The 57,671-nt window shown below is 43.8% G+C and carries 49 protein-coding genes; 21 read left to right on the top strand and 28 right to left on the bottom strand.

Annotation, left to right across the window (positions count from 1 at the left end):
* Position 1 precedes the first annotated feature (1 nt).
* Both ACEN9X_RS11215 and ACEN9X_RS11220 read left to right on the top strand, forming a co-directional pair.
* Positions 2 to 1,936 (top strand): fumarate reductase/succinate dehydrogenase flavoprotein subunit, encoded by a 1,935-nt coding sequence (locus tag ACEN9X_RS11215; protein WP_413670452.1) that lies wholly within the window; start codon positions 2 to 4, stop codon positions 1,934 to 1,936.
* A 105-nt stretch (positions 1,937 to 2,041) separates the two neighbouring features.
* Positions 2,042 to 2,827: a succinate dehydrogenase/fumarate reductase iron-sulfur subunit gene (locus tag ACEN9X_RS11220; protein ID WP_413670453.1), complete on the top strand. Its 786-nt coding sequence runs from the start codon at positions 2,042 to 2,044 to the stop codon at positions 2,825 to 2,827.
* A gap of 9 nt (positions 2,828 to 2,836) precedes the next feature.
* Here ACEN9X_RS11220 and ACEN9X_RS11225 read toward each other — a convergent pair whose 3' ends face one another.
* Complete coding sequence (locus ACEN9X_RS11225; protein WP_413670454.1) at positions 2,837 to 3,040, bottom strand: hypothetical protein; 204 nt, start codon at positions 3,038 to 3,040, stop codon at positions 2,837 to 2,839.
* Positions 3,041 to 3,501: 461 nt separating this feature from the next.
* Positions 3,502 to 4,509, bottom strand: a complete 1,008-nt coding sequence (locus tag ACEN9X_RS11230) for a zinc-dependent alcohol dehydrogenase family protein (RefSeq protein ID WP_413670455.1) — start codon at positions 4,507 to 4,509, stop codon at positions 3,502 to 3,504.
* A gap of 98 nt (positions 4,510 to 4,607) precedes the next feature.
* On the opposite strand from ACEN9X_RS11230, the gene ACEN9X_RS11235 reads away from it, so the two are divergent.
* The 4 genes from ACEN9X_RS11235 to ACEN9X_RS11250 all read left to right on the top strand — a co-directional run bounded on the left by ACEN9X_RS11235 (position 4,608) and on the right by ACEN9X_RS11250 (position 9,340).
* A complete protein-coding gene (locus ACEN9X_RS11235; RefSeq protein ID WP_413670456.1) occupies positions 4,608 to 5,453 on the top strand; it encodes an AraC family transcriptional regulator in 846 nt (281 codons plus the stop codon).
* A 208-nt stretch (positions 5,454 to 5,661) separates the two neighbouring features.
* Positions 5,662 to 7,122: a circularly permuted type 2 ATP-grasp protein gene (locus ACEN9X_RS11240; protein WP_413670457.1), complete on the top strand. Its 1,461-nt coding sequence runs from the start codon at positions 5,662 to 5,664 to the stop codon at positions 7,120 to 7,122.
* 112 nt (positions 7,123 to 7,234) lie between these two features.
* Positions 7,235 to 8,170 (top strand): alpha-E domain-containing protein, encoded by a 936-nt coding sequence (locus ACEN9X_RS11245; RefSeq protein ID WP_413670458.1) that lies wholly within the window; start codon positions 7,235 to 7,237, stop codon positions 8,168 to 8,170.
* 201 nt (positions 8,171 to 8,371) lie between these two features.
* Positions 8,372 to 9,340: a transglutaminase family protein gene (locus ACEN9X_RS11250; RefSeq protein WP_413670459.1), complete on the top strand. Its 969-nt coding sequence runs from the start codon at positions 8,372 to 8,374 to the stop codon at positions 9,338 to 9,340.
* Between the two features lie 257 nt (positions 9,341 to 9,597).
* Here the strand turns inward: ACEN9X_RS11250 and ACEN9X_RS11255 are convergent, their stop codons facing one another.
* The 7 genes from ACEN9X_RS11255 to ACEN9X_RS11285 form a co-directional block, all read right to left on the bottom strand.
* Positions 9,598 to 10,800, bottom strand: coding sequence for a glycosyltransferase family 4 protein (locus ACEN9X_RS11255; protein WP_413670460.1), 1,203 nt, complete (start codon positions 10,798 to 10,800; stop codon positions 9,598 to 9,600).
* A 57-nt stretch (positions 10,801 to 10,857) separates the two neighbouring features.
* Positions 10,858 to 11,454, bottom strand: coding sequence for a ribonuclease HII (locus ACEN9X_RS11260; RefSeq protein WP_413670461.1), 597 nt, complete (start codon positions 11,452 to 11,454; stop codon positions 10,858 to 10,860).
* An 88-nt stretch (positions 11,455 to 11,542) separates the two neighbouring features.
* Positions 11,543 to 12,781, bottom strand: a complete 1,239-nt coding sequence (locus ACEN9X_RS11265; protein ID WP_413670462.1) for a PP2C family protein-serine/threonine phosphatase — start codon at positions 12,779 to 12,781, stop codon at positions 11,543 to 11,545.
* 40 nt (positions 12,782 to 12,821) lie between these two features.
* Positions 12,822 to 14,030, bottom strand: a complete 1,209-nt coding sequence (locus ACEN9X_RS11270; RefSeq protein ID WP_413670463.1) for an ABC transporter permease — start codon at positions 14,028 to 14,030, stop codon at positions 12,822 to 12,824.
* A 270-nt stretch (positions 14,031 to 14,300) separates the two neighbouring features.
* Entirely contained in the window at positions 14,301 to 15,431 is a 1,131-nt protein-coding gene (locus tag ACEN9X_RS11275; RefSeq protein WP_413670464.1) for a glycosyltransferase, read from the bottom strand.
* On the bottom strand, positions 15,415 to 16,389 hold the full coding sequence (locus ACEN9X_RS11280) for a hypothetical protein (RefSeq protein ID WP_413670465.1): 975 nt from the start codon (positions 16,387 to 16,389) through the stop codon (positions 15,415 to 15,417). The genes ACEN9X_RS11275 and ACEN9X_RS11280 overlap by 17 nt, the downstream gene beginning before the upstream one ends.
* 81 nt (positions 16,390 to 16,470) lie before the next feature.
* A complete protein-coding gene (locus ACEN9X_RS11285) occupies positions 16,471 to 17,316 on the bottom strand; it encodes a dienelactone hydrolase family protein (RefSeq protein WP_413670466.1) in 846 nt (281 codons plus the stop codon).
* Positions 17,317 to 17,528: 212 nt separating this feature from the next.
* Between ACEN9X_RS11285 and ACEN9X_RS11290 the strand changes: the two genes are divergently transcribed.
* Positions 17,529 to 18,737 (top strand): GAF domain-containing sensor histidine kinase, encoded by a 1,209-nt coding sequence (locus tag ACEN9X_RS11290; protein WP_413670467.1) that lies wholly within the window; start codon positions 17,529 to 17,531, stop codon positions 18,735 to 18,737.
* A 157-nt stretch (positions 18,738 to 18,894) separates the two neighbouring features.
* Here the strand turns inward: ACEN9X_RS11290 and ACEN9X_RS11295 are convergent, their stop codons facing one another.
* The 4 genes from ACEN9X_RS11295 to ACEN9X_RS11310 all read right to left on the bottom strand — a co-directional run bounded on the left by ACEN9X_RS11295 (position 18,895) and on the right by ACEN9X_RS11310 (position 22,225).
* Positions 18,895 to 19,275: an RNA recognition motif domain-containing protein gene (locus ACEN9X_RS11295; protein WP_090532614.1), complete on the bottom strand. Its 381-nt coding sequence runs from the start codon at positions 19,273 to 19,275 to the stop codon at positions 18,895 to 18,897.
* A 311-nt stretch (positions 19,276 to 19,586) separates the two neighbouring features.
* Complete coding sequence (locus ACEN9X_RS11300) at positions 19,587 to 20,039, bottom strand: 3-oxoacyl-ACP synthase (protein WP_413670468.1); 453 nt, start codon at positions 20,037 to 20,039, stop codon at positions 19,587 to 19,589.
* A 261-nt stretch (positions 20,040 to 20,300) separates the two neighbouring features.
* Positions 20,301 to 21,098 carry an alpha/beta hydrolase gene (locus ACEN9X_RS11305; protein ID WP_413670469.1) on the bottom strand — a complete coding sequence of 266 codons (798 nt, stop codon included), beginning with the start codon at positions 21,096 to 21,098 and terminating at the stop codon, positions 20,301 to 20,303.
* A gap of 8 nt (positions 21,099 to 21,106) precedes the next feature.
* Complete coding sequence (locus ACEN9X_RS11310) at positions 21,107 to 22,225, bottom strand: Zn-dependent alcohol dehydrogenase (RefSeq protein WP_413670470.1); 1,119 nt, start codon at positions 22,223 to 22,225, stop codon at positions 21,107 to 21,109.
* Between the two features lie 284 nt (positions 22,226 to 22,509).
* On the opposite strand from ACEN9X_RS11310, the gene ACEN9X_RS11315 reads away from it, so the two are divergent.
* Entirely contained in the window at positions 22,510 to 24,081 is a 1,572-nt protein-coding gene (locus ACEN9X_RS11315) for an alpha-amylase family glycosyl hydrolase (RefSeq protein ID WP_413670471.1), read from the top strand.
* A gap of 117 nt (positions 24,082 to 24,198) precedes the next feature.
* On the opposite strand, the gene ACEN9X_RS11320 is transcribed toward ACEN9X_RS11315, so the two are convergent.
* The 4 genes from ACEN9X_RS11320 to ACEN9X_RS11335 all read right to left on the bottom strand — a co-directional run bounded on the left by ACEN9X_RS11320 (position 24,199) and on the right by ACEN9X_RS11335 (position 28,425).
* A complete protein-coding gene (locus ACEN9X_RS11320; protein WP_413670472.1) occupies positions 24,199 to 24,846 on the bottom strand; it encodes a gluconate 2-dehydrogenase subunit 3 family protein in 648 nt (215 codons plus the stop codon).
* Positions 24,847 to 24,866: 20 nt separating this feature from the next.
* Complete coding sequence (locus ACEN9X_RS11325; protein WP_413670473.1) at positions 24,867 to 26,603, bottom strand: GMC family oxidoreductase; 1,737 nt, start codon at positions 26,601 to 26,603, stop codon at positions 24,867 to 24,869.
* A 131-nt stretch (positions 26,604 to 26,734) separates the two neighbouring features.
* Complete coding sequence (locus tag ACEN9X_RS11330) at positions 26,735 to 27,397, bottom strand: DUF1080 domain-containing protein (RefSeq protein ID WP_413670474.1); 663 nt, start codon at positions 27,395 to 27,397, stop codon at positions 26,735 to 26,737.
* 761 nt (positions 27,398 to 28,158) lie between these two features.
* Positions 28,159 to 28,425, bottom strand: coding sequence for a hypothetical protein (locus ACEN9X_RS11335; RefSeq protein ID WP_413670475.1), 267 nt, complete (start codon positions 28,423 to 28,425; stop codon positions 28,159 to 28,161).
* A gap of 127 nt (positions 28,426 to 28,552) precedes the next feature.
* Between ACEN9X_RS11335 and ACEN9X_RS11340 the strand changes: the two genes are divergently transcribed.
* From ACEN9X_RS11340 to ACEN9X_RS11350, 3 genes are all read left to right on the top strand, one after another.
* Complete coding sequence (locus ACEN9X_RS11340; protein ID WP_413670476.1) at positions 28,553 to 29,605, top strand: hypothetical protein; 1,053 nt, start codon at positions 28,553 to 28,555, stop codon at positions 29,603 to 29,605.
* A 241-nt stretch (positions 29,606 to 29,846) separates the two neighbouring features.
* The gene (gene hisS, locus ACEN9X_RS11345) at positions 29,847 to 31,370 is read left to right on the top strand and encodes a histidine--tRNA ligase (protein ID WP_413670477.1); all 1,524 of its coding nucleotides are present in this window, start codon (positions 29,847 to 29,849) and stop codon (positions 31,368 to 31,370) included.
* 742 nt (positions 31,371 to 32,112) lie between these two features.
* Positions 32,113 to 32,652: a dihydrofolate reductase family protein gene (locus ACEN9X_RS11350; RefSeq protein WP_413670478.1), complete on the top strand. Its 540-nt coding sequence runs from the start codon at positions 32,113 to 32,115 to the stop codon at positions 32,650 to 32,652.
* Positions 32,653 to 32,734: 82 nt separating this feature from the next.
* Here the strand turns inward: ACEN9X_RS11350 and efp are convergent, their stop codons facing one another.
* The 6 genes from efp to ACEN9X_RS11380 form a co-directional block, all read right to left on the bottom strand.
* Positions 32,735 to 33,298, bottom strand: a complete 564-nt coding sequence (efp, locus tag ACEN9X_RS11355) for an elongation factor P (protein ID WP_090532660.1) — start codon at positions 33,296 to 33,298, stop codon at positions 32,735 to 32,737.
* Between the two features lie 207 nt (positions 33,299 to 33,505).
* Positions 33,506 to 34,126: an ATP-binding cassette domain-containing protein gene (locus tag ACEN9X_RS11360; RefSeq protein ID WP_413670479.1), complete on the bottom strand. Its 621-nt coding sequence runs from the start codon at positions 34,124 to 34,126 to the stop codon at positions 33,506 to 33,508.
* 150 nt (positions 34,127 to 34,276) lie between these two features.
* Positions 34,277 to 35,062 carry an acyl-ACP--UDP-N-acetylglucosamine O-acyltransferase gene (lpxA, locus tag ACEN9X_RS11365; RefSeq protein ID WP_413670480.1) on the bottom strand — a complete coding sequence of 262 codons (786 nt, stop codon included), beginning with the start codon at positions 35,060 to 35,062 and terminating at the stop codon, positions 34,277 to 34,279.
* Entirely contained in the window at positions 35,059 to 36,465 is a 1,407-nt protein-coding gene (locus tag ACEN9X_RS11370; RefSeq protein WP_413670481.1) for a bifunctional UDP-3-O-[3-hydroxymyristoyl] N-acetylglucosamine deacetylase/3-hydroxyacyl-ACP dehydratase, read from the bottom strand. The genes lpxA and ACEN9X_RS11370 overlap by 4 nt, the downstream gene beginning before the upstream one ends.
* Before the next feature lie 21 nt (positions 36,466 to 36,486).
* On the bottom strand, positions 36,487 to 37,536 hold the full coding sequence (lpxD, locus tag ACEN9X_RS11375) for a UDP-3-O-(3-hydroxymyristoyl)glucosamine N-acyltransferase (protein ID WP_413670482.1): 1,050 nt from the start codon (positions 37,534 to 37,536) through the stop codon (positions 36,487 to 36,489).
* A gap of 292 nt (positions 37,537 to 37,828) precedes the next feature.
* Positions 37,829 to 39,061 carry an HD domain-containing protein gene (locus ACEN9X_RS11380; RefSeq protein WP_413670483.1) on the bottom strand — a complete coding sequence of 411 codons (1,233 nt, stop codon included), beginning with the start codon at positions 39,059 to 39,061 and terminating at the stop codon, positions 37,829 to 37,831.
* Between the two features lie 279 nt (positions 39,062 to 39,340).
* Here ACEN9X_RS11380 and ACEN9X_RS11385 point away from each other — a divergent pair, with 279 nt between their 5' ends.
* Entirely contained in the window at positions 39,341 to 40,894 is a 1,554-nt protein-coding gene (locus tag ACEN9X_RS11385; protein ID WP_413670484.1) for a PglZ domain-containing protein, read from the top strand.
* A gap of 52 nt (positions 40,895 to 40,946) precedes the next feature.
* Here ACEN9X_RS11385 and ACEN9X_RS11390 read toward each other — a convergent pair whose 3' ends face one another.
* From ACEN9X_RS11390 to ACEN9X_RS11400, 3 genes are all read right to left on the bottom strand, one after another.
* On the bottom strand, positions 40,947 to 41,714 hold the full coding sequence (locus ACEN9X_RS11390; protein WP_413670485.1) for an exodeoxyribonuclease III: 768 nt from the start codon (positions 41,712 to 41,714) through the stop codon (positions 40,947 to 40,949).
* Positions 41,715 to 41,821: 107 nt separating this feature from the next.
* Positions 41,822 to 42,532 (bottom strand): peptidylprolyl isomerase, encoded by a 711-nt coding sequence (locus tag ACEN9X_RS11395; RefSeq protein ID WP_413670486.1) that lies wholly within the window; start codon positions 42,530 to 42,532, stop codon positions 41,822 to 41,824.
* Positions 42,533 to 42,629: 97 nt separating this feature from the next.
* Complete coding sequence (locus tag ACEN9X_RS11400; RefSeq protein WP_413671131.1) at positions 42,630 to 42,980, bottom strand: hypothetical protein; 351 nt, start codon at positions 42,978 to 42,980, stop codon at positions 42,630 to 42,632.
* 211 nt (positions 42,981 to 43,191) lie between these two features.
* Between ACEN9X_RS11400 and ACEN9X_RS11405 the strand changes: the two genes are divergently transcribed.
* From ACEN9X_RS11405 to ACEN9X_RS11435, 7 genes are all read left to right on the top strand, one after another.
* A complete protein-coding gene (locus tag ACEN9X_RS11405) occupies positions 43,192 to 43,515 on the top strand; it encodes a hypothetical protein (RefSeq protein WP_413670487.1) in 324 nt (107 codons plus the stop codon).
* A 74-nt stretch (positions 43,516 to 43,589) separates the two neighbouring features.
* Complete coding sequence (locus tag ACEN9X_RS11410) at positions 43,590 to 46,103, top strand: TonB-dependent receptor (RefSeq protein ID WP_413670488.1); 2,514 nt, start codon at positions 43,590 to 43,592, stop codon at positions 46,101 to 46,103.
* A gap of 236 nt (positions 46,104 to 46,339) precedes the next feature.
* Positions 46,340 to 47,317: an alpha/beta fold hydrolase gene (locus tag ACEN9X_RS11415; RefSeq protein WP_413670489.1), complete on the top strand. Its 978-nt coding sequence runs from the start codon at positions 46,340 to 46,342 to the stop codon at positions 47,315 to 47,317.
* Positions 47,318 to 47,704: 387 nt separating this feature from the next.
* On the top strand, positions 47,705 to 48,121 hold the full coding sequence (gene tsaE / locus ACEN9X_RS11420) for a tRNA (adenosine(37)-N6)-threonylcarbamoyltransferase complex ATPase subunit type 1 TsaE (protein WP_413670490.1): 417 nt from the start codon (positions 47,705 to 47,707) through the stop codon (positions 48,119 to 48,121).
* Between the two features lie 53 nt (positions 48,122 to 48,174).
* Positions 48,175 to 49,401 (top strand): alanine dehydrogenase, encoded by a 1,227-nt coding sequence (locus tag ACEN9X_RS11425; RefSeq protein ID WP_413670491.1) that lies wholly within the window; start codon positions 48,175 to 48,177, stop codon positions 49,399 to 49,401.
* Position 49,402: 1 nt separating this feature from the next.
* Entirely contained in the window at positions 49,403 to 50,086 is a 684-nt protein-coding gene (locus tag ACEN9X_RS11430) for a M15 family metallopeptidase (protein WP_413670492.1), read from the top strand.
* Positions 50,087 to 50,195: 109 nt separating this feature from the next.
* Entirely contained in the window at positions 50,196 to 51,194 is a 999-nt protein-coding gene (locus ACEN9X_RS11435; protein WP_413670493.1) for a YihY/virulence factor BrkB family protein, read from the top strand.
* Between the two features lie 278 nt (positions 51,195 to 51,472).
* On the opposite strand, the gene ACEN9X_RS11440 is transcribed toward ACEN9X_RS11435, so the two are convergent.
* Entirely contained in the window at positions 51,473 to 52,798 is a 1,326-nt protein-coding gene (locus tag ACEN9X_RS11440) for a D-alanyl-D-alanine carboxypeptidase/D-alanyl-D-alanine-endopeptidase (protein ID WP_413670494.1), read from the bottom strand.
* Positions 52,799 to 52,857: 59 nt separating this feature from the next.
* Between ACEN9X_RS11440 and ACEN9X_RS11445 the strand changes: the two genes are divergently transcribed.
* Together ACEN9X_RS11445 and ACEN9X_RS11450 are read left to right on the top strand one after the other, a co-directional pair.
* Positions 52,858 to 54,108: an aspartyl protease family protein gene (locus tag ACEN9X_RS11445; protein ID WP_413670495.1), complete on the top strand. Its 1,251-nt coding sequence runs from the start codon at positions 52,858 to 52,860 to the stop codon at positions 54,106 to 54,108.
* Between the two features lie 95 nt (positions 54,109 to 54,203).
* Positions 54,204 to 56,846 carry a zinc-dependent metalloprotease gene (locus tag ACEN9X_RS11450; protein ID WP_413670496.1) on the top strand — a complete coding sequence of 881 codons (2,643 nt, stop codon included), beginning with the start codon at positions 54,204 to 54,206 and terminating at the stop codon, positions 56,844 to 56,846.
* 137 nt (positions 56,847 to 56,983) lie between these two features.
* On the opposite strand, the gene ACEN9X_RS11455 is transcribed toward ACEN9X_RS11450, so the two are convergent.
* On the bottom strand, positions 56,984 to 57,256 hold the full coding sequence (locus ACEN9X_RS11455) for a hypothetical protein (protein WP_413670497.1): 273 nt from the start codon (positions 57,254 to 57,256) through the stop codon (positions 56,984 to 56,986).
* Positions 57,257 to 57,671: the final 415 nt, after the last annotated feature.

Below are 57,671 nucleotides of genomic sequence, written 5' to 3' on the forward strand. Positions count from 1 at the left end.
GATGACATTAGATGCTAAAATTCCTCAAGGCCCATTAGCCGAAAAATGGAGCAAGCATAAATTTGATCTGAAGCTGGTTAACCCCGCCAACAAGCGTAAATACGATATCATTATTGTAGGTACCGGTTTGGCAGGCGCTTCGGCAGCTGCCACCTTAGGTGAGCTGGGTTACAACGTCAAGGCATTTTGTTTCCAGGACAGCCCACGCCGTGCGCACTCTATTGCTGCACAGGGTGGTATCAATGCTGCTAAAAACTACCAAAACGATGGCGACAGCGTTTTCCGTTTATTTTACGATACCATTAAAGGTGGTGACTACCGCGCACGCGAAGCCAACGTTCACCGTTTGGCCGAAGTTTCGGTAAACATCATTGACCAGTGCGTGGCACAGGGTGTACCTTTTGCCCGCGAATACGGCGGCTTGCTGGATAACCGTTCATTCGGTGGTTCGCAGGTATCGCGTACCTTCTACGCGAGGGGCCAAACAGGACAGCAGCTTTTATTAGGCGCTTACTCTGCCCTTAACCGCCAGATCCATGCCGGTAAAGTAAAAATGTATACCCGCCACGAAATGCTTGACGTGGTAACTATCGATGGCCATGCCAAAGGTATTGTTACCCGTAACATGCTTACCGGCGCGATTGATACCCATGCTGGTCACGCCGTATTATTGTGTACAGGCGGTTACAGCAACGTGTTCTACCTGTCAACAAACGCTATCGGATCTAACGTAACGGCAGCCTGGAGGGCACACAAACGCGGTGCTTTCTTCGGTAACCCTTGCTATACTCAAATTCACCCAACCTGTATCCCGGTAACCGGCGATCACCAGTCTAAGCTTACGCTGATGTCTGAGTCGCTGCGTAACGACGGTAGGGTATGGGCACCAAAAACGGTTGAAATTGCCGAGCAATTGCGCAAAGGCACTTTGAAAGCCGACCAGGTTAAAGAGGACGATCGCGATTATTTCCTTGAGCGTAAATACCCGGCTTTCGGTAACCTTGTTCCGCGCGACGTGGCTTCACGTAACGCTAAGGAAATGGTTGAAGAAGGCAGAGGTGTAGGCGGTTCGGGCTTCGCTGTATTCCTTGACTTTGCCGATGCTATCAAACGCCTGGGCGAAGAAACAGTTAAAGCCAAATACGGTAACCTGTTTGATATGTATATCCAGATTACCGACGAGAACCCGTATAAACAGCCAATGCGTATTTACCCTGCGGTACACTATACCATGGGAGGCCTTTGGGTTGATTATAACCTGAGCACTACCATCCCCGGTTTATATGCCTTGGGCGAGTGTAACTTCTCAGACCACGGCGCTAACCGCCTTGGTGCTTCAGCGTTGATGCAGGGTTTATCTGACGGTTACTTTGTAATCCCTTATACCCTTGGTGACTATCTTGCTAAAACCGGCCCTAAAAAGGTTGATACAAGCCACCCTGCTTTTGAGCAAACCAAACAGGATGTAATTGCACACGTAAATAAATTACTGGCCCTTAAAGGCAACAAAACCACTAACGAGTATCACCGCGAACTTGGCCACATTATGTGGGAGTACTGCGGTATGGCCCGTACAGAAGAAGGCCTGAAAAAAGCCAAAGGTTTGATCCAGGCTTTGAAAGCCGATTTCTGGAAAAATGCTATCGTAACCGGCGAAAACGAAGAAGTAAACGCTTCGTTAGAAAGAGCTGGTCGCGTGGCCGATTTCATTGAACTTGGCGAGCTGATGATCGACGATGCTTTAATGCGCAAAGAATCATGTGGTGGCCACTTCAGGGTTGAGTCACAAACTGCCGATGGTGAAGCACTGCGCGATGACGAAAACTTTGCATTTGTTGCTGCCTGGGAGTTTAAAGGTGAAAATCAGCCGGAGGAATTGCATAAGGAACAGCTGACATTTGAAGCAGTTCATTTATCACAACGTAATTACGCATAGTGAATGGTTAATTAGATGAGTGGTTGATTAAGTTAACAACCATTCACCTAATCAATCGCTCTCTCAATCAACAAAAAATAACGATAACTCAAATCTAAAACAAAGATGAGTAACGGAAATATGAACCTGACGCTTAAAGTATGGCGTCAAAAAAATGCTCAAACCCCGGGTAAATTTGTAAGCTACAAAGCTGAGAACATTTCGCCTGATATGTCGTTCCTTGAAATGCTCGACGTGGTAAATGAAAGCCTGACCCACAAAGGCGATGAGCCAATAAACTTTGACCACGACTGCCGCGAAGGTATTTGCGGTATGTGTTCATTATATATCAATGGTCACCCACACGGACCAAAACGCGGTATCACTACCTGCCAGCTGCACATGCGTACCTTCCACGATGGTGAAACCATCACTATCGAACCATGGCGCGCGCAAGCATTCCCAATTGTTAAAGACTTAGCGGTTGACCGCTCCGCTTTCGACAGGATCCAGCAGGCTGGTGGCTATGTTTCGGTGAATACCGGTGGTGTACCTGATGGCAACGCTATCCCAATTCCTAAGGTTATTGCCGATGAAGCTTTCAACTCGGCTACCTGTATTGGTTGCGGAGCCTGTGTTGCAGCTTGTAAAAATGCTTCGGCTATGCTGTTCGTATCTGCTAAGATCACTCAGCTTGGCTTATTGCCACAAGGTCAGCCAGAGCGTTACCGTCGTGTGCAATCAATGGTTGCCCAGATGGACGAAGAAGGTTTCGGTAACTGTACCAACACCGGTGCCTGCGAAGCTGAATGCCCTAAAGAAATTAAGCTTACCAACATTGCCCGCATGAACAATGATTATTTCAGCGCGAAACTGTTCAGGGAAGAAGAAGTACACGAACAAAATCACTAATTGAATTGTTTAGGATATAGCAAACGGCCCGGTTTTCACCGGGCCGTTTTTGTTTATAAACCATCTCAAACGGATAAGCTGGTTGATGTTTTTGTTTCTACCCATGACATAATTCACAAAAAAACTGTCATCCTGAGGTACGAAGGGATCTTCTTCAACAAGCATGGCCGCTATACACGGGCGAAGAAGATGCTTCGTACCTACCCATGACATAATAAATGAAGGATGTTCCCGTCAGCAGGTAAGCTTCGGATGAAATCGGGCAGAACGATGGTGGCCTTGAGCGCAGGAAAGGGCATAGCAAGTTTTTGCAGAAGCGTTGGGAATGCAGATGCGGAGCGGGGCAAAATAATTGCAGCCGTGGTTCTGTCCGATTTGCAGGGCAAAGGCCTGTGCGCAAAGAAGCCTATCTGCTGACTTGATTTTTTGGGTACTTTTGTATCAAGACAAAAGTACCTGGCCCGCGCGGCCAGGAGCGCAACGATGTAAGTCCATAGAACAAAGATCGTTACCTGCCTGTTGGGGATTGCTTCGTGCCTCCCAATGACGTGATGAAGATGTCATTTTACCTTCAGAATCCACCGGATTTAACACTCAGCATGACAAATGGCGAATGGCATTTTTCCCTTCAAACTCCCCGGACTTAAACACTGCATAACATGATTCGGGCAGCTTCAGGCTACATCAACCACCAGTTTACCAACCGATTTACCGTTCTCAATAATGTCATGTGCTTCGTTAGCTGTGGCCAATGTAAAACGTCTTTCATCAACCAACGGAACAAGCATACCTGCTTCTGCAAGTTTAGTTGCTTCCTCCATAATTTCGCCATGATGTTTGCGCCCTCTGCCACTGATCATCGGCATCAAAGTAAACACCCCTGAATACGTTGCACCACGAAATGACAAGGGAGCCAGCTTATGTTCGCCCCAACCCAAACAGCTTACCACATGCCCGGTGTAATAGCGGGCGGCAACAAATGAGGCATCTAACGTAGCACCACCCAAAGTATCATAAACAATATCAAATCCCTCACCATTGGTATATTTGTTCACATATTCTTCAACAGTTGTGGCGCGGTAATCAATAAAAGTGGCTCCTATACTTTCAATATATTGCTGTTGTGCAGCACTGCCGGTAGCATAAACATCGGCTCCAAATGCCCTGGCTATTTGAACTGCTAAATGACCAACGCCGCCTGCACCGCCATGAACCAGTACTTTTTGACCTTCATGCACATTTGCCCTATCCACAAGGCCTTCCCAGGCAGTAATGAAATTAAGGGGCATAGAGGCCGATTGGCGCATACTTAAATTTGAAGGCTTAACAGCAAGCAAATCCGCGTCAAAAGCGGCATATTGCGCGTAAGTACCTTGCAAGCCACCAATGCCGCCTGCAAGTCCATATACTTCGTCGCCTACCTTAAAACGGGTAACACCAGGACCAACAGCTTCAATGATACCGGCGAAATCCATCCCTAAAATAGCTGGTAACGGCTGTTGGGCATGCCCGCCTTTTCCGGTGCGGATCTTGTTATCCAATACGCTCACACCACTTGCTATAATGCGTACCAGTACCTGACCTTCTGCAGCGAGCGGACGTTCTATTTCGGTTATGGTAAAAGGGGCATTTGCTTCGGTGGCAATTAACGCCTGCATAGTCGGTTTATTTTGATTTTCCATTTTAGTAATTCTGAGTTGTTTTATTTATAGTGCAAAATTATACAACACATAAACCACCTGCCTTGTACAAACCCTCGTAATAATTGTACATTTACACTATGGTTAAAGATAATTTATACCAGCCGTTCGAGATCGTATTACGCGAGCCCCTTAATGCCTGCCCCCGCAGCGAACATTCGCACAGCTTCTTTGAGTTTATTTATATTGTAAGCGGCACCGGGAAGCAATGCATCAACAAAAGCAAATTCAACTATAAGCCCGGGCACTTATTTCTGCTTACGCCCGATGATTCCCATTATTTTGAGATAGCAACCTCAACGCAGTTCCTCTTCATCCGTTTTAATATGGCTTACATCAAGGATTACAAACTGCCCGGCGATGCAGCTAAACACCTCGAGTTTATCCTCAAAAATGCTGCCCAGGCCCCCGGCTGTGTATTAAAGCACCACGAAGACAGTGCCGTTGTAAAACCTATTATGCAAGCCATTATCAATGAGCAAAATAAAAACAGCCTTTACAGCAAAGAGCTTTTGCAACAATACATCAACACCATTATTGTAATGGTAGCCCGCAATATTGCCATGAGCATGCCCGATGAGGTTGATGAAAATACAGAGGAAAAAACACTTGATATTTTGCAATACGTCCAGGCCAATATCTACTTCCCCGAAAAGTTAAGAGCAGAGGTCATTGCAGATAAAATGGGGATTTCAGAAACCTACATAGGCCGCTATTTTAAAAAACACACCGGCGAAACCCTGCAGCAGTATATTATCAACTATAAACTTAAGCTCATCGAAAACCGATTGCTGCACAGCAATATGCGCATGGTTGAAATTGCCAATGAACTTGGCTTTAATGATGAAAGCCACCTCAACCGTATTTTTAAAAAGTACAGACGTATGAACCCTTCAGATTTCAGGAAAGCGGCGAATACAATTTAGAGTTAATACTTGCAGAACAGCGCCTTATCATTTGTACTTTCAAATCAATAAAACACAGTTTTTAATTATACAAATCAGTACAAATTGAAAATTTGATTAAAATATCTTCAAAAATTTCAAAATAATTTGCTTTTTTATCAAAAACACTTCATAAATTACAATTTCTAAAGATAACTGATTATCAATTTTTAAACTATTGTAATTTTTCATGGAAGAATCAGCTTATTTTGACAAATACAACCCAATAAATAACGTTTGGGATGAAATGTATGGCTTAGATGCTAATGTTCGGGAACATTACCGCAAAGTAATTGACTACATTTCGAAAGAATCGGCCGACGACCTGAATAAAAAGGAGGAGCTTGCCAAACGCCTGTTCATGAGCCAGGGCATTACCTTTACTGTTTATAACAGCGGCGAAGGCATTGAAAAGATCTTTCCTTTTGATATTATTCCACGCATTATCACTGCCGATGAGTGGGCTTTTGTTGAGCGGGGCATCAAACAGCGCCTTAATGCACTTAATCTTTTCCTGAAGGATATTTACCACAACCAGTTTATTGTAAAGGATGGCATAGTACCTATTGATATCATTTATTCGTGCCCACATTTTTTGCGCGAAATGTACCAGCTCCAGGTACCATATGATATTTATGTGCACATTTCGGGCATCGACCTCATCCGCGATGAAGATGGCACTTTTTACGTACTGGAAGATAACCTGCGCACCCCGTCTGGCGTAAGTTACATGCTCGAGAACAGGGAGATCACCAAACGGCTATTTCCTGATCTGCTGCCGCAATGCAGCGTGCGTAGTGTTACCGAGTATCCATCTATATTATATAAAAACCTTTTGGCGCTTTCGCCAAGGCAAATTCATAACCCAACTATTGTTTTACTTACGCCGGGCATTTATAATTCGGCTTATTTTGAACATACCACGCTGGCCCGCTTAATGGGGGTAGAGCTGGTTGAAGGGCGCGACCTGGTGGTGAACAATCATAAAGTTTACATGAAAACCACTACCGGCCTGCAGCAGGTGGATGTGATCTATCGCCGGGTGGACGATGAGTTTTTAGATCCGCTGGTATTTAATCCGGCAAGCATGCTGGGCGTGGCAGGTTTGATGGGCGCATACCGCAAAGGCAATGTAGCCATTGTAAACGCTACAGGCACCGGTGTTGCCGATGATAAGGCAGTATACGCCTATGTGCCTGACATGATTCGCTACTACCTGAACGAAGAGCCAATACTCAAAAACGTACCAACTCATCAGCTGGGCAATCCGGACGAGCGTGAAATGGTGTTTAAAAACCTCAATAAAATGGTGGTTAAAAAAACCAACGGCAGCGGTGGCTACGGTATGTTGATGGGGCACGCGGCAAGCGAACAGGAAATAGATGAATATAAAAAGGAAATACTGAAAGATCCGCGTAACTTCATTGCACAGCCAACTATCAGTCTTTCGGCGGCACCGTGCTATATGCAGGGTGAGTTAAAGCCGCGCAGGGTTGACTTAAGGCCTTACGCACTTTATGGCCCCGATGGCATTGAAATTGTACCGGGCGGTCTAACGCGAGTGGCCTTAAAAGAAGGATCATTGGTGGTGAACAGTTCGCAGGGTGGCGGTAGTAAGGATACGTGGGTGTTAAGCCCCCCGGCCCCCTAAAGGGGGAGGAAAAGAAGCAGAATAAAGAAGTTAGGACAAAATATAAATAACAAAACACCAGAGGATTTCGTCTCTGGATAATCATTCCCCCTTTTGGGGGTTAGGGGGCATTATGTTAAGCAGGGTTGCAGCAAGTTTTTATTGGTTAAGCCGTTACATTGAACGCAGCGACGGCATGCTGCGGATGTTAAAAATTAATTATGCCTCATCGCAGGATACAGTGCAGGAATTTACCTGGGAGCCGGTAATGCGGATTTTTGCCGGGCTCAACGCAGGTGAGGCCGAAAAGCTGGACAATGACAGCCGGTCGGTTTTAAAGTATATGGTTACCGGGAAAAGCAATCCAAACTCTATACTCAACATCATTACCCTGGCGCGTGAAAACGCGCGTGGCGTACAGGAACACATCACCAAGGATCTTTGGCAATGCCTGAATGAATATTACCATACTGTAAAAGACCCACGACTGGAACGTGCGCTGCACCGTGAAGACCCGATAGGGGTACTGGACGTGCTGATAAAACAGGTAATGCTTTATTACGGTACTGTGGAGATCACCATGGAGCGCGGCGAAGGCCGTGCATTTATGAATATTGGCAAGTATCTTGAAAGGGCTATCCAGTCGGTTGATATTTTGGATACTAAGTTTAGTTCGATAAGTGACAACCCCGACCTGCTTACTGATACTACGTACTGGAAACACCTTTTGCTTTCATTGGGCGGATATGAGCTGTATTTAAAAACCTATCGCGAAGGCTTTGAGGCCGAAAACGTACTGGAACAGGTTGTGCTTAATAACGATTTTCCACGGTCGGTTATCTATTCGGTAAATAATATCCAACGCTATTTCGACAGGTTGAAGAACGACAGCAATGCCGACGACTACCGGGAAATGTCGTTCCAGATAGGCAGGTTGCAAAGCCGTATCAAATACAGTTCGGTAAAAAGCATTAAGCAGGAGGGGTTACACCTGTTCCTCACCCAAATCAGGAGTGAGCTGTACGGGATTGGTAATTCACTTAATCAGCACTATTTTGCTAATTCATAAACTTAATTTGAAAACCGCTTAATTTGAAAATTTGCCGATTTGAAAATTTGAAGATGTTCGGCCTAATTCATTTTCAAATCTTCAAATCGCCACATTATCAAATTATTCAATTAACCAATTAAATAGATTTTGTTTTGAAGTTTTGAAAACCTCTTTTCTCATTTTCAAATTTTCAAATCCTCAAATTAAAAAATTAAAACAATGCCTGAATTTAAGATCCAACATATTACAAAATATACCTATGAGGGCCCTGTGCGCGACAGCGCCAACCAAATCATCTTGTTCCCGATAAAAGACGACTACCAGGAAGTAATTAAGCAGGAACTCAACATAACCGGAAACCCGGTAGTTGATACGCACACCGACTATTACGGCAATGAAGTTGGCAGTTTCACGTACAGTAATCAGCACAATATGCTGGTCATCAACTCAAAACTGGTTGTTACTACCCGCCAGCGCCCCTTGCCGGTAAATGATATTTTTCCGGAGCAGCAATGGGAAGATCTTAAGCGCCTTCAGTACATGGTGCCATATATTGATTTTTTAAAACAGGAATATTTTGAGGGGCTGCCCGAACTGCAGGAAGTAGTTGAACAGGAGCGACGTAAAGACGAAACGCCTTTCCAGGTGGCGCTTCGTTTTTGCGGCTGGGTATACAAAAACTTTGAGTACATCAAAGGGGTTACTACGGTTGAAACAACACTTGATGAAGTATGGAAGCTCAGGGCCGGTGTTTGCCAGGATTTTGCCCATATTTTGATGGTCATGCTTCGTCAGCTTAAAATACCATCGCGCTATGTAAGCGGTTACATTTGCACCCACAGCAGTGCTATGCGCGGCGAAGGTGCTACCCATGCCTGGGCCGAAGTATATGTACCCGATTACGGATGGCTCGGTATCGACCCTACCAACAACTGCGTTGCCAACGAAACCCATGTACGCCTGGCAGTAGGCCGCAATTTTTCCGACTGCTCGCCGGTTAAGGGCGTTTATAAAGGCGCTTATGGCCACAAACTGGAAGTATCCGTAGTAGTTGATGACGCCGATGCCATCGTTTTTGAGGACAAAGCCCACGAAACACCTGCTATACATGCGGTAACCGAATTTTCAAAAAACAGTTATCAGCGTTATATGGAGATTATTCAGCAGCAGCAACAACAGCAGCAGTAGGGAAGTTGGCAGTGGCAGTTTTCAGTTGGCAGAAAAAAAGAATAGAGAAGATATGTCATTGCGAGCGTAGCGCGGCAATCTCGTAGCCAATGCATAGACCAATAACCTTTTTGTGATTACAAGAGCAAACGGGCAGGAAAAGTTGTTGGTGACAACACCAACAACGGCATTAGTTTAAAACAGGGCGTATAAGATTTCTCCTCACTCTCCCTCACTTCCCCACCCGGTTCGTCGAAATGACAACGCTGGGCTGCAAATCAAGGTTCCACGCTTTGATAAAAAGCAACCAGGTTTGGCGCTATTACATGCACATCGTGCTGCTCTTCAATCAGGCGACGGGCGTTGAGGCCAATGTTCCGGCAAAATTCCTCGTCGGTAATGCAACGCTCAATAGCATCATAAAACTCTTGCCGGTTATTGGCAATAAGAATATTGGCTCCATTGGTAAAGTTGATCCCCTCGGCACCCAGTGAGGTGGAGATGATACACTTTTCCATAGCCATGCCCTCAACTATCTTAACCCGCATACCTCCACTCGAAAGCAAAGGCACTACCATGATAGCCTTACTGTTTACAAACTCCGAAGCATCATCAACCTCGCCCTGGATAAAGATCTTTCCCATGGCTTCATAATCATCAAAACTATCGGGGATATTATGCCCGGCGACATAAAATTTTACGCGGAGATCGCCCTCTGTAAGGTCTTTATAAAAGTTTTCAATAAACCACTCAATACCCTCCCGGTTGGGCATCCAATCTAACGAACCTAAAAAAAACAGGCTCGGAAACTCCGTTTTATTGTAGTCGGGTTTATAATCGGGCAGGGAGATCCCCACCGGAAAAATATCAACCGGAATGGTAACGCCGTATGATAACAGTGTTTTTTTATCCTCGTTGGTAAACACGGCAATACCATCAAATTTATTGAGCTGCTGCAGTTCATAATCCTTAACCCTGCGGGCCAGCAAATGCAGGTACCATTTCTTAAACAGATCGCTTTTTTGTTGCGCTAACCTCATCCATACCTGGTGTTCAATATTGTGCGACCGGTAAATTAACCGGGCCTGGGTATGCTTGCGCATGGCGGCCAGGTATGGTGTTACAAACAAGCCTTCAAACTGAATAACATCATATGTAGTTTGGCGCAGTTCGCGTAGCAGAAGTTTTTCAAATTCGGCATCATAATAACGGTCAACATCGTTCGCCTTTTTGTTGAACAAGTTAGTGATAGCGTCCAGCACGGATACGTTGATGTTGATATCGTAGGATGTGTACTGAATTTTCTGCAACAATTCATCTTCTGTTGTTTGTACACTGCCATTATATCTTTTACCATTCAAAGCCACCAGTGCAACCTCGTGCCCAAGCGCAATTAAACCTTTAATGGTATTGCAAACCACAATGGCGTAACCGCCATTTTGCGGAAATGGTACACGATGTGTTAAAATTAGGATCTTCAAACGGTGGAATGGGTTTTTAACAAAAATACCATCCTGAACGTGGTATTCAAAACTTCATTAAAAAATACTTAACTGCGGATCGGTAACCCTGAAGGTACGGCGATGATAGGGCGTAAAACCTATCTTCATTACTGTTTCGCGATGCTTGGTAGTAGGATAACCCTTGTTGGTATGCCAGTCATATTCCGGGTGTTCGGCAGCTATTTGCATCATATAATCGTCGCGGTAAGTTTTAGCCAATATGGATGCCGCCGCAATGCTGAAATATTTTCCATCACCCTTAATAATACACTCGTGTGGGATGTTCCTGTATTTTTTGAAGCGATTACCGTCGATGATTAAAAACTGGGGCTCAAGATGTAGTTTTTCAATAGCCCTGTGCATTGCCAGGAATGATGCATTGAGGATATTGATCTCATCTATTTCCAGGTTATCAACAGATGCAACGGCATAGGCAATGGCTTTCTCTTCAATTTCGGCACGAAGCTGATACCTTATTTCCTCGGTAACCTGCTTTGAATCATTCAGCAGGTGATGGTCAAAATCGGGAGATAAAATAACTGCGGCTGCAAAAACCGGCCCGGCAAGGCAACCTCGCCCGGCTTCATCGCATCCTGCCTCTAAAAATTCGTACTGGTACCTGGCTGATAGCATCCGGCAAATATAATAAGTGTTGTAAACGTGTTAGTGAAGTAATTAGTATGATTAGTTTTTCAACAACGAAGATTACGCAGCTTTTACGCTAAAAAATCTTTAGCGTAAGCAAGGTGATATCATCGATCGGCTTGCTTTTATGCACATTACTCAGGTAATCCATCAAAGCCTGATTAAAATTATCGGGCGATAGCTCGCCATGCGCCAGCACAAAATCAAGCAATTTATCCTCATTCCATACCTTTGAACTTGGCGACTCAAAATCCATAAGCCCATCGGTATAGTTAAAGATCAGGCTGCCGGGTTCAACGTCAACTTCGCCCTCGTTTAAAAAAGGCAGGTCTTCAAAAACACCGATCATCGTAGTGCCCAATTTAAGCGGAATAGCCCCGCCTTCCGAATAAAGGATGGTTGGATTGTGGCCCGCATTGATATAATTAAGCCGTCGCTTTTTTTGATTGTAGCGCGCAAGAAAAAGGGTAATAAACCGCTCGCCCTTGGTATTGCTGAGCACAATTTTATTTAATCTGTCAACAATGTTGGTCAAATCACCATCAACCGCTGCCCAGGCATGCAAACTGGCCTGAAAGTTGGCCATCAGCAATGCTGCCGAAATTCCCTTGCCCGATACATCGGCAATGCACCATAAAAACTCATGATCATTTAGGCGGATGAAATCAAAATAATCGCCGCCGATGTTTTGGTGCGGAAGATATTTAGCACCGATCTCCACACTATCATCTTTATGCTCCCGCATGGGGATCAGCATATTTTGCACTTCTACAGCAAGCTCCATCTCGCGCTGAAAACGTTCGGACTGCAGCCGCTCGCGGAAAAGTTTCTTGTTTTCAAGCGCCACAATAATCACATTCATCAGCGTTTGGATGAAGTTGAGATCATTGTTAAGCATCTCGCCCGAGGTATTAAAATCGCCGATGAGGGCGTAAGCGAGGGCTTTACTTTTATGATATACCGGGATAAAGTAATTGTATTTTTTGAGGACTGGGTCGCGGTGCCCGGCGATGGCTGTAGGGGCTTTAACCTTACTCAGTTTTTTACAGGCACGGGCTAACACCACGGACGATTCGATATCGCCGCCATATTTGGCTATACAGGCAAATTTATTATCCTTCTCAATCAAAAAACGCAGTTTGCCTACCTGCAAATAGTTTTGCAGAATAACTTCCAGCATTTGAATGAGGATAGGAGTAGCGGTGTTTTTGTTTATCGCCCGCGTAATTTCCAATAAAGAATTTAATTCCGACTGCCGTTTGAGCAAAAGCCTGATCAATTCGTCTTCGCCGGAACCGTCGTCTATATTCAGCATATTGATATAAGTCCGCTGACTAAAATAGAAGAAATAATTTTTAAATACGAGTACTTTGTGATTTTATATCGAAGGCATCGCGCAAGCCAACAGTAACCAGGTTAAAAGCATAAACCAGCAGCATGATGGCCACACCCGGAATGATAGCCAAAAAAGCTGAATCCATAACAATATACCCATAATGCTCCTTGATCATGCCGCCCCATGTTGGCATAGGCGGCTGTGCGCCAAAGCCTAAAAAACTAAGCCCGGCCTCTAAAAGTATAGCCGATGCAAAATTTGATGATGCCAATACCAGCACAGGCCCGGTGATATTGGGCAAAATATGTTTGGCAATAATGCGCTTATTACTAAAGCCTAAAGCCCTTGCCGCTTCAATGTACTCTACCTGTTTAAGTCCCATTACCTGCCCGCGCACCAGGCGCGCAACCTCCACCCACATGGATAGGCCAACAGCTATAAATATTTGCCATAACCCCTTACCCAATGCAAACGATATGGCAATCACCAGCAGCAGCGCAGGCAGCGCCCATAAGATATTCATCAGCCAGCTTAAGGATGCATCTACCCAGCCTCCGAAGTATCCGGCTACAGCCCCAACGGTTACCCCAAGCAGCATACTGATAATAACCGACATCAGGCCCACGGCAAGTGAAATTCGGGTGCCCAGCAGCAGGCGGCTCAACATATCCCGCCCATAGCCATCGGTACCCAGCCAAAAAGTTTTAAAGCTGATATTTTCTTTCCTGATCCTGGCGTCGAAACTGTGATAAAGAGCTGCTGAAGCAGTCGCTACAGTTGTTTGGCCGTTATCGTTAAAAATAACCTTGCTATGTTTATAAACAGGCTTTTGCCCCGTTACCACTTCAAAAATATTGAATGCTTTTTTTTCGGGTTTATCTTCATCGCCAATGTAACCGTTAACATAAATGGAATCTTTAACAAAATGATAACCGGTTATAGGGATCTCTTTATAAAATGACTGCTGGCCGTACAACATCCTGGCAAATACATTTACAGTATCAACGGGCTCTGCTTTCCGGAGTTTTAATATCATGTAGGTTGATCCCGGCTTTTTTATACTGAGCTGGATGATCATATTATTGGCCAATGGTGTGTCATCGGGCATAATAAGATAGCCCATGATGGCAACAAATAACGTAAGCAGGATAAACGCCAGCCCGGATACGGCTATTTTATTACGCTTAAAAACACGCCAGGTGCGTTTTGCTGGTGTAATTTCGGCCAATGTGTTAACAGTTCATGTGTGTTGGCTAAATATCGTTTAAATAGACGCAATTAGCAATAATGATGGGTTTCTTTACAAACGCATTATGAAGCCGAAAGCTTAAGGCTCAAAGCAGAAAGCTATTTTAGGGGCTAAAAGCAAAATGCTTAAAGCTATTTTAGGAGCTTAAGGCTCAAAGCACATAACCTTTTACAAGTCTGGAGCAGATTTCCTATACCTACGTTTGGTAGCTTTATGCTTTCAGCCTTCGGCTTTTAGCTTAATTTTAGCTTACTTAACTATCCTGCCTTTCCAGGCGTATTTTTTATTTTTTCCTAAAAAGCCGATAACAACGAAATAAAGAATGTTAAGCGGCAGAACAAAGCTTACATACAATAACAGTTCGCGCCGTTTTAAGAAGTTCATGATCGGTGTCATGTACAACAAGTCTATCGCATATTTAATGCCGATGGTAAGCAAAAACAGCTTCAGGAAATAGATATCAAAAATCCCTAACACCGCTGTAAACAGCAACATAAAATTGCACAGCCAGACACTAAGCGCAAAAGCAACCATTTTTTTGTTTTTGTACTTGGTTGATTTTGATGCCCAACGACGCCTCTGTTGCATAAACTCCTTTAAGTTTGGTTTTGCGTGAGTATATACAATCGCTTCGCGCCGTTTTAAAAAGCCAATCCGGCCGGGATAGCGCTCTGCTACTTTATGCAATAGAAGTTCGTCATCGCCCGAGGCCAGGTCGTCTATGCCGGCAAAACCGCCTACTTCGTAAAATACATCTTTACGATAGGCAAAATTTGCCCCGTTGCATGTTGCAGCAAACCCATGTCCTAAAAAAGAGCCTCCCATGCAAATAAGCGACGAAAAATCGAGTGTTTGCATCCGCTCAAATACCGATTGCTCCTGGAAATATGTTACCGGCGAAGAGATCATCACCAGGTTATTCTGCTCATAGAAACCAACAATAGTACGCAGCCATTGATTGCCCATACGGCAATCTGCATCTGTGGCTACCATTAAATCGCCTGTTGAAAGCTTGATGGCCTCTGCAATTGCCTTCTTTTTATAGGAGTTAAGCGTTTCGCCAAGTTTGAGCTGAAGCAATTTAACTCCTTGTGGCGCATAGCTGCTGATAATGGCAGCAGTATTATCTGTTGAGTGATCATCAACAATAATAACCTCCGTCAGGTGTTTGGGATAATCCTGAGCTAAAATATCTTCGATAGTTAAATGAATTTTTTCTTCTTCATTACGGGCCGCTATAAGCACAGTAACTTTGGTATGTACCGAATTAGCAACAACTGGCCCCATCGTGACCTTTGCCCAGCCTATGCGCAGATAGATCAGCAATACCACATAAAGCCCAATAGAAAATAACGAAATAATACTAATCAGCGCGGTCAAAGAATTTGAGTTTTAAAACGAACAACGATCCTAAAATAGCAGGAATAAATAAATTAATGAGCCATATTGATGATACACCGGCTATTACGGCAATATTTTGATCTGTTACATAAACAAACAGGTGCGAAGCTGTAAAACCACGCACCCCGATATCAAACAAATCAAGCGATGGTATGGCAGATGATACCAGGAAAAACAACGTTAGCATCATCATCATTGGTGCAATATTCATATTGGGCACCAGCATCTGAAAAACCAGGAAATACTGGAATGAAAACGTGAGGTAACGCGCAATACTGAAACCCATGATCTTGATAAGCTCATGCGTACGATAACGCCCCATCACCTCAAAAAAACGATGGTATTTTTTGATAAACGGAACCTTATCGAGCAAAGTAACTGCCCAATTGATGTTAAAATAAAATATTAGTTGTATAGCTACTATTATTGCACAAACCGCAGTTACGCCCCAGGCCAGCGCCAAATTGGTATGAATATAATTAGCAACAAACCATATCATGGCTATTACCCCCAAAACATTAGTTACCGAGCCCTGGCTAAACGAGCCTACCCCCATGGCAAAAATGCCCGGAACACGTTTGCGCGGCGGCAAAAACATTACACGGCCGCCATATTCGCCCAGCCGGTTAGGGGTGGTTACTGCCCAGGTAAGCCCGCAAAAAACAGCCTCAACTGCCTCCCACAAACTAATATTAATAAGGGTTTTGGTCACGTACCGCCACTTAAGTGCTTCCAGGAACCAATTCAAAAACATCAATAAAACAACCAGCCCCATCACAATAACAACATGGATAGTACTTATTTGCGATGCGAAATGCTCAAACTGCTTTAGGTCGTTATTCTTTTTATTGAACTGCCGGTAAATAAACCACCCTGCAACAATTAATATACCGGCCTTAAGTAGATACGAAACAACCTTTTTTGCAGAACGTGTCAAGTAGATAAATTTTATGCAATGTTACAAAAAAATGGGGCATGCTAAAGCTTGCCCCATACAACACTGCACAGTTAGTTTTGTTTACTTCAATCGTGCTTTTAAAAAAAACAGCGTATTTGCATAAGCATCTTTAGTGGCATCGCTGTTATAAATAGGATTGCTTGGATTTGCAAAACCATGGTCGGCATCATATTGATGCAGGTAAACCTTTTTTCCGGCGGCTTTCATGTCGGCATCGAATTTGGCTACCACTTTTGGATTAATCCACTGGTCTTTGTTGGCAAAGTTTCCCAGTACGTCGGAGTTTAGCGTTTTTAGCTTGTTAACATCCTGCTCGGGCATACCATAATACATTACACAAGCCACGGCTTTTTTGCCGGCAAGCAAACTGGTTTGCAGGCTCCAGCCACCGCCAAAGCACCAGCCAATTGTGGCGATATGGGCATTAGCACCGGCGTAAGCTATGGCGCCATTTACAATAGCACGCGCCCTGTCGTCATTTACACCCTGCATAAATTTGCCTGCATCTTCGCGCGTGGTTGCTACCTTACCATCATACAGGTCAAGATCAATGATATTTACATTGCCCAGGTCATTATACAGCTTTTCCGATTCTTTTTTTACATAATCATTGAGGCCCCACCATTCGTGTATCACCAATAAATAATTGTTGGTTGGCTTTTTTGCTTTCATAAAAAACGCCGATGCCTGTTTCCCATCGGGTGTTTTGTAGGTAATGGCCTCACCGATGCTGCTTTGAAAATGCATTGGCAGCGGATTTTTGTGCGACATTTTAAATTGGGGGTTTGACGCCAGCATGGCAAATTGCTGCGTTGCTGAAGGGTTGCTGCAGCAAACTACTTTGCGCTGTGCAAAAGTCATAGTAGCTAAACCGATAAATAGCGTTACCAGGAGCAGTTTTTTCATGGGTTAAAATTTTACGTTAATAAAAGCTGATGTGTAATTTAAAACAATACGTTGGCAATGTGGTTTTAGTTGTTAGGCTTATGTAATTAACCTGCATAAATTTATGATAATGTAATATATAATTACCTAAAATTTAATGCAACGTGTTTATGATCCATACAACCTTATGGATTAAAAACACGTATATAATAATTACCAATATATAATATAATATGCCTGCCCCACCAATTCCTGATAACGAAATGGAAAGGCTTTTAAGCCTGTCAGAATTTGATTTGGATTACGCCGAACATAAAGATAGTTTCAAAGACCTCGCCAAACTGGCGGCCAAGGTTACCGGAACTGAAATATCGCTGGTTAATCTTATCGATTCTTATACGCAATGGAGCATCAGTGGCTACGGGCTGCAGATTGAACAAATGCCCCGTGAAGATTCGGTTTGCCAGTATACCATTATAAACGGCGAATATTTTGAAGTAGGGGACCTGCAAAACGACGAGCGTTTCAAGGATAAATTTTATGTAACCGACGAGCCGAAGCTGAGGTATTATTATGGCATTCCGCTTAAAACAAGCGACGACCATAACATCGGCGCTTTATGTGTGCTGGATAAAAACGTTAAGGAACTTACGCCCGAAAAGGTTGAGCTTTTAAAGATCATTGCCGATGAAATAGTAAGTCGCTTAAAAGACTTGAAGGTAATCGGCAAGCTTAAAAGTAAGCTTTCTGAGGCCAACGAAACTCAAAAGAAGGTAGCCCACGATATCCGCGGACCATTAAGTGGCATTATTGGCCTCGCCCAGCTTATTAGCGAACAAGGCGAAGCAAACCAGATTGAAGAGGTGCTTGAATTTATCAACCTGATCCATAAAAGTGGTCGATCAATACTGGAGCTCGCAGATGAGATTCTGAGTGCCGATAAAAAAGATTACAAACCGGTATCTAATGGTGCGGAATTTAATTTACTGGTTTTTAAAGACAAAATAGAACGCCTGTTCATCCCGCAGGCCCGTAATAAAAATATCCTGCTTACCGTAAAAACATCATCCCAGTCGGAACGGATCCCGTTTGCCCGAAATAAGCTATTACAAATAACCGGCAACCTGATTTCAAATGCCATAAAATTTACACCCAGGGGTGGTCACGTTGAAGTTGACCTGAGCCTGGAAGTAAATGACCATATCAGCACATTGCAAATCCAGGTAAAAGATAATGGAGTTGGCATTGATGAAAACGGCATAAACAAGATACTGAATGGTAGTTCCACATCATCAAGCGGCACAACAGGTGAAGCCGGTTTTGGCTTTGGACTGGCTTTAGTAAAACATCTTGTTGAAACCCTTAAAGGGACAATAAATATCTATTCAAAACCGGCAGAAGGAAGCGTGTTTGAGGTAAGGCTACCGCAAAAAGTGCAATAATGAAAGTCTATCTGACAAGGAAATTTTAGGAAATAGAAGTTTGCGTAAGGCAATATATCCTTAAATAAAAAGTTTCCGGAAAGGTAGATTTACAGATGCTATACATAAAGTAAAATACCGGCCTAAAGAACCCGGTATTTTACTTTAGATTATATTTTTACCAGCTTTTGCCGCCGCCGCCACGGTTATCTCTTGAGTAGCCGCCACCGCCGCCGCGGTTACCGCCACCATAACCGCCACCACCACGGTTGCCACCGCCGTAACCACCGCCACTGCTTCTGCGATCGCCGCCTGGTTTTTTCTCTTCTGCCTGGCTTACTGCAATTGATCTTCCTTTAACTTCAGAACCGTTTAGGCCGCTTATAGCTTGTTGTGCTGCCTCATCATCTGCCATTTCAATGAATCCGAACCCTTTACTTCTTCCTGATTCCCTGTCAATAATAATTTTTACGGAGTTAACTTCACCATAAGCTTCGAAAAGCTGCTTTAAATCGGCTTCCCCTAAAGAAAAAGGAAGACTTCCTACGAATATGTTCATTAATATTTAGTTTTTAATGGGCATGCTTTGTTAATTACCCACGTTTTGTTAACATCAAATATAGTAATAGATATTTGATGATTACTGCATGTTTATGTGAATGAGTGCTTTTATTTTAAAAAAAATATTTTTTTTGACGATTTTGGGAAGATAAATGAAAAAAGCCAATCCATTAATACAAAGGCCAATTGCTTTTGTTTTAAAAATATGGTGTTTTTGTAAAATAAATATATAAAGAAAGCACCGCCCTTATTTTTTTAATATTAACGTAACAAAAATTTATTTTCCGGAGATAAATCAGCAGTAAAAACCTAAACTACCGATTCAATTTTGTACCGTTTCCCATTAAGCGCAAACTCTTCTCCTGCTTTTTTGCCACCAAGCAGATTTCCCACAGGCGATGCCGGCGATACGGCGAAATACGTTTTGCCATCAAGTACTAAAGTACCAGCACTTATGGCCAGGTAAAAATTACCATTATTGGTAACTATTACACTTCCCGATTCGGCATGTATCGAGGTGCCTGATATATTAATGCGGTTTAAGGTCACCAATAGCTTATTGGCTTCGTTTAATTGCGCCATATTACGGTTGGTTTCCTGCTGCATCATTTCGCGCCCGGTTTCATATTTATCGCCCGCGCTGCTTTTGGTATCATCGGTTGAGGCCTTTTGTGCATCGGCTATGGCAAGCTCTGCGGCTTCCATAATTTTACGCACGTGATTAACACATAATTGATGTAATTCTTTCTTCAGATCGCTCATTCAGGGTATAAAACAAAAAACTAAAATAGGAGGAAAGATCAACATTTGTTGCGAAGAAAACGACTGATAAAAATAAAAGCCCCCTTGCACTCGCTGCTTGGGGGCTTTAAACCTAAACCTTATCACTATTTGCAGGCGTTAACCTACAAAGTAGATAAACGTTACTAATAGTGATAATGGTATGTTCGACTAATCAAAACTGACAAAATAATGATATTCGCACATTATAAGCCAACGGTTAGTTTATATTAACCGCCTTACTTACAGCTTACCGGCAAAAAACTTAAGGGTTGATAAAATATGCTTTGCCCAATATGACCACTCGTGCCCGCCGGGGTTCTCTTCATAAACATGCGGGACCTTCTCATTTTCCAGTTTTTTATGTAAATCGCGGTTGTAGTTGATGAGCAGGTCATTAGTACCGCAGTCAAAACGAACAGGCGGCAACTGATCCCTGTATTTTTTAAAGGTGGCAAATACGTCTTCATCGGCCACAATATCCTGGGCATATGTTTTCAGGGGCTCGCCGGCAAAAAGTTTGATTTGCGGCAGGCTTGTTATTGATGAAAGCCCGGCAATAGCTTTAAACTTATGCCCATATTTTGCACCAATCCGCAAAGCGCCGAAGCCCCCCATAGATAAGCCCGCTATAAACAACGGTGAATTTTGTTTTGCACCCGGGATATTCTCCATTACAGCAGTAGGTACATCCTCGGCTATCCATTGCTCAAAATTAAAGCCGCTGTGCGGTAAATAGCCTGAGCCATCGCCCCAAAGCCCGTCAGACGGCATGGCTAATATCATTCTCGGCAATTCGCCTTTTTCAATGAGTGCATTGGTTTTTAAATGAACGCCCGCGCTCATGGCCCAGCTCCAGGCACTACCGTATACACCGTGCAACAATATTACAATAGGCAAAACCTCATTTTTATGAGCGCCAGGCGGTACATATAAACAGATATCGCCACGACCTTTAAGATTGGGCGTTTTTACCGTTATAAACCGCAGCTGGTTACTTTCATATTGAGGATTGGAGATTTCTGTAGTTTTAAATGGCATGAGCTTGTTCAGTCGAACACGATAACACCTTTTGCGTTTTTGCCTTTCAGCATATCGTCAAAAGCCTTATCAAGTTCGTTTATAGGGTATGTACGTGTAATCATTTCTTCAAGTAGTATGTGCCCGCTGGTGTAGTGTTGTACTATATCAGGAAAGTCGATTTGTGGGCGGCACTTACCATAAAGCGGGTTAATGTAAATTTTGTCCCACTCAAAAAGGCGCATATCAATGGTGATATCCTGCTCAATACCGCTTACCTGCACCGCTGTGCCTGCATTGCGCACCATCGCTAACGGGGCAGCGCCTAATTCGGGTATAGCAGTACATTCAAAAGCATAATCGGCACCGCGGCCTCCGGTAAGCTCTTTTACTTCTTCGGCCGCTTTAAGCAGACCTGTATCATCTTTCGCAGCCAAAATAGTGTGGGTTGCGCCAAACTTAACAGCCATTTCAAGGCGGATGGGATTAATATCAATGGCAATGATCATGCCTGCGCCTGCAACTTTTGCACCCTGTATCACATTAAGGCCTACGCCGCCGGTACCCAATACCACTGCCAATGACCCGGCTTTTAGTTTAGCTGCATTTACAACAGATCCATAGCCCGTCATTACCCCGCAGCTAACAATACTTGCCGCCGGGAACGACATGATATCAGAAGGATTTTTCACCACTGCTGACTCTTTTACCAGTGTATACCCGGCAATAGTGCCAATATTGAAAGACCTTAAAACTGGTTCGCCATTATACGTTGTCCCATCAAGATCAGCATGGCCCGGGGTGTAGCCGTTACCTCCCGCTGCAACCGGCGAGGCTACTTCACACAAATGCTGATTACCCTCAAGGCACTGAAAGCATTTGCCGCAGTGCATGGCCCAATTCAGGATCACTTTATCACCAGGTGATACACTGCTAACATTTTTCCCAACCGAAACTACAACGCCTGCACCTTCATGGCCTATAATTAGTTGTTTCCCCCAGTTCAGGGAATCGTGATCTGTATGGCAAAGCCCTGCCGCCTTTATTTTAACCAGCACTTCATCATCCTTCGGCTCATGTACCACTATATCCTGTACAGAAAAACCTCCTTTACCATCGGCAATTGCTGCCTTGCACGTTATTGCCATAATTGAGGTTTTTTCATCGGTTGTTAAACTTTATAGGTGTTATCAAGCTACACTTTGGCAGGGCCGAAATATGTTTAACCTATATAACAAAAGTATAGTAACACATGGTTTTAAAACTTTAGCAAATTGTCCAAAAAGTGGCTTATTTTATCCCGGACATTGTTTTTTGGTGATTTTCCCATGCGTTTAATCTTCGAAAGGATAAAATATACCATTTTTTCACACTTACAGTTATTGTTAGTTATCAACACTTTACGTTACTTTAATCACCAGTTACAACTATTATGAAAGCAAACAAGCTAATTATTCTGATGTGCATATCGTTTGGATTAATTTTCGCCAGGGTTAATGCAAAGCCGAATACGCAGGCTAACAACGAAATTATCTACCATATATTTCAGCGAAGCTTTTATGACAGTAATGGTGATTATCATGGCGACCTGAACGGCATCCGCCAAAAGCTTGATTATTTGCAGGAACTGGGGGTAACCTCTATTTTGGTTACCCCCCTTTATGAATCTGCTTTTTATCATAATTACTTTGCCATTGATTTTGAAAAGATCGACCCAAAATACGGCTCTCTTGCCGACTATCTTAAACTGATCAAAGAACTCCACCGCCGGGGCATGAAGTTTTATATGGACATGGAAACCCAATATGTTACAGAGGATTCCCGCTGGTGGAAAGAAGCTTTCGGCAATCCCCAATCGCCGTACAGCGATTATATTTTATGGGATGATAAGGACAACAAAAAACCATCAACCATAGTATATAACCTCACAAGCCTTACCGGTTACGACAGCGTAACCCGAAAAATTACTACCGCAAACCTTAACAGCGAAGCATCAAAAGCATACAACCTCAAACTGTTCAGTTACTGGGTAGATCCTAACGGCGATGGTAAATTTGACGATGGGGTAGATGGTTTCCGGCTTGACCATATGATGGACGATTTGGATAACAAAGGCAGGCTCCCGCACTTATTCGATACTTTCTGGAACCCCTTGCTCACTAGACTAAGGGCCATCAACCCTAAAATTAAAATAGTGGCCGAACAAGCCAATTGGTTTAGCCTCGGCACCGAATACCTGGAACATGGCGGCGTTGACCGGGTATTTGGGTTGCGGCTTTGCTTTGCTATCCGGTCGTTTGATAAAAAACTACTGTTGGCCAATGCCGATTCTACCCTGGCTATGCTGCCTCCCGGTAAGCAGCAGGTGGTTTTTATTGAAAACCATGATGTGCCCCGTTTTAGCTATGCCGTTAAAGGCGATTTGGCGAAACTAAAAGTTGGCTGTGCTTTTAACCTGCTAATGGGCGGCATCCCCTCTATTTACTACGGCCAGGAGTTGGGCATGACCGGCACCACTGCCAATTTTGGTGCTACGGATGCTAACGAAATCCCCGGCAGGGAAGCTTTTGAATGGTACAAAAGCGATACAGGCAAAGGCATGGCCTTATGGTATAAACAAACCGGCCCATGGAAAGACCGCTTTAATAACGATAAACCAAACGACGGCATTTCCCTGGAAGAAGAAAAACAGGATCCCAATTCGTTATGGAATTACTACAAACAGATAATCGCTATCCGCAGGGCAAACCCGGCATTTGTTGATGGCCGTTATAAAACTATCAGCAATGATAATGATCATGTTTTTACATTTATGAGAAAAGATGCCGGGCAAATGATACTTGTAGCGATAAATCTGGCAGACAAAGAAACGAGGGTAACTATCGATGTTAATGGAAAGCCCGTTAATATTATTGGAGATGCAAAACCAGAGATAAAAGGAGAGAAGCTGGCGGTTAATTTGCCTGCGTTTGGGATAGGGGCGTGGGAGCTTCACCCCCTCTAAATCTCCCCCGGTAGGGGAGACTTTAAAATGTTTTAAAAGTTGCTCTAAAACTTGCGCTCGTTTGTAACGAGCGCAAGATCAAAAAACCCTCCCTTTCGGGGAGGGTTTGGGAGGGGCTTACATCGAAGCCGAAGCTTTCACATTCTCCATTCCGTAATGCTTCAGGATATCATCAGGTACACCAGTCCATTTACCGGGTTGGTTACCTGCATAGCCGATATCTTTTACGCCGATTTCGCTGGTAAAAAAGCCTGATGCAGTAAGATCCCGCATGCGGTTGAAGAAGGCTACACCCTGGGCCATTTCTGGTTTGGCTTTGTTGGGGTAGGCAATCATATCTATCAACTGGATCTGCTGATCTTTGGTGCAATCGGTAAATGGCTTACCAAATCGGTTAAGACATTGTAGATCGAGCCAGCGCAAACCACCGCGCATCGGGGTTTGATGATCTGGCATATCTTTTACAATAAACTCAATGAAATCAGGAACCTTGGCGTCAGATGCACTGCCCGATTTATCATCCTTAGGGATAATAATATCTGCCAGCACGGTGATGGTTGCCATCTCCGCAGTGGTGAAAAACTTATCAGCGTGCAATTTCTTGTCACGCTCAACCTCAAACGGCTGGCGGCCAACTTCGTCGCCGGCTGCTGCGGTGGTTGTTTCTTCTGCGCCTTTTTTAGTATCGGTTTTACAGGCCTCCAGTAATAATCCTGCTGAAAGTGTACCCAAGCCCAGGGCTTTGAGGGAGTCACGTCTGTTCATAAAATTGTTATGTTAGCTTGTTAAACGTTTAATTTTTTTCTTTCCTGAATAATGTATTCTGCGGTACGCATTGATAACGCAAGGATTGTCCATGTTGCGTTTTTATCGCCTTGCTGCACAAATGGAGCGGCGTCAACCACAAACAGGTTTTTACAATCATGCGCCTGGCACCATTTATTTAAGGCCGATTTTTTAGGATCGTTACCCATACGGATAGTACCAACTTCGTGGATGATCTTACCCGGGGCTTCCAAACCGTAATTGGTTTCAGGACCTTGCGGACCGCCATAAATTGCGCCACCCATGTTATGCATAATTTCCTGAAAGGTTTCCTGCATGTGCTTAGCCTGTTTAATTTCTTCAGGAGCCCATTTGTAGTGGAAACGCAACACCGGGATACCATATTTATCAACCACGTTTGGATCTATTTCGCAATAGTTATCATAACGGGCAATGGCAGTACCACGGCCGGCCATACCAAACTGGGTACCATAAAAACGACGGTAGTCATCTTTTAACGAAGCACCGTAACCGCCTGCTTCTTTCATTTTACCGTCGCGGCCAGGCACAACACCATTCATATTTTGGATACCACCGCTAAAGCCGTATGATGGCATGTGTAAACCACCACCGTATTCGATATGATAACCGCGTGGGAAATCCAGTTTTTTATTATCTAACCACCATGGCGAGTAGATGTGCACACTACCAACACCGTCTTCGTTGTAACGTTTACGGTCCATCAGTTGCGGAAGGAACCCGCCGGCACTTGAACCGGTAGAGTCGTGCAGATAACGACCAACAACACCGCTGCTGTTAGCCAAACCACCCGGATGCTGGGCTGATTTTGAGTTAAGCAGGATCCTGGCCGATTCGCCCGCACTTGCACCAAGGATAACCGTTTTGGCGTTAACCTGGTACTCCTGTAAATCCTCTTTATTAATATACGATACGCCAACGGCTAAACCTTCGGCATTGGTAATTACCTCACGCACCATGGCGTTAGTAATTACTTTTAAGTTACCTGTTTTAATAGCCGGGATCACCAAACATGATGATGCAGAGAAGTCGCCGTAAACTTTACAGCTGCGACCGCACTGTCCGCAGAAGAAACAGGCGCCACGATCTTTATTGCCCGGTAAAGCTTCTGTTAATACCGAACCACGGCCCGGAATAATTTTAACGCCTGCTTTTTGAGCACCTTGTACAATGTACAACTCGTTAAGTCTTGGTTTTGGCGGAGGCAGGAAGATACCATCCGGTTCATTCTCCAAACCTTCTTTGGTACCGTAAACACCAATCATGCGGTCAACCTTGTCATAGTATGGTTTTACGTCATCATAGGTGATTGGCCAATCGTCGGTAAGGCCATCTTTGGCCTGAAAATCGCGCGGGCCCATCCTTAACGAGATCCTGCCCCAGTGATTGGTACGGCCACCCAGCATTCGCGAGCGGAACCAGAAAAACTCGGTTTTATCTTTGGTGGTGTAAGGCTCGCCATCAATTTCCCAGCCGCCAAAGGCAGCATCAAAATCGCCGAACGGACGGGTTGTACCCGCACCACGGCGTGGCGACTCCCACGGCCATTTCAATTGTTGTGAATCTTTAGCAGGGTCAAAATAAGCACCGGCTTCAAGCATTAATACTTTTATACCGGCATTGGCCAAAACGTAACCGGCCATACCCCCGCCGGCACCCGAACCAACAATCACCACATCATAGGTGGCTGATGATTTTTTAATTTGCAGATCGCTCATATTATATCAAAGTATCCTTCTTTCTTATAGGGAGAGGAAATTACACATGCCAGGAGCATGTTAAAACACAATTTAAGTTATGGTAAAGATATGAACAGGGTGCTATATAAGCACCCTGTTCATGAAAAATATTAAAGCTCTTTCAATTTGATATTGCGGTAGCTAACCAGGTGACCATGATCCTGCAGTGCGATATGGCCTTTAGGATAAGAGGCAAAACCTTTCCAGTTTTTAAACTTGCTATCAGCCAATAACTTGTTCCATTCGTCGCTACCAATTTTTACATCAACGATTTGGGTACCATTAAGCCAGAAAGTGATCTGACCATCTTTTTTGCGCAATTTCACTTTGTTCCATTCGCCGGCCGGTTTGCATACATCTTTTGAAGGGGCAATCATATCATATAATGAGCCGGCAAGGTGGTTGGCTTTTTTGTTGTCACTTGCGTCTTTATTATCAAGCACCTGCATTTCCATGCCAGTTAGGTAAGTTGCGTCAAATTGAGGATCTTCATGCACGCCAAAAATAATACCGCTGTTACCTTCTTTGCTGATGTTCCACTCTAAGGTAAGTTCGTAGTTTTCGTATTCGCCGTCGGTAACCAAATCGCCATGACCTTCGGCTGCTTTCGGATCGAGTTGTAAAGCACCGTCAACAACTTTCCAGCCCACAACATCTTTTTTTAAGTAGGTGTGCCAGCCGTTGGTGGTTTTCCCGTCGAACAGTTTGGTTTGAGCCGATACCGACAGGCAAAAGGCAGGGATGGCCATAAGGCCAAGCATGATTTTTTTCATAAGTTATAATTGTTTTTAATAGTATCAGAACCGCCATTTAAATAGCGTTGGTTGGTTGTGGCGGCTCCTGTTGGTTTCATTGTTTTGCTTTGTACAAGGTATGTGACTTAAATAATGTAAAACTGTTTAAGTGCCATGTTTTGATAAAACGTTTTAATTGCAAAAAAAGTGAACATTTTTTTAGGTTGGGCTAAATATATTGGCTTTTTTTCAATGCTAAAACGATTATCGCAAAAATAAAGTATAAGCCTGCGAAAACAGAGGTAAAAGCTTGGTTACAATGGACAATTTACGGTAGATGGATAACAGCGCCGGGGCATCCGATTGTAACAAATGGGGTGTCCCATTTTTTTGATTCCCCATAAAAAAGCGAAAAACCGCCTGCTGTAATTTTCTTTTTAAAGCCGTAATGTTCCATTTTTTGAGAATGAAACAGCGGAACACCTTTTTCATGAAACGCCCTGATAATCAAGCACCTAAAAAACGCAACAAGCACATATAAACAATTGATTATCAAGAGATAAAACCTGAAAGAGTAATTAAAAAGCGTTTCATATGCGGAGACGGAGACGGTGAATATTTCAGCTATTTTTATAGATTTTTTTTAATTTTTTCATATTAACGGAATGAATCATGCCCGGTACTGACAAAATCCCGCCACCATAATTTCGGATTGAAATCTGTTGTTTTGCCCAAAGGGCAAAATGAGCCCCGCGTTTAATAAACATCATCAGCTAAGTCACGGGCACCAGACCTGCGGGTCAACGCTGCATATCCGCTTGGTCGATATTTGCAAATCGAGGTAAGAAATTTTCACACGAATTATTTTGCCGACTTGCCACAATTAATTGAATTACACGAACTTCAAATTTATGTAATTTAAAAATTAGTGTAATTCGATTAATTTGAAAAAATTTGTGTAAAAATTTCTTATTCGTTCGCGCCGCAGCAACAGCCAGCAAACGTTCATAATTTCCGGCTAATGTCACAAGATGCCGATTACCGATACATTTACTTAATGCTGACATATGCCCGATTGCAAAAAAGCTTATAATAAGTAATATTGCGCCGTTATAATTAACCGTACGTTAACACATATGGTTAACTATAATTAACTGCAACCCAGACATTATCGGTAAAATAATACTTACTACATTGATCAATTTTTATTTTATAGAACCGGCTTTTAAAGAGTCGGCTTCAACACCCCGTTTCAGATTCGCGTTTGCATTAAAAGCAATTTGTGCCCTGTTTATTTTTATTGCTGCTGATAATTTAAAGGCGACTGCCGGCAGTCGTAATACCACCCCGGCGGATACACTGGCTGATAGCGCATTGATGAAAAAGCGCCTGATTAACCAGGCTTTCGATCATATTTATGAGCAAAACCTGCGTGTATCAGAAGGAGGGAACGACTACTTTAACAAAGTAAAAACCCAGCTTACCGCCGATCTGGCGCCTAACTTTATTTTGTTCAGCACTCCAAAATCACGTTTCTTTTTCGTGTTTACCGCAAGGGTGAAGATCCGTCTGCTGGCCTCTCAAGGTGCACCTGTGAAATCGCCAAGCTTTATGCCGGGTGGTACGTTGTACTTCAGGGTCAACGAGGATACATACAATCCCAAATTCTTTTCGTTCGGTTACTCGCACCACTCAAACGGGGTACGCGGGCCATCACTTAATCCCGATGGCAGCTTTAACCGTGATAGCGGCAAGTTCACCACCAACTTTTATACTTTAACTTACTACAGCGGTAAACGCTTTGATAAAAAAGACCTGATCATTAACCGTTATGATAATCTGGGATTAGAAGTTCATGCCGGTTTGTTTAATCTTGGCTTGTCCGAAGGTTTGAAAGACCATTACGGCTTTATCCGCATTAACGGCAGCCGCATGTATAACTTTGCCAAAGCCATTGAAGATCCAACCGATAAAAGCAAAAAGATCTATCAAAACTGGCAGCGTATCCGGTTCGACTTTACTTACATTGCTGATAAGTATGATAATTACTCAAGCTTTGATTTTAAGAAACGTTTAAACGTGAGCCTGAAATATTATTACCAGTTTCCGTTTATGCCCGATGCTGCCCTCATGATTGGCGGAGGCTATCGCGGACAGGATGATTACAACCAGTTTTTTGAAGACAGCTATGGTTATGTTACCATTGGTTTTGCCAGCAGCTTGAGCTTTCATACGCATGGGCGATAAGCTTAATGTCATTGCGAGCGTAGCGCGGCAATCGCATACCGTATAGAGCGGCCGTGCTTCCGTGCGATTGCTTTGTGCCTCGCAATGACATGATGGAGAAAAAAGAAAAGCGGTTTCGCATGCGAAACCGCTTTTCTTTTTTAATCGCTGCCGCAAGCCTGTGGCTTGTGGCTCGCATGCTAAGTAACACGCAAAGACGTTCCTCCAACACGCATAACCCTCTTTTTTGTACATTTGCCGCATGGCATCCATTAAACCATCAGTACCCAAAGGCACCCGCGATTTTTCACCGGCCGAAATGGTGAAGCGCAATTATATTTTCGATACCATTAAATCTGTTTTCCGCAAATATGGCTATCAGCAGATAGAAACACCATCTATGGAAAACTTGTCTACATTAATGGGAAAATATGGAGATGAGGGAGATAAATTAATCTTTAAAATATTAAACAGTGGACCGATAAACGTCTATTTGGAAAAAGTTAATTCTCAAATAAAAAAACTCTATGAAATTGGCATTACTGAATCAAATGTAGTTGACGGAAAACCGCAACCTAATTTCACCGATGATAATAAAGAAGCTTTAGGAACATTCATCTGGGATAAGCGATTTGAAGAATTTTATAAAAATGACAAAGAGTTAGTTCCATTATTGACTGAAAAAGCCCTCCGCTACGATCTGACCGTGCCCTTCGCACGTTACGTAGTGCAACACCAAAACGAGATTACCTTTCCTTTTAAACGATTCCAGGTGCAGCCGGTTTGGCGAGCAGATAAGCCACAGCGTGGCCGCTACCGCGAGTTTTACCAATGTGACGCTGACGTTGTTGGCTCAAACTCATTATTGAACGAAGCCGAGTTTATCATGATCTACGACGAGGCTTTAACCAAGCTTGGCCTAAAAGATTTCAGCATAAAGATCAATAATAGAAAAATACTATCTGGAATAGCACAAGTTATAGACAAAGCTGATAACATCATTGATTTGACTGTAGCCATCGACAAGCTGGACAAAATAGGCCTTGATGGCGTGATCAAAGAACTGCTTGAAAAAGGCTTTACGGATGCCGATATCGACAAACTAAAACCTGTCATCCTGCTTGAGGGCAATAACACCGAAAAACTGGCAAGCCTTCGCGAAGCACTGGCGCAATCAGAGATCGGCCTTAAAGGATGCGATGAAATAGAAACCGTTTTCGGCTATATAGAACGTTGTCCGCTGCAAACTGCCAAGTTGGAACTGGATATTACGCTTGCCCGTGGATTGAACTACTACACCGGCGCAATCTTCGAAGTAAAAACCAACGAAGTAAATATGGGCAGCATCGGTGGCGGCGGACGTTACGACGACCTCACCGGCATGTTTGGCTTAAAAGGTCTTACCGGTGCAGGAATCTCCTTTGGGGCCGACAGGATCTATGACGTACTGGAAGAACTAAACCTTTTCCCGGCCGGCAGCAATCAAACCACGCAGGTGCTTATATGCAATTTCGATAAAGAAGGCGAGTTTTATAGTCTACCTCTATTACAGGCGCTTCGCCGCAACAATATCAACACCGAACTTTACCCGGCAGGCGCTAAAATCAAAAAGCAGATGGAATACGCCAACAACAAAAACATCCCTTATGTAGTGGTTGTGGGTGGCGATGAAATGCAAACGGGGCTACTAAGCTTTAAAGACATGACAAGCGGCCTACAGGAGAAACTGACTGCAGATGAGATTGTGGCCAAACTGAACCAGGATTTGGGGGGATTAGCGGATTAACCGGGAGTTTTTCCGCCCACTTCTCTGCCCCGTCATTGAGAGTAACCACCGGGACAATCCCGAAAAAAATCATAACGGCGTTTAAAATATATTTTAAGGTAGTGTGCAGGGGCCGCGTTAGGGATTGCAGTGGAAAACCCACAGCCCGCCCCGGCCTTCGCGCGCATAGGCCCGGGCGAGGATTTGCAGCGGAAAGCCCGGCCCGTTAGCTAACGGGAACGCCCATATTCATACTTAATTTAAAAAAAGCTTAATAATCAACAGCTTACATTTACGTCATTATAAGACACGAAGACAACCGATTTGAGGGAGCTCTTTAATACCAATAAAAAAACAAATTATACGTATTGATAATCCCTAACTGTACAGAGAACCCTGCATAGCCATTCTGCAAATAGGGGATTGCCTGGAATGCGTAGCAGCGGGGAAGGATTTATACACTATTTAAGCGGATAAGCCTGTCGATAAAACCCCTCCCGGGGGAGGGAATCGCGCAATTCGGCCCTCGTTCTCCTCTTCCCAACACTTGTGATTTGCAAACGCATAATTATCGCGGCCGGGCTATTGTGTCGATCTTCGCATTTTAAACGCAAACTGCTGTTAAACACTTGTTGCAAACGAGCGCGGGAAGAATACTTCTAAAATGTCGCAATTATAACGGTATAATGTCGTGATCACGCCTTCTTCTGCAGCCGCCGGGCCTGTAACTTTGGAATATCAATTTATCCTAAAACAGATCGGCATGAGAAAGTTAAAATTACAAATGAACCTTGCACTCAACAATAAATGGGACAGTGGAATGTCTGATTTTAGTATCGACAATCTTAAGAGTGTGGACTGCATTTTACATGGACGGAAAACAGCGGAAGGCTTTATTCCCTATTGGACAGAAATTGCAAACAACCCCAATAATGCCGAGTATAAGCTTGGAAAGCGTTTTGCGGATATTCCAAATGCTGTTTTTTCAAACACTCTCAAAGTAAGCCCATGGGACAATACAACAATTATAAGTGGCGACATCAAGGCAGCAATAGAAACTTTGAAAAAGGAAAATGGTAAAGACATCCTTGTTTATGGAGGAGATTCGTTTGTATCATCCTTAATTCAACATGACCTGGTTGATGAGTTTTATTTGCTTGTAAACCCTGTTGAGCTTGGTAACGGACAACGAACGTTTAACCCTTTAAAAAACGACTTAGCGTTAAACCTGGTGAGTTGTAAACCATTTGCCAGCGGTGCGGTTTTGCTTCATTATACAAGAGTGCAAGAAGAAGTAGTATAAAAAAGGGCTGCCTCAACTTATGAGACAGCCCCTTCTCTGTTTATAAATAAAACCCTTACTCCCCCTTCAGGGGGCCGGGGGGCTAACCTTTTACACGCTCAACGTAAGCGCCGGTAGCTGTATCAACTTTAACTTTATCGCCAATGTTGATGAATAATGGTACGCGGATCTCTGCGCCGGTTTCAACCGTAGCATTTTTCAATGCTCCGCTTGAAGTATCACCTTTTACAGCCGGTTCGGTATAGGTGATTTCCAACTCGGCAGAGCCAGGGATAGAACCCATGATAGGCTCGTCGCTTTCAAAGGCAACAATTACGTTCATGCCTTCTTTCAGGAATTTAACTGCAGGGCCAAATAATGCTTTTGGTACGTTATGCTGATCGTATGTGGTGTTGTCCATTACTACTAATGAATCACCTTCGTCATACAGGTATTGATAATCGTTAGTTTCAACGCGGGCTATGTCAACCTCTTCATCTGTACGGAAACGGTATTCAACCAGTTTACCTGATTTAACGTTGCGCATACGGGCCTGGTAAAACGCGCGTAAGTTGCCCGGGGTACGGTGTAAAAACTCTTCAACCTGAACTAATTCGCCGTTGAAGCGAAGTACATTTCCATTTTTAACATCTGATGCCTTAGCCATAAAATAATATTGAGGCGCAAACTTAGGAATTTGATTTGAGATTTGAGACGTTAGATTTGAGATTTTCTGGCCATAGCGACTGTTTAAAGAACTATGTATAAAACAGATATGAGATTTGAGACGTTAGATTTGAGATTTTTTTATCGGGATCACTGAAATAAGTATGCGATTTGTTCAGTCTCAAATCTCATATCTAACATCTCAAATCTAAACCTTATAATCTACAATACTCAACCGATGATTGCAAAAACCATACTCATGCTCCTGGTTAGAGCATACAATGGTAAGGCGGCCTTCGGCGAATTGTTGTACGAGGCTTAAGTACCAGTCAACGCCCTGGGCATCCAGGTTGGAGGTGGGCTCGTCCAGCATAAGCATAGGGGTATCGGCGCAAAAAGCAAGCGCAAGCTTAAGGCGCTGCTTCATTCCCGATGAAAAGTATTTAATAAGCTTATTGGCGCTTTTGGGTAGATTAAGCAGTGCAATAACCTGTTCTTTATCTATGCCCGGCTTAAAGCTTTTGAATTTAAAATGAAAATCGATCATTTCGCTCATAGTAAACTCTTCTATCAGCTCAAGATAGGGGGCAGCAAGGCTTAAGTAGGTAAAAACGGTTTCAATTTCAACAGGTTTGCCTTCATTGGCAAATTCAATTTTGCCAACAGAAGGTGAAAGGCTGCCATTTAAAACCTGTAATAAAGTTGATTTCCCGGAACCGTTGGGGCCAAGTATGGCGTATGATTCACCGGAAGAAAAGATATAATCCACCCCTTTAAAAATCCAGTCGCGGTTAAAGCGGCGGCCGATGTTTTGGAGGGTGATGATCATAGGGAGCTTATGGTTGATGGTTCATAGTTCATAGCCGAAGAACCTGTTTATAGTTTATGGCTGTATGCTGTTTTGGAATTATAGTTCATGGTGATAGATCAAGCCAACAAGCATCCGGCTATGAACCATGAACTATAACCCATCAACCATTTAGGTATTCCCAAAACCTTTCATGATACCTCGTTGCGAGTTTTGCAGGAAGTTGATGATCTCATCGCGTTCCACGCTTGGGGTAAACTCGGCCTCGATGATGTCGAGCGCTTTGGTTACGTTATATTTTTTCAGGAATATGATCCGATAGATCTCCTGGATTTCGGCTATGGTAGTGGCCGAAAAGCCCCTGCGGCGTAAGCCTACGGAGTTGATGCCAACATATGACAATGGCTCACGACCCGCTTTGGTATACGGAGGCACGTCTTTACGCACCAATGAACCACCCGAGATCATACTATGCGCACCAATCTCAACAAACTGGTGTACGGCAGATGAACCGCCGATAAAAGCATAATCATAAACCGTAATGTGACCGGCCAGCTGCACCGCATTGGCAACAATAACGTTATCGCCAATAACACAATCGTGTGCTACGTGTACATAAGCCATCAGCAGGCAGTTGCTGCCTATGGTGGTTGTGTTTTTATCAAGCGCAGTACCACGGTTAAGGGTAACACACTCACGTATGGTAGTGTTATCGCCTATGGTTACGGTGCTTTGCTCGCCTTTGTACTTTAAATCCTGCGGCGGGGCAGATACTACCGCGCCGGGAAAAATACGGCAGTTTTTACCTATCCTGGCGCCGTCCATAATTACGGAGTTGGAGCCGATCCAGGTACCTTCGCCAATTTCAACATCCTTGTGGATGGTAACGAAGGGTTCAATCACCACATTATCGGCAATTTTGGCCTGTGGGTGGATGTATGCTAATGGCTGGATCATGCTTCTGTTTCTTTTACTTTAACAATTTGAGCCATCAGTTCGGCCTCAACAACAACGCGGTCTCCTACCATACCCACGCCTTTCATGGTAGCTATACCACGACGGATAGGGGCTGTAAGATCGCATATATAAATAATGGTATCACCAGGTACTACTTTGCTTTTAAAGCGGGCGTTCTCAATTTTCAGGAACAGCGTAAGGTAATTTTGCGGATCGGGTACGGTATTTAATACCAGGATCCCGCCGGTTTGCACCATACCTTCAATTTGCAATACGCCTGGGAAAATTGGCGCGCCCGGGAAGTGGCCTTTAAAAAACTCCTCGTTAATAGTTACGTTTTTGCAGCCTACCACATGGTTTTTATTCAATTCAAGGATCTTGTCAATCATCAGGAACGGCTGGCGGTGTGGCAGCATATTCATGATATCAACCGTGTCAAAAAGCGGTTTGGCATTCAGGTCGTAAGTTTTTACCTGCTTACGGCTTTTTTCTTTTTTGATAAGCGCTTTGATCTTTTTAGCAAAAGCAACGTTAGCTGCGTGTCCCGGCCTTGCAGCCATGATATGACCTTTAAGCGGAACCCCAACCAGTGCCAAATCGCCAATCATATCCAGCAATTTGTGACGTGCCGGCTCATTTTGGTGGCGAAGTTCAATATTATTTAAAATACCTTGTGGCGCAACATTGATATCCTTTCGGTTAAACAGCTTGGCAAGGTGGTTAAGTTCTTCCTGGTCAACGTCTTTATCAACAACAACAATGGCATTGTTTAAATCACCCCCTTTAATAAGGTCATGCTTCAACAGCATTTCAAGCTCATGCAAAAAGCAGAAGGTACGGCATGAAGCAATTTCCTTTTTAAACTCGCTGATAGTTGAAATACTGGCATGCTGGCTTCCCAATACCTGCGAGTTATAATCAACCATACAGGTAAAACGGTAGTCATCTAAAGGCATGGCAACCATTTCTACTTTGCGATCGGGTTCAGAGTAGTGAATGTTATAAGGGATATGATAATATTCGCGGTCTGCGTCCTGCTCAAGAAAACCTGTTTCGGTTATTACGTCAACAAACTGGATCGAACTGCCGTCCATAATGGGCGTTTCGGGGCCATCAAGGTCAATCAGCACGTTATCAATTTCAAGGCCAACCAGGGCTGCCAATACGTGTTCAACAGTATTTACTGTAGCACCGTTTTGACTGATAGATGTTCCGCGCGAAGTATCGCTTACATTATCAACATCGGCATCAATAATTGGCTCACCGGGAATATCAACCCTCCTGAATTTATATCCGTGGTTTTCAGGGGCAGGATTAAAGGTCATTGTAACGCTTTGTCCGGTGTGCAAGCCTGTTCCTGATACCGAAACCGGCGCTTTAATAGTTCTTTGTTTAACGTTCATATTTAAATTTACCGGCTAAGGCTATTCGCTTGCCTTGCCTTTACGTAGTTCTTCAATCAATTTTTCAAGCTCGTACACCTTGCGGTCAAGCTCCGGCAGCTTTCGCAGCTTAGCGTGGGCACGAAGGTAATCTTTATATGGCATATATGGAGAGCCTCCCCATGCCTTACCCTCTTCTGTAACAGAGCCGTTTATTCCTGTCTGGGCCGAAAACTGCGATCCGTTGGCGATATTGAGGTGCCCGGCAAAACCAACCTGGCCACCAATTACAACCCTTTCGCCAATTTTGGTACTGCCCGATATACCCGATTGTGCTGCAATTACAGTATGCGCGCCAATCTCTACATTATGAGCTATTTGGATCAGGTTATCAATCTTTACTCCTTTACGTACTATGGTCGACCCCATGGTTGCCCTGTCAATAGTAGTATTTGAACCCACTTCAACGTCATCCTCCAATATTACATTACCAATCTGTGCAATTTTGGTATAAGTGCCATCGGGGTTAGGGGCAAAGCCAAAGCCGTCGCTGCCTATTACCGCGCCCGAGTGTACTATCACATTGTTCCCGATAACGCAATCAAAATAAACCGTAGCACCGGCAAACAAGGTTACATTGTTTCCAAGGGTTACATTGTCTCCCACATTAACATTAGGGTAGATTTTACAATTATCGCCGATAGTTACATTTTGGCCTATATAAGCAAACGCGCCGATATAAGCCCCTGCACCAATCTGCGCCGTTGGATGGATAAAGCTTGGCTGCTCAATCCCCTTTTTATCAAGCCTGAATGTGTTATATTTTTCGAGCAGCACGGTAAATGCACTATAAGCATTCGCCACCCTGATCAGTGTAGCTTTTACCGGAGCAGTTAGTTGCTGATCATTATTTACAATAACAATTGAGGCATTGGTGGTATACAAAAACTGCTCATACTTAGGGTTGGCCAAAAAAGAAAGACTGCCGGCTCCCGCTTCTTCTATCTTGGCAAGCTGGCTAACCGTAGCTGCAGCATCGCCCTCAACAGTTCCGTTAAGCAGTAGACTTATATCATGTGCGGTAAATTGCATCGGGCAAATTTAAATGTTAAAATTGAAGCAACAAATTATTAATGAGTTATGAACACACGTTAAAAAGTTTTGACTGTCATAGTGTTTCATTTTTCACCATTTCTTCATTTGTCGCAGGTGTATATCTGGTTTTGTTTTACTATTTGTTAAAACCATTTTTATGTAGAGACGCATCACATGCGTCTTCCACAAGATAAGCCGACTTTTCAAGGTGCTTAGCTTTCTTAATTTGCATGTGGCAGACGCATGTGATGCGTCTCTACGTCAACAGTGGTTAACCTTAAACGGCTTCCTAATTCAACAACTCCTTATTATAACACAATATGTGTTTCTTTACCGTTTTAGCCAAAGCCATTAGGTTTGAGTTATCGCTGGCAGCAGCAATATCCTTTACCTGTCCGTTCTTCATCAAGATACAAATATTGCCATCGTTCTGATTATAAGCATTGTTGCGGATGGAAGTGGTAAATACAAAATATGCCGCAGCATCTTCATAAGTTATCCCATATTTCTGCATTGCTTTTTGGCGGAGCTGTTCAACAAAAACCTCATCCGGGCATTCGTTGGTAATATCAACCCTGAATAAGTTGCGCTGCACCAGGTTTTTGCAAAGGTGCGAAAGCACCTGGTCGGGATGATAGGCCCAGACTTTTACCGAGGCCATAATATCGGTATCATCCAGGCAGGCAAAAGTTTCCAGGTGATGGTCTTCATTCATGAACGCGTCACGGCTGATCCGTCTTTTCAAGAAATGCAGCAGGGCTGGGGTCGCAAATAATTCTTCGCCCTGTGATATCAGTTCGCGGCCACGTCTGAAGATCTTGGTCAAAACTTCCTCGCCGGCTATTACTGTTTTATGCAGATAAACCTGCCAGTACATAAGGCGGCGGGCTATTAAAAATTTCTCTATCGAGTAAATGCCCTTTTCATCAACAACCACATGATCATCTTTAACATTAAGCATTTTAATGATCCGCTCGGAGCTGATCACCCCTTCAGATACACCTGTGAAGAAACTGTCGCGGTTAAGATAATCCAACCTGTCCATATCCAGCTGACTGGATACCAACTGGTGCAGGAACTTCCGCGGGTAAGTATCATTAAAAATATCAATGGCCATGGTAAGCTTACCCTCAAACCGGGCATTAAGCTTATTCATCAGCATTGAAGAAATATCTTCATGGGCAATGCCATCAATAATTGTATTTTCGAGGGCATGTGAAAAAGGGCCGTGGCCAATATCATGTAATAATATAGCAATGGTAACCGCTTCTTCTTCTTCGGCTGAGATCTGGTGGCCTTTGCTTCGCAATGTTTCGAGCGCTGTATCCATCAGATACATGGAACCCAAAGCATGATGAAAACGGGTATGCAATGCGCCGGGATATACCAGGTGCGTCATGCCCAACTGCTTGATATAGCGTAACCGTTGAAAGTATGGGTGGGATATAAGGTCAAATATCAGTTCGGTTGGGATACTGATAAAACCGTAAACCGGGTCGTTTATTATTTTCTTTTTATTCAATGCTGCTTATGTAAGTGCAAAAATGTAAAACAAAGGTAAAATAAGCGCGTCAGGTTTGTTAAATTTTGTTAATACCTTTACTGTGTAACAACAAAAGCATCTATTTGGGGTTTACTGTCATAATCAGAACTTGTCTGAATCAGAATTTACAGGATTTTAGGATTTACAGAATGTCGGGTAAAAAAACCGATATTTGAATTAACATTTAACCTTATACTGAATCATTCTGAAAATTTTCAAATCCTGAAAATTCTGATTCAGAAATTTAATATACATACCATGCAAGACACCACCATTTTATGGGCCGATGACGAAATTGACCTGCTAAGACCACATATACTTTTCCTGGGCGAAAAGGGCTACAAAGTAACCACCGTTACCAATGGCTACGACGCTGTCGACTCTTTTAAGAGCAATTATTTCGACCTGGTTTTTCTTGACGAAAACATGCCCGGCCTTACAGGTCTGGAAACCCTTCAACAGATCAAGAACATCAATAATGATGTTCCTATTGTACTGATCACCAAAAATGAGGAAGAGTACCTGATGGAAGATGCCATCGGATCGAAGATAGACGACTACCTGATAAAGCCGGTGCACCCTAAGCAGATATTGCTTACCATCAAGAAACTGACCGAGAACAAACGCCTCGTTACCGAAAAAACCACCATGGCTTACCAGATGGATTTCCGTACCCTGGGCATGACGCTTAACGAAAACCTAAGCCACCAGGAATGGGTTGATGTTTACAAAAAACTGATCTATTGGGAGCTTGAGCTCGAAAAGCTGGAAGATGCCGGGATGCACGAGATCCTGACGCTGCAAAAGGCAGAAGCCAACATGCAGTTTTGCAAATTTGTGGAACGCAACTATCTGAACTGGATCAAGAACCCTGATCTGGCGCCTACCTCATCTCCGCAATTATTTAAAAAGAAGGTGTTCCCTAAGCTGGATGGCAAAGGCCCGCTGTTTTTTATTTTGATAGATAACCTCCGTTATGATCAGTTTAAGATCATTAACCCTATTATCTCCGAATATTTCAGATTGGAGGAAGAGGATACTTATTACAGTATCCTGCCAACAGCTACGCAATATGCGCGTAATTCCATTTTTTCGGGACTGATGCCTCTGGACATGGAAAAACGCTATCCATCAATGTGGCAAAACGATGAAGATGAAGGTGGCAAAAACTTGTACGAAGCCGACTTTTTAGCCGATCACCTGAAACGGGTGCTGCGCAAAGATTGCAAACACTCGTACCATAAAATCCTGAATATTGACGAAGGCCGGGCACTGAATGAGTCGGTGAATAACCTCATGAACAACGAGCTTAACGTGGTGGTGTACAACTTTGTTGATATGCTGTCGCACGCCCGTACAGATATGCAGATGATCCGCGAGCTGGCAAGTGACGATGCCGCTTACCGCTCATTAACTCTGTCGTGGTTTGAACACTCGCCGCTGTATGACCTGTTGAAATACCTGGCTCAAAAACAAGTAAGAGTGGTGATTACTACCGATCATGGCACCATCCGCGTAAAAAATCCAAGCAAAATTGTGGGCGACAGGAATACAAACACCAACCTGCGCTATAAACAAGGCAAAAACCTTAACTATAATGCCAAGGAGGTTTTCCATATCCGCAACCCGCATGATGCCATGCTGCCGAGGCTGCACATCAGCTCAAGCTTTGTTTTTGCGAAGGAAGACAGCTATTTCGTGTACCCGAACAATTACAACCATTTTGTGAACTTTTATAATGAAACCTTCCAGCACGGAGGGATCTCGTTAGAGGAAATGATTGTTCCGGTGGTTACGTACGGGCCAAAGTAAATCCCTTTAATGTTTCTTTTAAAGTCTCCCCTTCAGGGGAGATTTAGAGGGGTTAAAACTCCAGCTCCAGCAATACCGGGCAATGATCGGAGTGCTTAGCTTCGGGCAGTATCGCTGCCCTACGGATCTTATCTTCCAATGGGGTGCTGGCCATAGCATAATCAATACGCCAGCCTAAGTTTTTACCGCGGGCTCCGGCACGGAAACTCCACCAGGTGTAATTATGCGGCTCTTTATTTACGTGGCGGAAGGTATCTATAAAGCCGCCCTCAATAAAATTCTCCATCCATTCGCGTTCCTCCGGCAAAAAGCCTGATGAATTGGCGTTTGATTTGGGGTTGTGGATATCAATAGGGCGGTGGCAAATGTTGTAATCACCACAAACCACCAGGTTTGGGTGTTCTACTTTTAGCAGTGTAAGATATTTACCAAACTCATCCAGAAAACGATACTTGAAAACCTGGCGCTCATCGCCGCTTGAGCCCGACGGAAAATAAACACTCATCACCGATACCTCATCAAAATCAACGCGGATGCAGCGGCCTTCACGATCAAAGTCGGGAATACCGCAGCCGTACTCAATATGTTTGGGCAAAATTTTGGTAAAAATGGCGGTACCGCTATAGCCTTTCTTTTCGGCCGGGAACCAGTAGTGCTGATAGCCCATCTGGTCAACCAAACCAAGATCGGTGAGTACATCAGGCGTTGCTTTAATTTCCTGCAAACAAACAACATCAGCATCAGTAGCCTGCAGCCAGGCCAGCCATCCTTTGTTTATTGCCGAACGGATACCGTTAACGTTATATGTAAGTATTTTCATGCCCCCTAACCCCCTAAAGGGGGAATTTCTTTTATAGTTTAAACTGCAATATTAATAATATCTATAATAAACCCTTCGCCACTCCATTATCCGCTTAAGCTCCCCCTTCAGGGGGCCGGGGGGAAAAGAATCTTATCCAACTGCCTGCATTCCTTTTTGCTCAGCAACTCAACGGTCATAGGCACATCGGCATTTGGGCGATCATTGGCATCTTTTTTAACAGCAGCAATCCTATCAACCATATCGATACCCGAAACTACCTCGCCAAAAACGGTATAGTTTTGATCAAGGTGCGGAGAACCACCAACTGATTTATACCAATCGCGCTGCCATGCCGGGATTTTGCGGCCTTTAAGGCGGGTGTTTTCCAGCGTATCCAGTTTGCCATCGGTAAAGCGCTTGCCTTCTACAATATAAAACTGGCAGCCGCTTGATTCTTTTTTGGGATTATCATCACGGGCTGCAGCAAGTACCCCACGTTTATGAAACAGGCTGTCACGAAATTCGGCCGGGATGGTGTAGCCCACATCGCCATTGCCCAGCTCGGCTCCTGGTTTAGCTTTTACCGGATCTTTTGAATCAGGGTCGCCACCCTGGATCATAAAATTCTGGATCACCCGGTGAAACAGCGTACCATTATAAAATCCTTTTTTGGTAAGCTTGATAAAGTTATCCCGGTGCAAGGGAGTTTCATTATACAGGCGAAGGATACAATCGCCATAAACCGTATGGATGCGCACGTACTGGTTTTTAGGCGGGCCGGCAAAGGCAGCACTAAGGGTTAATAAAAGAATGCTTAGGGTAAAAAGTTTCCTCATAGACCGTTGATTATTTTGATTTCGCTGATTGCGTTGATTTTTTTATTGATTGATGAAGATAGCAAATACTAAACTATTCAACTCAATAAACCACTCACTATTCTACCCCATCCATCTCCTCAAAGTAATTAACAATGAGCGATTTCATCATCATTTCCTGTTCAAGCAGGGTATAGTTAGGGATCACTTTTATACGTTTCCAATGTGGCCAGCCGTCCTGGTCAAGGCCTTCGAGCTCGTAAAAACCCATCATACTCATTAAGCGGCAGGTGGCAATATGCATCAGCTCTTCCTTTTGGCGCTTACTGAATTTCCGCGGACCTTGCCCCAACTCCTGCACACCAATCAAAAAAAGCATCACTTTTATATCGGGCTTCTCGTTGTCAAACTCCTCAGCTATCCGCTGCTGCAGCACTTCCCATTTTTTATTGATCTCGGCAGGTGTCATAGGGTGCAAAGATAGGTTCATTGGTTCATTAGTTCACTGTTCATTGGTCAAAAGTTTGATAACCCTATTTTAACAGCGCTATACGGGGGAAGGACAAATAAACTAATGAACCAGTGAACTAATGAACGATCGCATTATTGTTACAATGTTGCATTAATATTCACGTTTTAATACTTACTTTTGCTGTATTCCGTTATATGGAATGTTGACTGTGAAAAAAAACCGCCTACATATTGTATTTGCATGGCTGCTGCTTGTTTGCTTTGTGGCCGGGCAGTATATGGTTTATTCGCACCAGCATACACTTATTAAAGGGATCACCAAACACAGCCACCTGGCCCAGGGGCGGCAAACCGTCAAAGAAAAATGTTTGCTGTGCGATGCCATGCATCACACCGATGCTGTAGTTGTTAGCAATAACACATTTTTAATACCCCTCGTAACATCCGATCATGTTTTTAAAGCCGGCGACTACGATTTTATAAGCATTGCGCTTATCCTTTCTGCCGGAAGGGCGCCGCCGGTTATGGCATAACTCCGCTTTATCTTTTCCTTAAAAACAACGCCGTTGTCATTAACGGTATCTATCGATTTTTTTAAATTTTCATCATGAAATTAAAGCTTATAAGCTTCATTATATTATTAGTATTTGCTCAATCCATAGCATTTGCCAAAAGCACTGTTATCACCATAAACAATAACACCGACGATGCCATTGGCAGCCTTTCGGGCACTATTACTGATAAGGCCGATGGCAAACCGATCATTGGCGCAACAGTAAATATTCCGGATTTACGTAAAGGGGCAATTACCGATGTAAACGGCAAATACAGTTTTGGCAGTGTACCTAAAGGAGTTTTCCTGGTGCAGGTAACATATATAGGTTATTTAACCGTTAACCAAAGGGTCGACTTTTCAAAAACAAGCGTGCTGGATGTTAAAATGCAAACCTCATCGCTCGAAGCCGGCGAGGTTGTGATTACCGGTGTGAGCAAAGCCACCGAAATAAAACGCAGCCCCGTACCGATGGTTGCAGTAGGCAAGGCCTATTTGGAGCAGCGCGCAGCATCGGGTAACATCATCGACCAGATAGCTACATTGCCCGGCGTAAGTGCGGTTACTACCGGCCCTAACGTATCAAAACCCTTTATTCACGGCCTCGGCTACAACAGGGTGATCACGCTGCAGGATGGTATCCGCCAGGAAGGCCAGCAATGGGGAGATGAGCACGGTATCGAAGTGGATCAAAACTCTATCGACAGGGTGGAGGTGATCAAAGGCCCGGCAAGTTTAACCTATGGTTCGGATGCTATTGGCGGTGTTGTAAACCTGATCACACCGGCACCGGTACCCGAAGGCAAAATCCTCGGATCGGTACAAGGATTGTATGGTACTAACCAGGGATTATATAACGGCTCATTCCGGTTGCAGGGTAATCAGAATGGCCTTATCTGGGGTACAGTGATCTCGGCTAAGGGCAGTAAAGATTATCAAAACGAGCATGACGGTCGCGTTTATGCCACCAACTACCGCGAAAAAGATGCCCGTGTAATGGTGGGCCTTAACAAATCATGGGGTTATTCATATCTGCATGCCTCGCTGTTTGACGATGAACAAGCCATTCCCGACGGCAGCCGTGATTCACTTACCCGAAAGTTTACCCGTCAAATTACCGAAGATGATGCCTTCAGACCAATTGTTCCGCAGTCTGTTTTAAACTCGTACAGCATCCCGACGCTGCACCAGCATGTACAGCTTTACCGTATCTACAACAACAGTAACTTCATTTTAGGCAACGGGAACCTGGCAGTTAACCTTGGGTACCAATATAGCCACCGTCGCGAATATACCCACCCCGAGGCCGGCGATATTGCCGGGCTTAACCTGCACCTTACTACTTATACTTATGATGTTAAATATAACTTTAACATCGGCAATGAGTATGAAACCACCTTTGGCGTTAACGGACAGTACCAAAACAATACCATTGGCGATGCCACCGATTTCCCGATACCGGCTTATCACCAGTTTGATATCGGCCCGTTCTTTGTTATTAAAAAGAGCTTCGGCAAGCTTGACCTTTCGGCTGGTGCAAGGTATGATACCCGCTCGTTCAGCAACAGCGCAGCCTATGTTGATACCCTCGGCCGGAATGGGTTTCCGCAGTTATATACCGGCAGCAATCCCGAAACCGCAGCAAACGTTACTAAACAATTCGATTCGTTTAACAAAAGGTTCAGTGGTTTTTCTGGTAGCTTTGGGGCAACCTATAATGTATCAGACGCGTTCCTGATCAAGGGTAATATCTCACGCGGGTTCAGGGCACCAAGTATTGCCGAAATCTCGGCCAACGGACCGGATCCGGGTTCACAGATCTACCACATCGGCGACAAAAACTTCAAACCTGAGTTTAGCTTGCAAGAAGATATCGGCACATTCCTTACGCTGCCCAATATTTCGGCCAGTGTTGAGGTGTTTAACAACAACCTGTCGAACTACATTTACCAGCAACAGGTGTTAGCTTCAGACGGTAGTCCGGTTTATACACAAGGCTACACTACGTTTACTTATGTACAAAGCAAGGCACGCATTTATGGCGGCGAGGTTAATGTGGACCTGCACCCCATATCATGGCTGCATTTTGAAAACGCACTAAGCCTAACTTACGGCGAAAACAAAGGCAACGGCGGCCCGGTTGCCGACAGCTTAAAATATCTGCCATTTATCCCGCCATTGCACACACATTCAGAGTTACGCGGTACATTTAACGGTGGCTTCGGCAAAGTTAAAAGCATTTATGCCTTTGTTGGCTTTGACCATTACAGCGCACAAGACCGCTTTTTCGCGGCATACGGAACAGAAACCTACACAGCAGGCTACAACCTGTTAAGCGCGGGCTTTGGCGGCAATATTGTTAACAAAGCCGGCCAGCCGGTTATTAAGCTTTTTGTTGAAGGCACCAACCTTGCCAATGTTAATTATCAATCAAACATGAGCAGGCTTAAGTATTTTGATAACCCTAATGTACCCGAAGGTGTACAGCGAGGGATCTTCAACATGGGCCGCAACATCAGCTTTAAAGTGGTGGTTCCCTTTGGATTTAACAGCAATAAAAAATCCTGATCTGAGTTAAACTATTAAATGAAAGTCCTGCCGTTTGGCGGGACTTTTTTTGTTTAGATGATTTTCCGGCTTATACACTATTTCTCGCAAAGGCGCGAAGGCGCAAAGTTTTTTCTTAGCGTCTTCGCGCCTTTGCGAGCTTATTACTGCTGGCTATGTAATCGTCACCATCAGGTCAAACTCCTCCTTTAGGAACCAAGTGACAAACATTTAATCCCAACTCCTGTATCTTCTACATGCGTAAAATACTAATCTTTCTTCTCCTGATATCCGCAGCCCTTGCAGCACGCGCCCAGTCCGATCCCCTTTCCATCACGCTCGAAAATGTAAAATACCCATACCCGGTAAACTTTATGCCAGTAAAAATAGAAGGGCAGGACATCCGCATGGCCTATATGGATGTAAAACCTGCCGCCCCCAATGGCAAAACTATCGTGCTTTTCCATGGGAAAAACTTTGGCGGATATTATTGGAAAGATGTAATGAAGCTATTAACCGATAAAGGCTACCGGCTAATCGTCCCCGATCAAATAGGGTTTGGTAAATCGTCAAAAGCATTTATTCATTATAGTTTTCATCAGCTGGCGAGATTTAACAAAAACCTGCTGGATAGTTTGGGGATACAAAAAATTACGCTGATGGGGCATTCTATGGGTGGGATGCTGGCTACCCGTTTTACATTAATGTACCCCGACAAGGTTGAAAAACTACTGCTTGAAGACCCCATCGGCTTGGAAGATTACCGCACCTTTGTGCCTTATAACAGTGCAGAAGATGACTACAAAGCCGAGCTGAAAACCAGTTACGAAAGCGTCAAGAAATATTACCAAACATCGTATTTCACTTCATGGAAACCCGAATACGATTATTTGGTAAACATTGGCGCAGGGGTAAGTAAAAGCGCTGATTTTCCGCGCTATGCTAAAGTTGCGGCACTCACCTTTGAAATGATCTATGAGCAGCCGGTTTGCTATGAGTTCGGGCTCATTAAAGCGCCTACGGTACTGTTCATCGGTAAAGAGGATAAAACCATTGTGGGCAAGGCCTTGCTTAGCGACGAAGAAAAAGCCAAACACGGTCAGTATAAGGTCTTAGGACCCGAAACCGCCAAAAAGATCCCGGGTTGCAAGCTCATTGAGTTTGACAATTGCGGGCATATCCCGCATATTGAAGCTAAAGAAGCCTTTTTTAAAGCGTTGACAGCTAATTTATAATTTAGGGATTTTGAGTATTTTTGAATGTAAAACATATGCCATTGCAAGTAACCATCAGGAAAGTCGCGAAAAAACGAGATGACGTTTAAAATATATTTAATGATGGTGCGCGGGGCCGCGTTAGGGATTGCAGTGAAAAGCCCACAGCGCGGGCTGGATTGCGGGCAGAAAAGGCGAGGACTTGTAACGGAAAGCCCGGGCCGTTAGCTAACGGGAACGCCCATATTTATAAAACGATCGAAAAATATATTTTAATAATCAATAACGTACAATTACGTCATTATAAACGAAGAGAGGCCGCCGCACGGAAGCATATCCGTCCTGTAAAGTATGCGATTGCCGCGCTACGCTCGCAATGACATTGGTATAGAATAACATCATTACACTGTGCAACTATCTGTAAATTCACTATCCCAGTTACCGCAGGCTGCCGAAGCCATATTGGCCAGCTCGGCGGGAAATAAAATTTTTCTTTTTTATGGCGAAATGGGGGCAGGGAAAACCACCCTTATTAAAGCACTATGTGAGGCTTTGGGTGTAACCGAACCGGCTACCAGTCCAACGTTTTCCATCGTGAACGAATACATCGGCCACAAAAACAGGATCTATCATTTCGACTTCTATCGCCTCAAAAACCAAACGGAAGCTTTGGATATGGGCTACGAGGAATATTTTTACAGCGATGCCTACTGCTTTATCGAGTGGCCCGAAAAGATTCCCGACCTGCTACCTGACCACTACGCCAATATCCGGATCCAGGTTTTGGACAGCAATTCGCGAAGCATCAGCATCGAAAATATTTAGTTTTATCATCCGTCGTTTTTTATTATCTTCAACAGCCTTTAAAACAATACATCATGAGTTCAGGGATATACAGCGGGTTTTCGGATATTGCCAAACAAGCAATGATGCAACCCCAGGAGTCGTTGCTGGAGGTAAAAAGTAAAAAGAACAAGCTGTACATCGGCATTCCAAAAGAAGTTTCCTTCCAGGAAAACCGTGTGCCTTTAACCCCACTGTCGGTGGCCTTACTGGTTAATAACGGCCACGACGTATTGCTGGAAAGCCATGCGGGGCAGGCCGCCAATTTTTCGGACAAGGATTATAGCGAACAGGGCGCGCAGATAGTGTATGATACCAAAAAGGTATATGAAGCTGATATCATCATCAAAATAGCGCCGCCTACTCCTCACGAAATTGAGATGATGAAACCAGGGCAGATCCTGATCTCTACCCTGCAAATGGCTACCCTCAAGGCCGAAAGTATCCACGCCCTGATGGTTAAAAAAATCACCGCACTAAGCTTTGAGCATCTGCGCGATGAGGGCAATATACTTACCGTGGTAAGGGCCATGAGCGAAATTGTGGGCGCAACATCCATACTCATAGCCGCCGAATATTTAAGCAATGTTTTTGAAGGCAAAGGCCTGATGCTGGGTGGCATAACCGGTGTTCCGCCTACCGAAATTGTGATCCTTGGTGCAGGTACGGTAGGGGAGTACGCCGCCCGGACAGCCATATCCCTGGGTGCCGAAGTTAAGGTATTTGATCCTTCGATATACAAGCTTCGCCGCCTGCAAAACAATATAGGCAACCGTGTTTTCACTTCGGTGGTGCAGCCCATTGTTTTGGAAAAAGCCATTACTACATGTGATGTGGCCATAGGCGCGCTTCGTGCCGAAGACGGCCGCAGCCCCTGCATTATCTCTGAAGCTACTGTTAGCCGCATGAAACGCGATTCGGTGATCATTGATGTAAGTATTGATCAGGGCGGTTGTTTTGAAACATCCGAAGTTACCAACCACACGCACCCTGTTTTCCGTAAGCATGATGTTATTCATTACTGTGTACCAAACATTGCATCGCGTGTAGCCCGCACCGCTACTTATGCACTCACCAATATTTTTGCGCCAATACTGCTTGATATCGGCGATATGGGCGGCATTAAAAACCTCATATGGCAAAAATCGGGCGTGCGTAACGCGGTTTATATTTATCAGGGACAGCTTACCAACAAACACATTGGCGAACGCTTCTCCATCCCCTGCAAAGACCTCGATCTGCTTATCGTATCGCACAGGTAATATGGCCCGGAAGTTTTTATTGCTGTTGATATTTATTGCCGCAACATTTCGCGTTAGTGCCCAGCATTATAAATACATCGACAGTACAAAAATTTGCGGTATTGCCCGCTATAAACTACAGGTTAAGGCTAACCCCGATAAACAACTGGTTGAAATAAAAAAATACATTCCAGAGATTGCCTTAGACCTGCGGTATGCCACTACCAACAATTTTATGCATCGCCGTATGTATACAACGGCCAAAGCTTATGCAAGGCTTCCGGTAGTGAAGGCCTTACAGCAGGTTGAGGCCGAATTAAAAATGCAGGGCCTTGGTCTTAAAATTTACGATGCTTACCGTCCGTATTCGGTTACTGTTAACTTTTATGAAATGGCGCCCGATACCAATTTTGTTGCCGACCCGCGCAAAGGATCAAAACATAACCGGGGCTGTGCCATTGATCTTTCTGTTATTAACCTTAAAACCGGCAAAGAACTGGATATGCCAACCGGCTTTGACAGCTTTAGCCGCAAGGCCGGCGCAAACTATATTGATTTACCGCAGCAGCAAATTGACAACCGGGAGCTCCTGAAAAATGTGATGGCCAAATACGGCTTCAGGGTGATATCAACAGAATGGTGGCACTATGACTTTACCGGCTGGGAAAAGTATGAGCTGTTGGATATTCCGGTTCAGGGGCTGTAACCCTTTTGATACTCCATTAAAATTTACAACTTTTATTACAGGCTGCTTACAAAAGGCATCAATATTGCATAATCATCCACAAACAGATGTCAACCTTTAATCTACACGCATGAAGTTTTTTAGCAAAGAATATTTTAAACAACTATGGAAGGTACTCCTGGCATCCTTCACTGGCTTTTCAAAAGATAATGGCTTAAAATTAAGTGCTTCCCTTGCTTATTATACTGTTTTTTCAATCGCTCCCTTATTAATCATCGTAATATCAGTAGCCGGTCTTGTCTTTGGACAGGATGCGGCAACCGACCGCCTTTACCCAGAAATTGTTCGCTACGTTGGCAAAGGACCGGCAGCCCAAATCCAGGATGCTTTAAAACACCTTGCATTGTCCGGAAAATCGGGCATTGCCGTTGTTATTGGTGTGGTAACGCTATTATTGGGAGCAAGCAGTATTTTTATCGAGATCCAGGACTCGCTCAACATGATCTGGCGGGTTAAGGCTAAGCCGAAAAGTGGCTGGGTGCAGCTGTTAAAAAATCGCTTCGTATCATTTTCGCTCATCATAAGCCTTGGTTTTTTATTATTGGCGACGCTCATTATCAATATCGTTATAACCGCTGTTCAGGACCAGATCCAGCGCTTTTTCCCCCAGATAGACGCGGTAACCAAATTCCTTGTTAAAGGCATAAACCTCGGTATTACCCTGGTGGTGATCACTACTTTATTCGGTATCATATTCAAGTTTTTGCCCGATGTTAAGATCAAATGGAAAGATGTGCGCAGTGGTGCGGTATTTACGGCTATCCTGTTTATGATTGGCCAGTACGCTATCAGCCTTTATATTCAATATACAGCACAGGGTTCGGCTTATGGCGCTGCGGGCTCTATCATTGTGATTTTAGTCTGGATTTATTACACATCGGCTATTTTATACATTGGTGCAGAGTTTACCCAGGTATTTGCCGAAGCCAGCGGCAGCCACATCGAACCGGCCGATTATGCCGTTCACATCCAGCAAACCGAGATTGAACACAGGGTAAAAATTCTTCCCGCACAAAACCCACAACTTGAAGGAAATTTGAAAAAAGAAGAGGACAAGGGGAAAGGATAAAGACCTTTTACCGGGCAGGCATCTTTGGCGCCATCTTTAGCGCAAGTCTTGAGCAGAGAAATGTGGGGGCGGAGACTTGTGCTTTATCGAGCCGGCACAAGTGACCAGGCCCGCAACCAATCACACAACACTTGCGCCAAAGTTATAAAGGGACATGGAAACGTAAAACCATGTCATTGCGAGCGTAGCGTGGCAACCGCACGGAGGCATAGCTGCCCTGTATAGCATGCGATTGCTTCGTCGTCCCTCCTCGCAATGACATAGATCTAATATCTATTTTAAAACTCTTCATGTATATACGTCATGATCCTCACCATCTCATCCCTTATTTCGCGGGTTGAGCGGGTGAAATTGTTGTTCATGAATGCAAAAGCCAGGCGTTTACCCTTGCGGGTAACAATGTACCCGCTTTGATTATGGTTGTTGCTCAACGACCCGGTTTTAGCCCATACAAATGGCTGCCCGTTATCGGTTTTATAGGCGCTTTTAATTGTACCTGCCACGCCACCTATTGGCATCATGCTATGCAGCAGGTTTTCATCTTTCACTTCATCCCGAATTTTGATCAGCAGGGCCACCAGATCCCGGGGCGTAAACAAATTATAGCGCGATAAGCCCGAACCATCTACCCATTGCGGCGCATCGGGCAAATCACTCAAAAAATGTGCTTTTGAATAGTTGATCACCGAATCCGTGCTGAGTGTGTTAAATTTCATCGATGAACATACCAGCAGTAATTGTTCGGCAATAAAATTATCACTTGGTTGCAGCATCCGCCGGTAAACCGAATCGGCATTGGCGTTGTAAATAATTTTGGCATCAGCGGCCATAGGCTCCTGCAATAATGATACGGGCTTTTTCAGCGTATCCTGCAACAGGGCCATGGTCAATTGCAAGCTTGTTTTCCAGGGAATTTCCTGCTTGTAATTTTTAGGGATCTCTCCGGCAGGATATACAAAATTATTGCTGATAAAATCGCGTTTTACCTTAAACGCCGCCGGATGGTAATTGACATCGACATTCAGAAAACGCTTTAAATAATTGGGCTTCACCTGCATGTTACCGTCGTTATCGGCATATAGTTGGGCTACATTATCTTCAATGGGCAGGGCGGTTATTTCGGCCTGATAATAATCATTGTAATCGTCCCAACCCCAGCCTGCGCCAAAAAACTCACCGGTATAATTTCCGGGCGAATAAAAAAGCTGTTTGCTGCTTCTCTTCAAAAAGTTAAGGCCATTTATCCCTTTCAAATCACTGTGCAGAAAGGAGGGGTCGCCTGTGCCCCAAAAAATCAGCGAGTCGCCGCGGGTTTTATACCGCAATGCCGGGATCGAATCGCCCAACATTTTCAAACAGGTATAAAAAGTAAAAAGCTTGGTATTGGATGCAGGGGTAAAGTATTTATCGGCATTTAGCTCAAATATCATTTTATGCTCATCCAGGTCATAAAGGGCAAAACCGGTAAAGTGGTCATTAACAATCTGCGAATGTTTAAACAGCTTTTTAACCTTCCTTTTTTTTATTGAACGGGCATAAATAATATCATGAAACAAGGATAAAACACAAACAATTAACAGAAATGAAATTGTTGACTTTCGCATAATAAAATAATTATTTAACAAATAAATCTCGTAAATTTAATATACCAACTATAACCACTTTGTTACACAAGCTATATTATAATTTACGCCATCCGGGAGCATTGTGGCTGGCATTTGTGTTAACATTTTGCTTTACAACCACAGCCCGGGCCCAGTACTTTGATCTTGATGTACATAAAAAAAAGGTGAATATTCCGTTCAAGCTGGAGCGAAACCTGATGATCATTCAACTCAAGATCAACCATAAAGGGCCCTTTAATTTTATATTGGATACCGGCGTAGGGCTCATGATCATAACCGATCCTAAATTAGTTGATTCCATCAGCATTCCTAATAAGCGTACATTAAAAATCCCCGGCCTTGGCGAAGGCGACGATTCTGAAGCCTATGTAACTTCAACCTTAGATATTGCCATACCCGGATTAGTTAGCTATGATGTTGCTGCCGCCATTTTAAAAAAAGATGTCTTTAACCTTTCGGGGTATGCAGGCATGCCAATTCACGGCTTGTTGGGATACGAATTTTTTAACAACCTGGCCGTAAAGATCAGTTTCCAGGACAGCGTAGTTACCGTATGTCGCCCCAAAGACCTTAAACCTTTCAGAAAAGCCAATAAAATCCCGATGTCTGTTGAGGACAGGAAAGCATACGTTTATGCTAAAGCGTTTATGCCAGGCATTGCACCTATAAAAACCAAACTGGTTGTTGACCTTGGAGCCGGGCATCCGGTATCAATTGAGCATTATATCGAAACTTATGGCCTTCCGCAAAAGTTTATTGCTTCGGCCAATCTTGGCATCGGCTTAAACGGACCTATAAACGGCTTTATAAGCAGAATGGATGAATTTGATTTAGGTAAATTCAGGATGAAGAAGGTATTGGCCTCCTTTCCCGATGACAGGAACAATCAAACCAATTTGATGGTGAAGCGGGATGGAAACCTGGGTGTTGGTATATTAAAGCGGTTTACTGTTATCCTGGACTACCCCGACAGCGCCATGTACTTAAAACCAGGTTCAACCTATAATGATCCTTTTGAACATGACATGAGCGGCCTTGAATATTATGCCGCCGGCGATCACCTGGAAAGGATCGTGATCAGCAGGGTAGAGCCAGGTTCCGCAGCCGATGAGGTTGGCCTGGAACGTGACGACGAGATCATATCCATAAACTTTAAACCGGTTTCAAGAATGAGCCTTCAGGATATCGACGAACTTTTTAAATCAAGGGATGACCGGAGCCTGCTGCTTGAAGTATATCACGATAAGCGTGTTGATAATGTTGTGCTGACATTAAAACGACGCATATAATTAATAATATCTGTTATTTATTGCTGATAAACCGCTTTATCACTAAAAAAAGACCTGTTTTTTATATAAGTTTACGGTTAAAACTATTGTAATAAATGAAAAAACATTCGCTGCCGGGTATTTATTTGCGCGGCTCAGTACTGGCACTTGCTGTTTTGGCTGGCTCATGTGCCACAAAAAAGCAAACCGCAAACCAAAGCCTTACCTTAAAAACAACCACTACCGCTAACGGCACCGTTGCGACAGCAACAACCGGGGCTCCCAAAAAAGAGGGCATTAAAAAGTTCAGTGATCTTATCCCGGCCAAAACCAAGGCTGATAGCGGCCTTTTCAACACTTATAAAGTTGATGGCAAATATTACTACGAAATACCCGATTCATTAATTAACCGTGAAATGCTGGTGGTTACCCGTTTTGTAAAAACACCGGGCGGGCTAAAAACCTTTGGGCAGCAATATGGCGGCGAAGAAATTAACGACCAGGTTTGGAAATGGGAAAAACATGACAAGCAGGTATTTATCCGCGTGCCAAGCTATTCGTTACGTGCCGATAGCACCAGCGACATGTACCAATCGGTTAAAAACTCAAACCTCGATGCTATACTGGCCTCTTTTGAGATAAAGGCCTTTAATAAAGATACCACCGGTGTTTTAATTGATGTTACTGATTTTTATAACGGAGATATTGCAGCCATCGGTTTATCTGACGATATTAAAAAGGCATATAAAACCATGGGGGTTGATAATTCGCGTTCATATATCGATACCATTAAAAGCTTTCCGATAAATATTGAGGCACACACGCTAAAAACCTATCGTGCCGGCGAGTCACCTACCGATAACAGTATTGCTGCCGTTACATTTGAGTTAAACACCTCAATGCTACTGCTGCCTAAAACGCCGATGAAAGCAAGGATCATGGATCCGCGCGTGGGCTTTTTTGGCCAGCGCCAAACAGATTATGGCACCAATGCTCAAAAAGCCTTAGTTACAGCCTACATCCACCGCTGGAGGTTAGAACCTAAAGACCCTATTGCTTACGCAAAAGGCGAACTGGTTGAACCTAAAAAGCAAATTGTATTTTACATAGACCCGGCTACGCCTAAAAAATGGGTGCCATACTTAATACAGGGTGTAAACGACTGGCAAAAAGCCTTTGAAACCGCTGGCTTTAAAAATGCCATCACCGCTAAGGAAGCGCCAACAGCCAAACAAGATCCTCAATTCAGCACTGAAGATGCACGGTACAGCGTAATCAGGTATTTCGCATCGGATGTTGAAAACGCCTACGGCCCTCACATTGCTGATCCGCGCAGCGGCGAGATCCTGGAAAGCCATGTTGGCTGGTACCACAACGTAATGCAGCTACTGCGCGACTGGTACCTGATCCAAACTGCAGCCGTAAACCCTAACGCCCGCCATGCACAGTTTACCGACGATCAAATGGGCGAACTCATCCGCTTTGTGTCATCGCATGAGGTTGGCCATACCTTAGGTTTGCCACATAACTTCGGCTCAAGCTACGCTTACCCGGTTGATTCACTGCGTTCAAAAACATTTACCGATAAACATGGTACCGCACCATCTATCATGGATTATGCCCGTTTTAATTACATAGCGCAGCCCGGAGATGGTGTTACACACCTGTACCCGCAAATAGGAGAGTATGACGACTGGTCGATTAAATGGGGGTATACCTGGTTCGCCGGCAATAAAACTCCAGAGCAGGAAAAAGAGATCTTAGCTGTATGGACCAACAAAAACGCCGGTAATCCAATTTACTATTTCGGCCGCCAGGGCACATCTATTGATCCTCGCTTGCAAAATGAGGACCTGGGCGATAATGCCATGAAGGCGAGTGCTTATGGCATTGCCAACCTGAAACGCATTTTACCGAACCTTGAAAAATGGTCATATAAAAAGAACGAGGATTATAGCGACCTTAATGAACTATATAACGAGGTTTTAGGTCAGTATTACCGTTACATGGGCCATGTAACCACCAACATTGGCGGCATGAACGAAAACTTTAAAACTTATGATCAAAAAGGCCCGGTTTATGATTTTGTGAGCAAAGAACGTCAGCGCGAAGCGGCCGTATTTTTAAACCAACAACTATACACTACGCCATTATGGCTTATTAATAAAGCCGAATTGGCAAAGTTTGATAATGGTGTTATCATAAACCGTATTAAAGCCATGCAGGTATCATTGTTAGGCAACGAATTAACAGCCTCAAGGCTTGCGCGTATGTATGACAACGAAGCCAAAAACGGCGCTAATGCATATACCGTTGCCCAATTATTAACCGATCTGCATACAGGAATATTTGGCACAAGCAAACCCGATAGTTACCAGCGCAACCTTCAAAGAGGATATATCGAAAACCTGAAAGGTTTGTTAAATACAGATGCAAGCTTTTCGTTTCCGGGTGTATCAAGTGCACAGCTGGCAAGCTGGGGCTTTACACCCATCAACATTGTGTTGTCAGATATCAGACCGATGGTACGTGCCGAGTTAAAGAAAATTGATGCCGGTTTGCCCAAAGGCGGCGATGCCATGACAGCAGCACATTACGCCGATCTTCACCTTAGGATAAAAGAAGCCCTTAACCCAACAAGGCCAATTGTAAACGTTGGCGGAGGAATGGGCAGAGGCATTAACGATAGCAAACCAGCTATACTGAATGAAAAAACAGGAAGTATGAACTGCTGGCCACGAACCACTGTTGAAAACTAATTTGATGTAACAGTCAAAAATTATTCTTGAAATCCTGCCTTATTTTAGGGCGGGATTTTTTATTTCGTGGCCATATTAAAAACCCCGCCAAATTGTCTTAATACAACAAAGTATTGATTACAGAAAGTAGCCGGCTATTACTTAAGCTGGCTTATATTGTCAAAAAAAGCAACCTGCAAATCAAGCAGCGACTTTACATTTATCTTTTCGCCGTAGGCATCAAAACATAAAAACTTGGTTAACTCGGGCCTGTTTTTCTTTGATTTTTCGAAGAAATTAAAGGTTTCAAAAAAATAATGATTGGTTGTAATATGGCTTTTGCTGTTTGTTTGCGATGTGTTAAGCCTGAATCCGATCGCGTCGATCCAGTCGTGCACTTTAGCATGCAGCGAGTTTTTAATATTGTTCATAGGTTAATGTTTGGTTAAGTATTACGAAAATCCATGCCACAATGTTACTATCGTATAAAATCATTTTAAACAATAGTTTATTTCTTGTGTGGATTATTTAAACGAATTGTTATCATTATTGGTATCTGATGCAACAATTATTGAAACTAATTATCCACATATCCGTAATAAACCGAGAAAACCCAAAACGTAGCTCATTTAGCACAATTCTTAACTTATAAATTGACTGACTGATCTTTATAACAATCACGAGGCCGGATTTTTCCGGCCTTTTTCATTTAACAATTTGTAACAATAATATGATTGATACGCCTTTGCTGCCCTTATGTGTAACAATAATATATTGATTAGGCTTTATGTATATTTTAAGTTGAACATTTGTAGTTTATATTACGTCTATATACCCAAATACAAC

The organism is Mucilaginibacter sp. Mucisp86 (assembly GCF_047324315.1).
Lineage (GTDB): Bacteria > Bacteroidota > Bacteroidia > Sphingobacteriales > Sphingobacteriaceae > Mucilaginibacter.

Excerpts from the sequence above, each read along its gene's own strand:
- ACEN9X_RS11215 (WP_413670452.1), top strand. The coding sequence starts at position 2 with ATGACATTAGATGCTAAAATTCCTCAAGGCCCATTAGCCGAAAAATGG.
- ACEN9X_RS11220 (WP_413670453.1), top strand. The coding sequence starts at position 2,042 with ATGAGTAACGGAAATATGAACCTGACGCTTAAAGTATGGCGTCAAAAA.
- ACEN9X_RS11225 (WP_413670454.1), bottom strand. The coding sequence starts at position 3,040 with ATGTCATGGGTAGGTACGAAGCATCTTCTTCGCCCGTGTATAGCGGCC.
- ACEN9X_RS11230 (WP_413670455.1), bottom strand. The coding sequence starts at position 4,509 with ATGGAAAATCAAAATAAACCGACTATGCAGGCGTTAATTGCCACCGAA.
- ACEN9X_RS11235 (WP_413670456.1), top strand. The coding sequence starts at position 4,608 with ATGGTTAAAGATAATTTATACCAGCCGTTCGAGATCGTATTACGCGAG.
- ACEN9X_RS11240 (WP_413670457.1), top strand. The coding sequence starts at position 5,662 with ATGGAAGAATCAGCTTATTTTGACAAATACAACCCAATAAATAACGTT.
- ACEN9X_RS11245 (WP_413670458.1), top strand. The coding sequence starts at position 7,235 with ATGTTAAGCAGGGTTGCAGCAAGTTTTTATTGGTTAAGCCGTTACATT.
- ACEN9X_RS11250 (WP_413670459.1), top strand. The coding sequence starts at position 8,372 with ATGCCTGAATTTAAGATCCAACATATTACAAAATATACCTATGAGGGC.
- ACEN9X_RS11260 (WP_413670461.1), bottom strand. The coding sequence starts at position 11,454 with ATGCTATCAGCCAGGTACCAGTACGAATTTTTAGAGGCAGGATGCGAT.
- ACEN9X_RS11265 (WP_413670462.1), bottom strand. The coding sequence starts at position 12,781 with ATGCTGAATATAGACGACGGTTCCGGCGAAGACGAATTGATCAGGCTT.
- ACEN9X_RS11285 (WP_413670466.1), bottom strand. The coding sequence starts at position 17,316 with ATGAAAAAACTGCTCCTGGTAACGCTATTTATCGGTTTAGCTACTATG.
- ACEN9X_RS11290 (WP_413670467.1), top strand. The coding sequence starts at position 17,529 with ATGCCTGCCCCACCAATTCCTGATAACGAAATGGAAAGGCTTTTAAGC.
- ACEN9X_RS11295 (WP_090532614.1), bottom strand. The coding sequence starts at position 19,275 with ATGAACATATTCGTAGGAAGTCTTCCTTTTTCTTTAGGGGAAGCCGAT.
- ACEN9X_RS11300 (WP_413670468.1), bottom strand. The coding sequence starts at position 20,039 with ATGAGCGATCTGAAGAAAGAATTACATCAATTATGTGTTAATCACGTG.
- ACEN9X_RS11305 (WP_413670469.1), bottom strand. The coding sequence starts at position 21,098 with ATGCCATTTAAAACTACAGAAATCTCCAATCCTCAATATGAAAGTAAC.
- ACEN9X_RS11310 (WP_413670470.1), bottom strand. The coding sequence starts at position 22,225 with ATGGCAATAACGTGCAAGGCAGCAATTGCCGATGGTAAAGGAGGTTTT.
- ACEN9X_RS11315 (WP_413670471.1), top strand. The coding sequence starts at position 22,510 with ATGAAAGCAAACAAGCTAATTATTCTGATGTGCATATCGTTTGGATTA.
- ACEN9X_RS11320 (WP_413670472.1), bottom strand. The coding sequence starts at position 24,846 with ATGAACAGACGTGACTCCCTCAAAGCCCTGGGCTTGGGTACACTTTCA.
- ACEN9X_RS11325 (WP_413670473.1), bottom strand. The coding sequence starts at position 26,603 with ATGAGCGATCTGCAAATTAAAAAATCATCAGCCACCTATGATGTGGTG.
- ACEN9X_RS11330 (WP_413670474.1), bottom strand. The coding sequence starts at position 27,397 with ATGAAAAAAATCATGCTTGGCCTTATGGCCATCCCTGCCTTTTGCCTG.
- ACEN9X_RS11335 (WP_413670475.1), bottom strand. The coding sequence starts at position 28,425 with ATGTCAGCATTAAGTAAATGTATCGGTAATCGGCATCTTGTGACATTA.
- hisS (WP_413670477.1), top strand. The coding sequence starts at position 29,847 with ATGGCATCCATTAAACCATCAGTACCCAAAGGCACCCGCGATTTTTCA.
- ACEN9X_RS11350 (WP_413670478.1), top strand. The coding sequence starts at position 32,113 with ATGAGAAAGTTAAAATTACAAATGAACCTTGCACTCAACAATAAATGG.
- efp (WP_090532660.1), bottom strand. The coding sequence starts at position 33,298 with ATGGCTAAGGCATCAGATGTTAAAAATGGAAATGTACTTCGCTTCAAC.
- ACEN9X_RS11360 (WP_413670479.1), bottom strand. The coding sequence starts at position 34,126 with ATGATCATCACCCTCCAAAACATCGGCCGCCGCTTTAACCGCGACTGG.
- lpxA (WP_413670480.1), bottom strand. The coding sequence starts at position 35,062 with ATGATCCAGCCATTAGCATACATCCACCCACAGGCCAAAATTGCCGAT.
- ACEN9X_RS11370 (WP_413670481.1), bottom strand. The coding sequence starts at position 36,465 with ATGAACGTTAAACAAAGAACTATTAAAGCGCCGGTTTCGGTATCAGGA.
- lpxD (WP_413670482.1), bottom strand. The coding sequence starts at position 37,536 with ATGCAATTTACCGCACATGATATAAGTCTACTGCTTAACGGAACTGTT.
- ACEN9X_RS11385 (WP_413670484.1), top strand. The coding sequence starts at position 39,341 with ATGCAAGACACCACCATTTTATGGGCCGATGACGAAATTGACCTGCTA.
- ACEN9X_RS11390 (WP_413670485.1), bottom strand. The coding sequence starts at position 41,714 with ATGAAAATACTTACATATAACGTTAACGGTATCCGTTCGGCAATAAAC.
- ACEN9X_RS11395 (WP_413670486.1), bottom strand. The coding sequence starts at position 42,532 with ATGAGGAAACTTTTTACCCTAAGCATTCTTTTATTAACCCTTAGTGCT.
- ACEN9X_RS11400 (WP_413671131.1), bottom strand. The coding sequence starts at position 42,980 with ATGACACCTGCCGAGATCAATAAAAAATGGGAAGTGCTGCAGCAGCGG.
- ACEN9X_RS11410 (WP_413670488.1), top strand. The coding sequence starts at position 43,590 with ATGAAATTAAAGCTTATAAGCTTCATTATATTATTAGTATTTGCTCAA.
- ACEN9X_RS11415 (WP_413670489.1), top strand. The coding sequence starts at position 46,340 with ATGCGTAAAATACTAATCTTTCTTCTCCTGATATCCGCAGCCCTTGCA.
- ACEN9X_RS11425 (WP_413670491.1), top strand. The coding sequence starts at position 48,175 with ATGAGTTCAGGGATATACAGCGGGTTTTCGGATATTGCCAAACAAGCA.
- ACEN9X_RS11430 (WP_413670492.1), top strand. The coding sequence starts at position 49,403 with ATGGCCCGGAAGTTTTTATTGCTGTTGATATTTATTGCCGCAACATTT.
- ACEN9X_RS11435 (WP_413670493.1), top strand. The coding sequence starts at position 50,196 with ATGAAGTTTTTTAGCAAAGAATATTTTAAACAACTATGGAAGGTACTC.
- ACEN9X_RS11440 (WP_413670494.1), bottom strand. The coding sequence starts at position 52,798 with ATGCGAAAGTCAACAATTTCATTTCTGTTAATTGTTTGTGTTTTATCC.
- ACEN9X_RS11450 (WP_413670496.1), top strand. The coding sequence starts at position 54,204 with ATGAAAAAACATTCGCTGCCGGGTATTTATTTGCGCGGCTCAGTACTG.
- ACEN9X_RS11455 (WP_413670497.1), bottom strand. The coding sequence starts at position 57,256 with ATGAACAATATTAAAAACTCGCTGCATGCTAAAGTGCACGACTGGATC.